This window comes from Candidatus Poriferisodalis sp. (genome assembly GCF_965208485.1).
Lineage (GTDB): Bacteria > Actinomycetota > Acidimicrobiia > Acidimicrobiales > Poriferisodalaceae > Poriferisodalis.
Genome location: NZ_OZ242344.1, coordinates 1,324,059 through 1,381,217, shown reverse-complemented (window position 1 = coordinate 1,381,217; position 57,159 = coordinate 1,324,059). Strand labels below are relative to the sequence as shown.

The following is a 57,159-nucleotide window of genomic DNA, read 5'->3' as shown; positions in this document are numbered from 1 at the left end:
GGCTGCTTCGCTGAGCGTGACTGCGAACCTCATCGTCTCGGCTTCTGGAGCTGAGGCGTCGTCGATGCGCAGGCTGGGACCGGATTGCGCAAGAATCGTCCCGACGCCGACACCGTCGTCGATGGCGGCGTTCGACGCGCTCGCGAGCACGATGTGGAACGTCTCGTCGGGTTCGCCTGGCGTGTTGGGTGTGGTTCCTACCGTGATGGTTGTGCTCGAGGTTCCAGCTCTGATCACTGCCTCCTGCGGGAGGGAGTTCGGCACGCTCGTGTAGTCGACGCCGTTGCCCTGCGCAGTGATGTCCGCGGTGTAATAGCCGATGATGACGTCGCGGCCGCTCTCGGTGTTGAGTTCCAATTCGAAGCTCATGTCGCTGCCCGCGATGGCCGCGCCGTCGGCAATGCTCACCCTGGGTTCAGAGTCGTTGTCGATGATGGTGTACTCGGCTTCGACCCACGGATTGGAATCGAGGAAACGCTCAGGCATGCCGCTGTCCCAGCGGACGAGAACTCGGAAGACCTCGTCATTCTCGTCGAGACCGTCGTCTTCGGTCCAGAAATGCGCTAAGCGGAACCGATCGTCGGCGCTCCTGAAAGAATTCACGCTGGCGCTCCACGGCGAGAAGTAGTGGTATTGGGTGAAGTCAGCAGGGACAGCCTCTGTGTCTGTGGCTGTGGCCTCGGAGCTAGTGACGATCTGCCATTCCAACTCCAAGTTGAAGCAGAGGGGCCGATCCACAGATGCCCAGATGGTTGCGGAGGCGCCCTCAGTGACCTGCTGCTCTTGGAGGGCCAGCGCCGGAATCTCCGGATCGGTTTCGTCAATGCAGTCCGTGCGGATGGTGCCTTTGCCGATAGCTCTGTCAATGGTTGCGTTCACAGGCGAGTGAAGGTCGACGTGGAACTCCTCCTCAGGTTCCCAGTCGGGGTCGCTGAGTGTCGGCACGCTGATCACGAGCGTGGTGTCGGTGTCGGCGCGGAACTCCAAGGTGCCTGAACGAGGCTCGAAGTCTGTCCCGGCTGTTGCGCTGAGGCTTCGGGTCGTGTAGTCGACCGTGACGGGTTCGTGGGAGGTTGTGACCTCGCCTTTGCAGCTGCCTTGCGCGACTCCGTCGTTGTGGTCGCGCAGAGTCACGGTGAACCCCGCGGTCTCGCCCTCTCGCACGGTGTCTGCATTCTCTATGCAGATGCGGGGCGGCGGTCGGTCGCTGATGGTTCCGGTGCCCTCGAGGTCAGCAAGGCCTGCGACAAGACTGTCTTCGTCCATCTCAAGTCTGAGCGCGAAGCTCTCCTCGCCCTCGTGCCCGTCCGTGTCTTCGTGCGTCTTGACTTCGACCGAGAGTGCATTGCTGCCGCCCCGCGTGAACATGACGGTGCCCGATACGGGGGCGTAGTCGGCGTCCGGGTCGTCGGCGGGTCCCCCACGAGCGGTTTTGTCCTCAGTCTGGTAGCTCACGTGGATGTCGCGGGCGAGGTCTCCCATGGGAAACGGATGTTCCTTGGGGATGCCGTTGCCGTCATCGTCTCGCAGCTGGCGCAGTGAGATCGAGAAGGTCATGGTGTCGCCTTCGGTGGCTCTGGGGCTGTTCACTCGCACCGAGCCGGGCGGGACGTCGATGATGGTGCCGATGCCGATGCCGCCGCTTTCCAGAGCTGCGTTGGCCGGAGGTCTGAGGCTGAGGACGAGGAGCACCTCCTCCGGGTTCTCTGGTACTCGGTCGGGCAGCGTCAGGACCCTCACGGTGGCCGTCGGCGAGCGGTCGCTGAGCGTGAGCATGCCGGTGAGCGGTTGGGGCGGGGGAGGCGACTCAGTGAAGTCGTAGGCGTAGTCGCCGCGTGTGGCTTTGGCAGCGCTGTCTTCAACGGTGTAGTCGACGGTCACCGTCTGGTTGTCGCGTGGCCGATTCAAGGTGACGGTGAACACCAGCTCTGTGCCTTCGTCGGCTTCAGGGGCGCTGACAGAGATCGTCGGGGGGTCCACGTTGGTGATGGTTCCCGCAGCTCGCAGCGTCGTCGGGTCGTCGGTGTCCGGGTCGCCGTCGAACAGATCCGAGAACGGGCTGGGGCTGCTGAACTCGAGCCAGAAGGTCTCGTCGGTCTCCCAGTCCGTATCGTCGCAGATCTCCACCTCGATCTGGTGAGCAGACTCGTCCGCGTCCGGCGTGTTGGGGTCGTCGAGCATCGATGGCGTGAACGTCAGCGTTTGCGTCGGCAGTGACACATAGTCGACTCCGGGGTTGCATGCGGACCCGCCGCGAGCCTCGTCATCAAGAGTTCGGAAATCGACAGTGACGTCCTGATGGATCCGCGCTGAAGACCCATTGACCTTCAAGCTGACATTGAAGGTCATGACGCCATCGGTTTCCGAGGCGTCAGCACTGTCCACGGTCACCACGGCAAAGTCGTCGTTGAGAATGGTGCCGTGCGCACCGTAACCGTCGGGGCCGTACCCGCCGGGGTCCGGCGGGACCGGCACGATCGCTTCTCCGTCCGAGACGCTCACCTGCAGCCAGAACGTCTCGTCGTGTTCGACGAGATCGTCCTCGCAGGTGCTCACCACGATCTCTGCTGTCGTCGTTCCCGGCAGGATTGTGAGGGTGCCCGTCGTGAGGAATGTGCCCGGACTCCCATCCTGCTCGACCCATAGATAGTCCGCAGTACTGCACGAATTGCCGCCGTTCGCCTGTGGCCAAGGGTCTCTTGACTGGTGCAGTTCGTAGTCCACCACGACGTCTAGTTCGGGCAGATGACCGGGGACTCGCTCCGTCAGCGTCAATTTGAACGTCAGCGGCTGGCCTTCTTCTGCCTGCGCGGCTTCGACACTGAGTACCGCCTCGTCGTCGAGAATCTTGCCCGCCGTCCCGCGTGGGCAAGATGCCCCCAGCGTGCCCCCGAAGTACCCCGGCCACGGATTGCTCTGATCTTGGCCCAGCACCAGCTCGACAGTCTCTGTCTCCTCCGCCTCAGAATCGTCCCTTGTCGTGACCGTCACGTTCTGTGACACCTCGCGTGCGGAGGCAGAGAAAACAAGCTGCTGGTTGGTGAAGGGGTCGAAGTCGTTGGTTGCAGTTGCCGTGCCGCCGCCTGTCGAGACGAGCACGTAGATGTCGTCGGCAGCAGGGGCAGACTCATTGTCATCTGCGTTGCGCAGCCGTACCTTGAACGTCAGTGACTCGCCTTCACGCGCCTGCGGCCCGGGGCATTCGATCGCAAGCCAAGGCTGCGGTGTGTCGTCGGTGATCTCGCCTGTCGAGCGTTCCCGGTCGGGGTCGAGCGTGACATTGCCGATGCTCACCGCAGTGAGGTCCAGCACCAGAAGCTCGTCGCCCTCATAGGCGCCGTCGGGGACGGTTTCCACCGTGATCTGCGCTTCGCTAGTGCCTGCCAAGATCGTCACGGTCCCCGTCAGGCCCGTGGCGTCATAGTCTGCGCCCGCGGTGGCGGTCGTCTCCAAGGTGTCGACAACGTAGGAAACATCGATGTCCTGGGCGACCGGTCCGGCGGCTTGCACCACAAAAACCAAGTCCACGCCCTCCTTGACGGACACTCTCGAATCCTTGAAGCCGATGCCGAGCGGGCGAGCATGGCGAGTCACGACTTCGGCCGCTTGGCCCTCGAAGCTCACCGTCGGGAACAGACCTCGCAGCGGTGCCACGGCACCGTCGGTCTCGCATGAGAAGCGCACCTCCAGCATGCCGACACCGCCGCTGTTCGAGCCGGGCTCGAACGGCAGCCAGTGCTCACGCACGAACTCGGCGGACTGTCCCGATTGCTCGATGCCGGGCTGAATTCCGTCGATGCACAAGTAGTCGAGGCCTGGGCGACTGGTCAGCATCTCCTGGGCGACAGCTTCGCGGCCTTGCTCCCCTTCGGTGTCCTCAGGGCAGCACAGCGCGACGGCGGTGGCTGCTTCTTCGGCCGCCAGTTCGGCTGCGAGGGCCACCTTGCCGCCGCGCCCAGCCCAGAGCACGAACAGCGTCAGCAGCATGAGGACCGGCACGAGCAGCGCGACTTCCAACGACACCGTGCCCTGTTCGTCGATGCCCCGCGTTGCGCTTCTGTCAGCTTGGCTGGGGCAGCACTTCGGCTCGGACTTGACGGACCTGCCCATTCAGCCACCCAGCGGAGTGCGCCGCACGGACTGCACCAGCCCGCGCGCTGGTGCAGTCGGGTTGGAGGCCCAGACCGGCTGTCCCTGGGTGTCGAGGATCTCCAGTGCCCCGGGCTGGCAGGCGTTCGCCGTGCCCACTGGGTTGACGTGCGCGGAGCGGGCTACGGCCTCAGTGGCTATCCGGAATCCGTCAGGCCACACCTGTGCCGCGGCCCAACTGGCGTCGTGCCAGTCGGCGGCTATGGCCACATGCACTGCGTCGCGGATCTCGATCTGCTCGGAGGACTTGCACGGCAGGAGCGTCTGCCCTGCTGCCGACGTCAGGGAGTCAGAGTAGAAGCCCTCCAATGAGTGGCTCGCGATGCCGAGACGGCCCAAGTCGCTCAGAAGCGACTCATACAGCAGCGTGCAGGTTTGCGACCATGAGTCGATCTCTTCGGTCCGTTGTGTGAGCGCTTGCTCAGCCTCGGTGACTGATTGCTCAGCTATTGCATAATCTGTTGTGTAATTCGGATCATTCTCATTGAGTGCGTCCCGGTCCTGCGTGGCCTGTTCAAGTGCAAGCTCGAGATCGTTCAGAACCTCGCGGTGGCCTTCGTCTCTGGTCTCGCAGTCTGCTGTCGGGAATGCGGACAGGCCTCCCTGGGGCCGCTGGTACCCGTCTCGCCATGCGACGGTGAACGCTGCAAGGTCGTCGGCCGCGTCTTGCATGCCCGAGCGAGCTGCGAGCCGCTGCGGCCCGGCCATGGCGACGACGGCGGCAAAAGCTGATACCGGAACCATCAGCAGTACCCACATGCTCACCGCGCCGCCTCGCTCGTCAGGTCGGGCGCGACCTCGGCGCGGAGATCCTCGCAGAGGCGGTCGGGCAGCCGCGTTTTTGACACTGACGCAGAGCCGCGGGCGACGACGTCGCAGAAGTCTCCAGATGGTCAATCGCATCGTGCTGCTGTCTACTGGTTCTCCGGTGCAGCCCAGTCGCGCGCATCGACGTTGTCGCGTGTCACCGCCGACGGAGCGATGGTGACACGGCCTGTCTCGAAGACACCGTCGACCAAGAACTCTCCGCATGCCCGACCGGCGCGTTCGGCCTGTTCGGCGAAGCCTTGCGTCATCGCCGTCACGATGACGCGCTCGCGAATGAAGTCGGTCACCGGTTCGCTGATGTGGAAGCCGACGGCGTACATGTCGCCGTACAGCACTCGGCTTGCGATGACCGCTGCGATCTCCTCGAGGCCGGCGTCGGTGTGAAACACGATGTCGACATCTCCGTTCTCGGCCACCCACGCGTCGATCGCGCCGTACGACGAACTTGGATTGTCGCCATGTGAGAGGGCAGTAGTCGGCTCGTTCGCCCACTCCACACCGGAATGAGTCTCTGCCAGCCCCGACACGAAGCCGCGCATCAGGTCGAATGACTGCTGATCACCAGCGTTCGAGCTCAGCAGAGCAGCGCGGCGCACCAAGATGCCGCCGTCTACTGCCCACTGGCCCACCGTGGTGCCTGCTGCCCGTCCAGCCGCCACAGCGTCGATGCCGTAGTGCGCGAATCGTCTGGAATTCGGGGTGTCGCCTCTCACTCCGAATACGGGAATGCCCGCGGAGACCGCTGCATCGATCAGTTCCGAGAACTCGGCCGGCGAGGCCGCGTCGACCGCGAGGCAGTCGATGTCTCCTGAGGTGATGAGCGCCTCGATCGTCGCCGCTTGGTCTGCGGCGCCCGCCTCGACAGGTCCTACGACGCGCGCATTGATTCCGCCCTGATACCGCCGCTCGGTCTCAGCGCCGGCGCTCGACCAGCCGTGCTTCAGCGGCTTGGCGGCGCCGGGCTCGTCGAACTCCCGAAGCGACAGGACAAAGTTCAGTTCGTCGCCGCGTTCGAGCTTGCCGACGATTCGCTCGGCCAGCGTGAAGTTGCCCCACGGCAGTTCAGCGACCTGGGGCGGCTGTCTCGGCACTTGTGTCGTCGTCGTCGTCACCGCCGTCGTGGTCGTGGATGCTGGTGGCCGCTCGGTGGTGCGAGTGGACTCGTCCTGCGGTGCGGCAGCAGTCGTGGATGTGCTGTCGTCGGATGTTCCCGAGCACGCCCAAGCAGTCATTATCAGAGCGAGCAGTGCTGTGAGCGTCTTCAGCCGCGTCACGCCGATGCCAGCGTGTCTGATTCCGATGCTGTTCAACGATCTTCTCCTTCAACAGTATTTTGCAATGGCAGACTTGGGTCTGTGAGCAAGCCCGTGACTTCTGCCAAGAACGGTGCAGGTCATGGTTACGCCCGTTGGTGGTCATGCGATCCGGCGGCGACGCAGCCGGATGCACCTCGACGCAGCGACCGGGGGGAGACGCTGGCGTTCTTGGTGCTGTGGCCAGCGCTGCTCACTGCCATCCTGCTCATGCTAGTTCACGCATTGATCGTCACCAACGCTCAGGCGGAAGCGGAACTAGCTGCATCGCAGGGCTTGCGCGCAGCATGGAGAGTCGCAGCAGAATCGGCGTTTCTCGATGATCCCGACGTCAGCGGATTCGACAGTTCTTACGCGGAGCCGGCACCGCATCCTGAGGTGCACGTCATGGCCGATGCCGCCAAAGATGCTGTGGCTCGTTCCGCAGGCACCGAGAGCGGCTGGCGCTGGTGGACCTCAGGCGTCGCCCAAGTCCACAGCGACTGGTGCTTCGATGTGCTCAACACCAGTCTGCCGCCGGGTGAAAGGCGACCGATCGTCGGCGAAACCGGCTGGGTGCGTGTCGTCGTGTCCGGCGATGTGTTCGGGCCGTTGGCCGCGCTGTGGCCGAACCGGTGGGATCAAGTGTACGCCGTCGCGGAGGGCCCGGCGATCCTGGTGCAGCCGACGCCCGTCGTCGGCGAACCGCGCCGAGCAGTCCCAGCGCGGTTGCCTGCCTGTTGAGTTCGCGCAAACTCGCCGATGGTGCCATGCCCCGCCATGCCCCGCCATGCCCGTCAGCGGCAACTCAGCCGAATACCAGCGGCAGCTAACCGAACAACCTCTCGAACAGCCTCTATGGCTCTGCGACGTCCCTGCGGTGCCGCTGTGACTCAATTGCTGGAACTCACCAGATTCCGCAGCGGCTCCACCTGACAGCTTGCCGGAACATCGTCGCTCTCGTCGCTCGGGGTTCCGTTGTCATCGGGCGTTGTCCAGCCTGTGGTATTCACTACGTCGCTGAAGGCTTGGCCGATAGCTGTGCAGCGGTCTGCGAACTCTTCGTCGTCATAGCTCGCGCCGAAAGCGGCTTGGGCTTCAGCCGCTACGTTCGCTGCGGCAATGTCGGCGTCGATTACTCGCACCAGCGGATCGTCCGGCACGTCAGTCGACGAGTCGACGACTCGCTGCACGGCCAGCGATGTCCCGGCAGCGACGGCAGCGATCGCGCCGAAGATCAGCACCCACTCCAGAGTGATGAGGCCGCGTTCGTCAGCGCGGCGGGATCTTGTCGGTCGATGACGAGTCACGATTGTCCCGGAACAGCTTTCCCCCATGTGCGTCTCTACGGTGTCGGCGGCAGGGCGCCGCCGGTCAGCGACGTGAATGGTGGGTAGATGAGGATTCCTGCCAGTGCCAATGCCACGCCGGTTGCCGGCAAGACGATGATCTGTGCTCGGCGGCCGGCCTTCTCGCGCTCACGCGAGGTGGACTCACGCCACAGCGTGTCCGCGGCGACGAGCACAGCGTCGGCCAGCTTGGTGCCTCGTTCCGCGGCGAGACCCAAAGCGGACACGACCGGCGACAGGCTGTGAATGCCGTATCGCTCCACGAGGTCGACCAGTCCTTCCCAGGCTGGACGCCGTGATTGCTGCGCAGCGAGCAGAAAGCGATGCAGCAGCGCCCAGTTGCTTCGCTCGCCCATGCGCGCGGCAGTCAGCATCGCGACTGCAGGGTCGACGCCCGCCGTGACCTGCTGGGCGACGAGCGCAATCCATACCCGAATGATCTGGTCAATCTCCAGACGTGCCTTCTTGGCGGTGTCGCGTACGCCGAGCATCGGCAGGAACCACCCGACTGCTGTGACGAGCGCGATCACCAGAATGGTCCCGACGAGTCCACGGCCCATCACCTGACTGATCACTGCGCCTGCGCCGAGGCCCAGCACGAGACCGGCGAAGCGCTGAACCGAGTAGGTCTCCGGCGTGATGCCCGCCAAGCGGAGATTCTGCTCTTCGCCTTCCTTGATGGTCGGCAGCAGGTCGCGCAGCGTCTCACCCGGCGTCAGGTTCGCGATGCGGCGTCGCGGCGGCCCGACGATGCCGAATGTGATCAGCAGCGCTCCCAGAAAGTGCGCCAAGCCCGCAACGAGAACGAGCGGGCTCATATCGGATCCTTGGCCCGGTTGCGTCGACGCGGCGACACCAGCACAGAACTGTCGTCACGGACGACTGAGTGGTAGACCAAGAACCCCGTGGACATCAGCAGCAGCCCTGCTATCACCACGAACACCATCTGGCCGGTGCCTTGCTCATAGGGTTCGAAATAGGCCGGATTGTTCCGGTACATCATGGCGACCACGCCGCCCGCCAGACCCAGCAGCGCGATCGTCTGGGTCCACAGCTGCACGACAGCTTCGGTCTTGGAGCGGTGCAGGTCGACCACATCGCCGATCCGGCTGCACAGATCGAGCAGAGGGTCTGCCACCGCGCCGCCTGAAGCGGCCGCCATGCGAAGCCCTGCAGCCACTTCAGGTTCCCACACTGTGCCTGATTGTGCCAGTTCGGCAAGTGCGGCCTCGAGTCCGTTGATCTCCGCAGTGGAGGCGACCCGCTCGATCTTCGCTGCAATCTCCATCGGCGCGTGCTGAACGCTGCCCCGCAGCGACTCCGCCAGTCCCGATCCGGCTCGGGCGAGCTCGGCGAGTTGACGGCTCCACAGCGACCATGCCAGAGCCTCACGGGCCTGACGACGACGCCGGGCCGGCGCAGCCATGAACGGCGGCAGGAGAGCGCCCAAGCCTCCCAGCAGCATCATCATTCCCAACAGGCCGGTCGCGAACCATCCGACGGCGGCGCCGCCGGAGGCAGCAGCGGCTTGGACTCCCATGAGCGAGGTGATTCGCCGTCTCGGTGCTGCTCGAGTCACCGTGGACGACGGGATCGCAGATCTGCCCCGCAGCCCTTTGCCGCTGGCTCGGCGGTCAGACAGACTCCGGCTGAGCGTGGGTGCGTATGCGACGAGGCTCAGCCCTGCGCCGGCCAGGATCCCGAAGAGGAGCACTTGGCTCAACTCAGTCGCCCCCGTGTATGGCCGAGACACGTCCGTCCGCGTTCGGCTGAATGCCGTTCCCTGCTGCTGCAACAACATCGAGCGCGCTGTCGCGACCGACATCTCGGTCGGCATCCCCGTCTGCATCGGCAAGAGCGCCGTCCGATGCTGCATCGCCGTTGTGGAGATCCAGCAGCGCTGCGATGCGGGCAGCGCACTTGTCGATCGCTCCGGAGAACGCACGGTCCCGGCGGCCGCTGTGCATCCGGAGCACCCGCTCGTCGTCAATGGCGGGCAGCTCTGCGGCGACCCGCAACCCAGACTCCAGACGAACCTCCTCGTCGTCGAGCGGGCACGCGCCTTCGATGAGCAACAGACGTTGGGCACGGTCGAATTGCATCATGCCCGTGCTGCGACAGAGCGACAACAACTCCTTGGCCTCTTCGAGCGTGGTCAAGGGCGACAGCACCGTCACCACCGGCGCGATCGACATCAGCGGCGCAAGCGTCGAGTCGTCGTGTGCGAGCCGACCGGTGACCACGACACGGCGCGTGCGACCGATCGTCATCAGAGCATCTGCGCGTTCTGCCAGCCATCCTGCCGCGTATCGGGCGCCGTGCGGATTGCGCGGTCCGAACAGGCCCCACAGCGATCCAGCCGATGCGCTGAGCGCATAGCAGTGTTCGGCAAGCAGTCCCAGCGTCAGGTGCTGGCGGGCGACGATCAGCGATGGCAGCCCGCGCTCGGCCGGGGAGTAGTCCGCGCCGACAATGGCGCCGAGCCGGTCAGCAAGCCGAGATCCGGCGGCGTCAGCGTCTACCAGCAGCACCCGATCGTCCGCCTTCGCCCACCTCCCTGCCAGTGCCAAGCCAATCGAGCCTGGATCCAGTCGGGTGTTGGGTGCGGCGAGCAGCACTAGCACTGGATCCGTCCGTCCTGGCCGAGACGCGTGCCGCGGAGGCGAGTCGCCCTGCGCGACTTCATCGCTGCACCGCCACGGCTGCTTCGACGGTTCCCTGCCATTCGTCGAGCCACACCGCGTCGAGTCGCTCAATCATGTCGTCCACATCAGTCCCCTCAGGTATCGGCAGGATCATCGGGACAGCGCCGAGCTGTTCTGGCAGCGACCGCCAGTACAGCCAATCCTCAGGCGGGGCGAATACCGTCATCTGGCCATTTGAGAAGTCTTCGAGCTGCAGCGTGCCGATGACCGACCGCGCTCGACCGGGATCATTTCCCAAGGGTCCGAGACCGGGATCGATCAACAGCACCAATTCGTTCGGCCCGATCGCCGTCGGCACCAAGCTGGTGTTGAGGGCGATGACCAATTCGAGTTCGCCGGGTCCCGCCTCAGGCCTGGCATCGCCGATGGCTGCCGCCAATTCGGCTCTCGCCGTGTTCCACTGCGTTTCCCACCATGCGTCGACGCGCTCGGCGATCGACTCGGCGTCGCCGCCCAGTCCGACGGGCACCACCATCAGCGTGCCGCCGACTTCGGCGAGGAGCCGTTCCCATCCGACCAATTCCTCAGGGGGCAGAAGCAGACGCATCTGGCTGCCTTCGAAGTTCGTCAGCTCGAACTCGCGCACGACCTTCGCCGGCCTGCCCGGATCAGTCTCGGCAGGCCGGACTCCCGGATCGGCAAGCAGCACCGGATCGCCTTCGTGCAACTCGCCGGTGACCAAGCTCAGATCGAGGGGAATGATCATCTCGAATGCCAAGTCGCTGGCGACGGTCTCAGCGTCGATCAGCATGTCGTGACGCACGAGGGCGTTGCTGAGTATCGGCTGGGCGGTGATTCTTCCCTCGAAACTCGCAACGGCCGCCGGCGTCCACGGCACATACGGAATTGCGCCTGCCACTATTTGCGCCTGTTGCAGATCAGCCGCAGTGAGCGTCTCGCCGGCCTCGATGCTGCGAGCCGCCACCGTCACCGAAACGCGCTCGTCGAACGCCGCCGACGTGAGGTAAAAGCCCGCGATGCTGCCGAGCAGGACAACGACGCCCAGTACGATGAAAAGCAGGCGCCGAGTCGATTCCGGTATCTGACGACGAGCCTTCTTCGCCGCGGCTGCCGCGGGCGCAGGGTCAATGTCGCCGTCGTTGTCGTCGGCATCCGCTGGAGTGACAGCGCTCGGAGGACTCGGAGGGTCGAGGTCGATGTCGGTACGAGTCACACTGCCTCCGCGTCTGCGCGTCTCATGCTTTGCGGGCAGTGTCAGACGCTACCTGTGCTTCCCGCTCGCGTGACACCGCGAATCACCGTCGGCGGCCTGGCTCTTCGCTCCAGCGAGTTCGGGTGTGTCACGGGTTTTGGTCGTCCCGTCCGTGGAGGGCGAGACCGCAAACCCAGCGCCGTCGGAACAGCCCCGCCGAGCCGCTCCTGCACTGCTGTAGACCGCTGAGCCTCCGCTCGCAGTCGGGATCACAACAGACCACACACAGCCACGGAGGCTCAACCCATCACCAGAGCCGAACCGTCAACAAGCTCCATGGACATCACATGCGTGTCATGGTTCGGGGTGTGGCAGCGCCGGCGGGGATGACTCAGCTAGCAGGCTGCTGAAAAAGTCGATTTTCGAGCGGTGTCCAGTTGCAAACCCGCAGGTCAGGGGCTTGTGCTTCCGGCCAGACCTGCATATTTCAGCATCCTGCTAGCGGCGCTGGGGCAGGGACGAGCGGCGGATCGGGGCGCCAGCGGAGACCACGCTGTCTGCTTCGAGCGCGTCGATGGCTGCATCGGACAGGCCGGCCAAGTCGGCCAGCACCTCGCGATTGTGCTGCCCCCGGTCGCCGACCACGGCACCGGGCTCGACGCCGGCGTCGGCATCGGCGAACCGCCACGGCGACTGCGGCACGGTGATCGGCACAGCCGCTTCGCCTGCGGCGGCTTCCACGAATGCTCCCCGCTCGGAGGCCCAGTCGGTCTCGGCCAACTCGCCCACCGTGCGCACTTCAGCAGCCATCACCGACTTCACGCCGATCGCGGCCTCGACCGCCTCTGCGCTGTCGAATTGGCTCACCCACTCGCCGAAGACGGCCTCGAGTTCCTCCCGGTGCAGCACCCGGTCCTCGATGCGCGCGAAGCGCGCATCTTCTCGCAGGTCCTGGCGCCCCATCGCAGCGACCATGACCCGGAAGCTGAAGTTGGAGGTCAGGTCCAGCGTCACGTTGACATGCCGGCCATTCGACAGCGGGTAGATCGCCGACCAGTTCTGCCCGGACTTGAAGCCGATCTGGGGGTCCTGCCCGGTCAAGTCGGTCGCAGCTTGGTCGTTGCACATCAGCGTGCTCTCGGCCATCGACACCTCGACGGCTTGGCCGCGTCCGGCGCGCTCGCGCATGTGCAGCGCTGCGAGCACGGCGCCCAAGGCGTGCAGCCCGGTGTAGGTGTCGGCGTGCGACATCGGGTCGTTGCGGTAGGGCTCGCCGCCACGTCGCCGTGACACCATCTCGGTCACGCCCGCTTCGGCGTGCAGGACCGACGCGAAGGCGCCCCGGTGGCTGCGACTGTTGCCGTGACCCCAGCCAGAGACCGATGCCACGACGATGCGCGGATTCACCTCTGACAGCACGTCGTAGCCCAGGCCCAGGCTGTCCAGCACACCGGGCCGGTAGTTCTCGAGGACGACATCGGCCTTGGGAACCATGGCCAGCAGGACGTCGCGGCCGGCGGGATTGGCGAGGTCGAGCGAGACGCATTCCTTGCCGGCGTTGAAGTGCGCGAAGTACGCGGAATGCCCGTCGACCTGGGGGACCACGAAGCGGGTCAGGTCAGCGTCGGGCGGCTCGATCTTGACGACGCGGGCACCCAGATCTGCCAGCAGGCGCCCGGTGATCGGCCCCGCCACTGCCCGGGTCAGGTCCAGCACCAGCACGTCTTCGAGCGGTCGCTCCACGGCGCGCGACGATAGAGCCACCCAGCGCTGGTTGCCTGTGTTCAGGCACGGGTGCCGCTGGGCGTCGGCACCGGCATCCAGACGGTGGGAGGGGACAGCTGTGAGGGCAGTCGACGCGCCGGCGCGCCGGCGCGCCATCCGGAGGCTCGAGCGGCGCCGGGTCGCGGGTCAGTCGCGAGATGACCAGCGTTCCCGCCAAGGCGAACACCGTCGCGGCGCGGCTGCCGTCAGACGGCTGCCATCGATGCCGCGATGCCGCGATGTCGGGTTCAGCCGTCGGTGCGTATCTCGGCCACGAGATCGGCGACGCGCATCTCGCCCTCGCGGGTCTGCCCGCCCAGTTCGAGGAACTGCTCCATGGCGGGCTTGGCCTGCGGGGTCCGCAAGAGCCGCTGGAAGAGGTACCGCTCTTCGAACATGCCCTCGCGCAGCGGCAGCTCATCGGCTGCGTTGACGGACTGCTTGGCCAGCGCTACGGCCTCGGGCGGGAACTTCGCGATGCGGCAGGCCAGCTCGGTCACGAACGGCCGCAGCTCGTCAGCGGGCAGCGCCCGGTTCAGGTAGCCCCACTGCTCGGCCGTGCGGGCATCGAGATCGACGCCGCCCAGGATGATCTCCATGGCACGGCCGCGCCCGACGAGGCGGGGGAGGCGCTGGGTGCCGGTGCCGCCGGGCAGGATGCCGATGGGAACCTCCATCTGGTTGACGACCGTGCGGCCGAGAGCGCCGAAGCGCATGTCGCACGACATCGACAGCTCGCTGCCGCCGCCGCCGACACGTCCGCCGATCTCGACGATGGTGGCCTTGGGCATCGTGCGGTAGCGCTCGCACATGTCATGGAACCCGACGTGTTCGGTCGGGCGCTCGGCCGGTCCGTCTGCCGGGAAACTCAAGATCGCGCTCACGTCGAAGTGCGCGATGAAGAAGTCCGGGTTGTCGCTGCGCAGCACTACCACCCGGACCGAGTCGTCGCCGGCGACGTGGGCGCTGAACTTGGCCAGCTCCCGGAACAGTGCAGGCGTCATCACGTTGATCGGCGGTGCGTCGATGGCGGCGAACACGACGCCGGCGTCGCGTTCGATGCGCAGCATCTCGAAGTCGTCGTCGGTCATGCCGGATGTCTTGTCGGATGGTGAGTTCATGGGGCGCAGCGTGCCACATGGCCAGAGGCTGAGTTCTCGGGCGAAGCCGTGGCCCGAGCGGCCCGTGAGCCTGTATCGAGATGAGACTGGGAACAAGAGCGGAAGGCAACACGCGCGACGACGTGAAGGCCCGTCTGCCCGCGCGGCTTCTGTTGCGCGTCGGGCGCGTCGGGCGCGTCGGGCGCGCATTCGTGCAGCCAGATGCCTTGACACGAACTGATGTTCGGAACTACATTACTGTCATTCGAAATGGCTGCTGCGGCTGCGTGCAACGCGCGCGGGCAGCGATCGCGAGCGCATGGGTTCGCGGTGTGCAGATCGACACCGCTGCCCCGAGGAGACCAACCGGCAGAAAATCACCCGAGAGTTGTCACACCCCGCTTCTACGGTGCCTTCAGACGGCATCGCACACTGGGTGCGGCCGAACGGGAGTCCGAGGAGGACGACATGAGTCAGCAGGACACAGAACGGGACCGAGCGCTGGATATGACGCTCACGCAGATCCGGCGCCAGTTCGGCGACGGCTCCGTGATGAAGATGGGCGAGAAGCACCACATGGCGGTCGAGGCGATCTCCTCGGGCAGCCTGGCGATCGACTTGGCGCTCGGCATCGGAGGCTTTCCCCGCGGCCGGGTGGTGGAGGTGTACGGCCCGGAGGCATCGGGCAAGTCCACGCTCGCCATGCATCTGGTGGCCGAGGCGCAGCGCACCGGCGGCGTGTGCGCGTATGTCGATGCCGAGCATGCGATGGATCCGGTGTATGCGAAGAACATCGGCGTCGATGTCGACGAGCTGCTGATCTCTCAGCCCGACACCGGCGAGCAGGCGCTCGAGATCACCGACATGCTCATCCGCTCGGGCGCCATTGATGTCGTGGTCGTCGACTCGGTGGCGGCACTCACGCCGCGAGCCGAGATCGAGGGCGAGATGGGCGACACCCATGTCGGCTTGCAGGCGCGCCTCATGTCCCAGGCGCTGCGCAAGCTCACCGCCAATCTGAACAAGACCAAGACGATCTGCGTGTTCATCAACCAGCTGCGCGAGAAGATCGGCGTGATGTTCGGCAGCCCCGAGACCACCTCGGGCGGCCGGGCGCTGAAGTTCTACTCGTCCGTGCGGATCGACATCCGCCGCATCGAGGCCATCAAGGTCGAGGGCGAGGTGGTGGGCGGTCGCACACGCGTCAAGGTCGTCAAGAACAAGGTGGCGCCGCCCTTCCGCCAGGCCGAGTTCGACATCATGTACGGGCAGGGCATCAGCCGTGAGGGCTCGCTGCTCGATGTGGGCGTCGAGCACGGCATCGTCAAGAAATCTGGCGCTTGGTACACCTACGAGGGCGAGCAGCTGGGCCAAGGCCGCGAGAACGCCAAGAAGTTCCTGATCGCCAATCCCGAGGTCACCGTCGAGATCGACGGCCGGATCCGGCGTGCGCTGGGCCTCGGCGCCGATGGCGAGGCAGACGACAATGCCGACGTGCTCGACCGTCTCGACGATGCGCAGTCGGCACGAGCCGAGGGTGCCAGCGTCGACTGAGCGTCCGCCCGCGCCAACATGACCGGGAACTTTGCGTCCACTCGGCCCTGAGGCCGCAATCGGACCGATCTGCGCTTCGCGGGGCACCCCTAGCCTGATCCGGTCTCGGTGTACGGGACGAATTGGTCTTGACCGGGGAGTGACGGGTGGCGCAGAAGACCGGGAAGCCGCAGAACGTCTTCAACTTCGACTATTCCCGCGAGGTCGACGAGCGCCCGCCGCAGTCGTACTACGACGACATCAAGGCACGATTTGCCGAGGAACGCGACGTGCGACTGGGCCACCGGCCGCCGGGCACGCAGATGTACACCTCCGATCTCGTCGGCGAGCTGGCTCGTTACGAGGAAGACCCGTACTCCGCCGAGCTCCCCGAGCGCGAAGCGGTGTGCGACGAGGTCGAGGTGCTGTTCATCGGCGGCGGGTTCTCGGCGCTGCTCACCTCGGCCCGGCTGCGGCAGAAGGGTGTCGAGAGCATCCGCATTATCGAGCGCGGCGCCGACGTGGGCGGCACGTGGTACTGGAACCGGTATCCGGGCGTGGCTTGCGATGTCGTGTCCTACGACTACCTGCCGCTGCTCGACGAGACCGGCTACGTGCCGTCGCGTCACTATGCGACCGGCGAGGAGATCTTCGACTACTGCCGGCTGATCGCACGCAAGTACGACCTCTACGAGCTGGCGATGTTCCAGACCACCGTCACCTCCACGATCTGGGACAGCGACGCCGAGGTGTGGCGCATCGACACCGACCGGGGCGACGAGATCACCGCCAAGTTCGTCATCTGCGCGAACGGCACCCTGTCGAAGCCGAAGCTGGCGGTCATCTCGGGCATGGAGCGCTTCAGTGGCCATTCGTTCCACACGTCGCGCTGGGACTACGACTACACCGGCGCCGACCTCGAGAACCTCGCCGACAAGCGGGTCGGCATCATCGGCACCGGGGCCACGGCCGTGCAGGCCATCCCGCAGCTCGGCGAGATGTCCAAAGAGCTGTACGTCTTCCAGCGCACGCCGTCCTCGATCGACATCCGCGACGACTGGGAGACCAATCCGGAGTGGGCCGCGAAGCTCAAGCCGGGCTGGCAGGCCCGGCGGCGCGCGCGAGCGATGGCAGGCCCTCGCCAACCGCGGCAAGACCACCCGCAACCGCGATTGCACCCCCGGCTACTACAACTTCGAGGGCGCCGAGAACCGCCGCCAAGACGGCAACTACAACGGCAGCATCAAGCAGTACCTGGGCTTCATGGCCCACGCCCGCGACAACATGACCGAGAACTTCGCGCTCACCAGGCTTGGAGGCTGAGCCGGCAGGCGAAGCCGTGGCTCGAGCGGCCCGTGAGCGCAGCGAACAAGAGCGGGAAGCAAGAGGCCGCCAGCGGCCCGCGCACCCACCCCTAGGAGACTGCTGATTTATTCGGATTCGGGCAAGTCTGCAACGCTCTGACCTGCGGCTTTGTGCCCATGAATCGGCGATTTCGGCAATTGCTCAGCAGTCTCCTAGCCTTGGCGCCGTGGCGGAGGGCATCGAACTCGGGCACGGCGAAGGTCAGCGCAGCTACTTCGTGCGCACCTACGGGTGCCAGATGAACGAGCACGATTCTGAGCGGATCGCCGGCCTGCTGGAAGCCGATGACCTGGTCGCGGCACCCACGATGGCCGATGCCGATGTCATCGTGCTCAACACCTGCTGCATCCGTGAGAACGCCGACAACAAGCTCTACGGGCAGCTCGGGCACCTCAAGCGCCTCAAGGAGGAACGACCCGAGGTGCAGATCGCGGTCGCCGGCTGCCTGGCGCAGAAGGACCAGGACCTCGTGCGCCAGCGGGCGCCTCACGTCGACGTGGTGTTCGGCACGCACAACGTGGCTCGTGCCGCCGACCTGCTGAGCGAAGCCCGCATCTCGGGTCCGGTGACCGAGATCGTGGCCGAATCCGAAGAATTCCCTTCAGCTTTGCCGGTACGGCGTGACGCCCAGCACGCTGCGTGGGTCACCATCCAGATCGGCTGCGACAACACCTGCGCCTTCTGCATCGTGCCTTCGGTGCGGGGCCGCGAGATCTCCCGCCCCTTCGGCGAGCTCGTCGACGAGGTGCGCCGCCTCGCAGCCGACGGCGTCAGCGAGGTGACCCTGCTGGGTCAGAACGTCAACAGCTACGGCCGGGACGTGACGCTGGCGTTGCGCCGCACGAACGGTGCGCCTGGCTCGGACGGCCCCGCCGATGCCGTATGGCACGCCGGCGACGCCTGGGCCGACGGGCGGCGCACCGCCCGCCCGCTGTTCGGCGATCTGCTCCGGGCAGTCGGCGCTGTCGAGGGCATCGAGCGGGTGCGATTCACCAGCCCGCACCCCAAGGACCTGCGAGCCGATGTCGTCTCGGCCATGGCCGAGACGCCTGCGGTGTGCGAGCACCTGCACCTGCCCTTGCAGTCCGGCAGCGACGAAGTGCTCGCCGCCATGCATCGGGGCTACACCGCCCAGCGTTACCTGGAGCGGCTGGAGACCGCCCGCGCTGCCGTCGATGACCTCGCCGTCAGCACCGACATCATCGTGGGCTTTCCGGGTGAGTCCGAGCGTGACTTCAATGACACGCTCGAACTCGCCGCGGCCGCCCGCTTCGACAGCGCATTCACGTTCGTCTTCTCCCCGCGTCCAGGTACCGAGGCGGCCGAGCTGGCCGACCGGTTCGTGGCCCCCGATGTGGCAGCCGAGCGCATGGAGCGGCTGCGAGCCGTCATCGAGCGCTCGGCGCGGCTGGGCAACGAATCCCGCGTCGGCCGCATCGAGGATGTGCTGGTCGAGGGACCTTCGAAGCGAGATCCAGGCACCCTCTCCGGCCGGACGCGTCAGAATCGCCTGGTGCACTTCGCATCGGCCCAAGCGCTGCGAACCGGCACCTACGCCCGAGTGCTCGTACGTCGGGCTGCCACCTTCCATCTCAGCGGCGAGCTCATCGAGGTCACCGCCCCGGCACGGCACCGCACCCGCATCCCGGTTGCCGCCCGCTGAGGCAGCGCCGGCAGCCGAGCGTCGTGAACCGCTCGCACGCCGATCCGCCGCTGGCCATCGTCGGCCCGACGGCGTCGGGCAAGTCGGAGCTCGCCATGGAACTCGCCCGTCGTGCCCGCTCCACGACAACTGTCGGCACGCAGCTAGAGCTGGTCTCGGTCGATTCGATGCAGGTGTACCGGGGGATGGACATCGGCACTGCCAAGCCCGCCTCGGCCGAGCGGACTGAGGTGCCGCACCATCTCATCGACATCGTCGAACCGTCGGAACGGTTCACGGTTGTCGACTACGCCGGTGCATTCGAATCGGCCATGGCCGTCATCGCCGAACGCGGTGCCGTTCCCTTGCTGGTCGGGGGTACCGGCTTGCACTTGCGCGCTGTCATCGACGGTCTCACGCCGCCGCCGGAGTTCGCCGACATCGCCGCCGAACTCGAGTCCGAAGCCGCCGCCAGTTCCGCAGCGGCAGCAGCACCGCATGGGCGCACCGCCGGCGCGGGCACGACTGGGGCGGATGCGGTTCGCCAGGCTGCGCTCGGCTGCGCGTCTGCCGAACCCGGCGGCGCGGCTGCCCTGCACCGGCGCCTCACTGAACTGGACCCCCTGGCCGCCTCGCGCATGGAGCCGACCAACCTGCGTCGCATCGTACGGGCGTTGTCGGTCTGCCTGGGAACCGGCCGGCCGTTCTCGTCGTTCGGACCGGGGCTGCAGACCTATCCCGAGGTCCCGTTCCGGCTCATGGGAATCGAACTGAACCGAGACGCGCTCGACGAACGCATCGCCGACAGGTACCGGCAGCAGATGGAGCACGGTTTCCTGGATGAGGTCCGGAGCCTGATGGCGGCACCGCTGTCACGCACCGCTGCGCAAGCCCTCGGCTACAAGGAACTGCGTGCCCACCTGGCGGGGGAGTGCTCACTGGACGAGGCACTCGAAGCCGCCATCGCACGGACTCGGCGATTCGCCCGCCGGCAAGAGCGCTGGTTTGCCCGAGATCCCCGGATCACTTGGATTCCGCATGGGAGCACCTCGGAGATGGCAGACCGGGTAGAGCAACTGAGAGGATGCCCCCCTGACCCTGCTGACGCGAACGTCGCAGACACGCATCGTCGCAGGTCAGAGGAGCTCTGCCGCCGACTCGAATAGCCAAGACCCTCAGACCCGTGAACAATCAGGTTCGTTCGCTGCTTCCCGCGTCTTGAGCAGCCAGACGGTGCATGCGCTAATGTTCCGCCCGTCTTGAACGCCGCTGTCTTGGACAGGGCACACAGCCGAAGAATGCAGAGGGTCCCTTCAGGATCCCTTCGGCTCGGCTGTTGCGTCGGCGTTCAAGACAGACATCGACCCTCTGACCGAAGGGACCACCTATGAGCACGGCGACCCTCACCACTGATTCGCCGTCGACGGCATGCAGCAGTGCTTCAGCAACAACCACGATGAGGCCGATGCATGTTCTGAGGAAGCGAATCGTCGCCGGGCTGCTGGCGGCGACGTTGGTGTTCGCCGTCGTCGCGTGCAGCAGTGACGACCCGAATCCAGGCGAGCCCGGCACCCCACAGGTCGGGTCCTAGGTTCCCGTCGGAGGCCTGCCCACACCTCAGAGTGGTTCACGTCGGCGATGCGCTATCGCCATCTGTTCCGTGCGGCGAGCGCACCACCGGAGGGTGCGATGCGACGCATCCCCGCGCTTGATGGATTGCGTGCCCTGGCGATTGCGATGGTGGTCGGCTACCACGTCGACAGTGCAGTGGTGCCCGCGGGGCACTACGGCGTCATCCTGTTTTTCGTCTTGTCGGGCTACGTAGTCACCAGCTCGCTGTGTACCGAGAGGGACCGGACCGGCCGGATCAGCCTCGGCTCTTTCTATCGAAAACGAGCGCTCCGGCTGCTCCCGGCCCTGGTGGCCGTCAGTTGTGCAATGGCTGCGGTGGGGACCAGCTGGTCCCGCGTGATTGCGGCGCTCGGTTTCTACGCCAACTATGCGCGAGTCGAAGGTCTCGACCTCGGGCGGCTGACGCACACCTGGTTCATCGCGGTGATCGCGCACTTCTACTTGCTGTGGCCGCTCGTCATCGCCGCGGTACGAGCCGAGCATCGGGCCCGGATCGTCGGCGGACTGGCGCTGGCTGCCATGGCCTGGAGAGCAACGGCGATCGGTGTCATGTCGCCAGGCTGGGTGTACAACGCGACCGACACCAACGCCTCGGCGCTTCTGGTGGGCTGTTATCTGGCCGTCGCTCGGCCAACCTCGTGGAGGTTCGCCGGGTGGTCGGTTCCGGCGCTACTGGCGCTCATGCTGGTGCCTGCACTCGGCAACACGGGCTCACCCCTTCTCTGGGGCGGTTTCGCAGCCCTGGCGCTCAGCGCGCTCACAGTCCAGTATGCGCTGACGGGTCCCGCATGGCTGGAGAACCGGGTCCTGCTGCGGGTCGCCGAATGGTCCTTCGGGCTCTACCTCTGGCACTACGTCTTCATCCGTTCTGAGATAGTCCTCTGGCTGGCCCTCGTCCTCACCCTCGTGGCGACCGCCGCCACGTGGTACCTCCTCGAACAGCCGGTCTTGCGCTGGGCGGCCGGACGGCAGAGCCAGGATCGGGTACTCCCGTCGCCGTAGCCGCGGCGGCCGGTGCGATGAGAAGACCCTCCGTCATCCAACAATGGCTCGCCTTGGCCTGTGCGTTGTCCATCACCGTCGCCGCCGTGATGGTCTACGAGAGGCGAATCGAGGCAGCCGCTGATGCTCCTGCCGATTCCGGCGATGGCCACGGGGCGGTCGACGTGCCCGCTCCGCCGGAGGCCTCGGCTGTGCCGGAGGCGGTCGACGTGCCCGCTCCGCCGGAGGCCTCGGCTGTGCCGGAGGCGGTCGACATGCCCGATGTGCCCGACCCGCCGGTGCCGAGCGAGACGGACAGCGCCGACATCGCCGCGGTTGCGCCTCCTCCATTCCCCGACCAGTTCGAGCCTTCGCCCAATGAGGTGCAGGCCGACGCCAAGCGTCTCGGTGCTGCGGTGGCCCACCAGATCACGAACTACGGCCGGAACTCGTCGGTGACCGACTTGGCCGCGCTCGTGACAGCCGATCCTGCTCGCGTCGACGCGCTCGCGAGGGAAGCGGCGACCGTGCATCACCCCGGCATGTGGTCACGCGGCACGATCGAGTACGCCCAACTCGGCGGTCACCGTGACGACCGGATCTCGATCATGGTCGTGGTCCGCCAGGAGCTGGGCAAGCAGGGCACATCCGATGCAGAGCGCGCCGAGACCCGGACCATGGACGTGCGCCTCGCGAGGGGCGCTTCGGGCGTGTGGGAGTTCGAGCAGCTCGCCTCGGCCGGGGGTCAGCCAGTCGCTCGGCCTCCGAATCTCTCACCGCTCGCCGCCTCGGTGGTGGACGATCCCCGAATCGATCTCCCCGATACGGCGATCTGGGACATCTACTCGGGGCAAACCGATCCTGCGCTGCACGAGGTGATGCTCGACATCGCCGAGCGAACTCCCTATTCTGTCATCGTGCTGAAGACCGGACACCCGCATAACGTGTTCGGAACGGACAGGGTGAGCAATCACACGGTGGGCCGGGCGGTCGACATCCACGAAGTGAACTCAGCGCTGGTGATCGACTCGCACGACACGACGTCATCGATGTATGCGCTGTCGGAGTGGCTGGTGTCGCGGCTCGACATCACGGAATTCGGAAGCCCGTGGCTGTTCGACGACGCAGTTGCTCACAACTTCACCGATGAGGTTCACCACGATCACCTCCACGTGGGCGTCTTCTCGGAGGATCACGTTGCGGGGTGAGTCACGTCGAAGCGCGGGCTCGGTGCGCTTCAGGGTCTCACTCGGGCTCTTCCTGTCTCTGATCCTGCTGTCGGCCAGCAGTGATGCCGTCGAGTCCGCGTCTGCCGCCGGCATGGCGCTGCAATCGGCGGAGACCATCGGGGTTCCTCGGATCGCCACCGTGCCTGCTGCGACGACGGTCCCTGCTGTGTCGATGGTGCCTGCTGCGACGACGGTCCCTGCTGTGTCGATGGTGCCTGCTGTGTCGATGGTCTCTGCTGTGTCGATGGTCTCTGCTACGGACGGCGGCGCCTGCTGCAGCGGCGGCCCCCCGACGACGGGGAAGCCCCTACCGACTTTCACAACTGCAACGACCACAACGACCACAACGACCACAACGACTACAACAACGACCACGACAACGACAACAACGACGACGCTGCCGCCACCTGATCCTCCGACGTTCGAATCGCTTGAACGGTTCAACACGATCCGCGACTGCTGCAGATACGCGGCCTACGGACGGTCTCGGTGGCAGCGGCAGGTGCCAGGAATCGAACAGCTTCGGATTGTCTCGTCCGCGGACGGTGCAGAACAATCGCTCTTCTGGTTGGCGCCGAATGGCGACCGCGATCAGCCCGTGCTGGTGATATTGCACTCTTGGAGCGCCTCCTACACCCAGCACGCCGGGATTCCCTTCGCGATGTGGGCACAGGAGAACGGTTGGGCAGTCATCGCCCCCGAATTCCGAGGCATCAACGACGACGCCGACGCGGTTGGATCCGACTTGGCGGTCGGGGACGCGGTGGATGCGATCGACTACGCCGTCGCCCAGCCAGGGGTGGACGCGGATCGGGTGTATGCCGTCGGTTACTCCGGCGGCGGGATGATGGGGCTCCTCCTGGCCGGCAGACATCCTGACAAGGTCACTGCGGTTTCGGTCTGGGGACCGCCGCACGACCTCGCAGACTTCTACGAACACGCGAGGAGGGCGGGTCTGCGCTATGCCAACGACATCAGGCGGGCTTGCGGAGGCGACCCGAGGAAGGCCGGCACGGCGCAGGAGGAGTGTCTGACCCGTAGTCCGGCGACCTACCTGGCGTCAGCCCGTGACCATGCGGTCCCGATCTTCATCGCTCAGGGCATCCGCGATCGCTACGTGCCCCCGAGTGTCGGCGCCGAGGTATTCAACCAACTGGCCGACCCCGACGACCGCCTGAGCGCTGAGGAGGTGGGCCTCTTCGGTCAGGGGAGGGTTCCCGACCATCTCTCGATCACGACCGAGACCTATTTCGGGGACGGAGATCCTGCCCCCGTGTTTGCCCGACAGTCGGGCAGAGCCCTGCTTGTCTACTTCCAGTTAGGCCACGACATGGTCTACAACGCGAGCGCTCGCTGGTTCGCCAGCGATCCCAGATGAGCGTGTTCCATCAACAAGCCCAGCGCCTCGTCAGGCACCGACAACACCGTGTCGGCCGGTGGCCTTGCCGGCGGCTCTTGAGGCTCTTGAGACTTGACAGCCATCGGCCTGTCGAAGTCTCAAGCTTTAGTCGAAGGTTTAGGCCAGCCGGGATTCGACCATGTCGAGGACGTCGTTGGTCAGTACTGCGGCGACCCGCACGTGACTCGCCGCCGACGGGCCGTAGAACTCGCCGGGGGAGACGAGAATCCCCGCTTCGGACAGCAGCGTGCGTGTGAATCCCCACGCGTCGCCGTCCGGGGCCGCGGCCCACAGATAGAACCCGCCTCGTGGCAGGGCAGGTTCAGGGCCGAAGCGTCCCACGATGCGTGCGAGACGTTCGAGCCGGGACCGGTAGCGGTCTCGCTGCGCGGCGACGTGGGATTGATCGGAGAGGGCCGCGACGGCCGCGGCTTGGGCTGGTCCGGGCACCATGAACCCGGCGTGCTTGCGCACCTCTCGCAGGAAGTGGACCAGTTCGGGGTCGCCCGCGTAGAAGCCGACCCTCACACCGGCCAGATTGGACCGCTTCGACAGGGAGTGCACTGCGACGACGCCGTCGGCCTCAGCCCGCGCCCCTGCTGCAGTGTCGGCGTCGGCTGGCGTCAGGATCGTGCGCGGCGGGCCGTCCCAGGTGAACTCTGCGTAGCATTCGTCGCTGAACACCGGCACGTCCCGTTCACGGCCCCATCGAGCGGCTGCCGCGAGGTCGTCGAGTCCGCCGGCGGGATTGCCGGGCGTGTTGACCCACAGCACCAGGGCGCGTTCGGCATCTGCGTCGCTGATGGCATCGAGGCGGATGGACCAGTGCTCGTCCGCCGGCACGGGCACCGCTCGGCATCCGGCGAGTTCGGCACCCATGGTGTAGCTGGGGTAGCTCACTGCGGGGTACAGGACGGTGTCGCGCTCGGGGCTGCGCAGGCGCAGCCAATGGGGCAGCCCGGCCACGAACTCCTTCGAGCCGATGGTCGCGGCTACTTCGGCATCGGCGTCCACCTGCACGCCGAATCGCGTCTCGCACCAGTTCGCCGCAGCCTCTCGCAGGTCTGGCGTGCCGATCGAGGGCGGGTAGCCGCGCTCGGAATCCGACCCGCCCAGTGCCGCCAGCACTGCCGCCGTCGGCGGGTCGGTCGGCGTGCCGATGGACAGGTCGACCAGCCCGCCCGGGTGACGATCTGCCAACGGCTTCAGCTCGTCTAGCCGGTCATACGGATAGGGCGGCGGGACGTACCCGATCTCAGCGCGCACCGCTCGAGCCTCCCCGTCCCCAAGGCTCGACGTCGATGTCTTGGAAGTCCGCGACCGCCGCGTCGAACTCGTCTGCCTCCTCGGGTGTCCAGCTTCCAATGAGATCGTCGAGTGACGAACCCACGCAATCTTCCTCGGGCACGTCGTCAGTCAACATCATCTCCTGAGCGGACCGGTCGGCGGCGCTCCTCGGGGCTATCGAATTCGAACTCGGCAAAGAGATTGCGTGACACATCGTCGAGCCGCGCATGTACGACGGTCCCGTCGTCATGGTGGGTCTCCGAGAGCACCTCGCCTTCGCGGTGCACAGCCGCCAGGGCATCGCCGCGGCTGTAGGGGATGCGCAGCTCGGTGACCTCGGTGAGGTGCCGGAGCCGGTCGCCGACCGCGAGCAGGAGCTCGTTGAGCCCTTCGCCGCTGTCGGCTGAGATCGCATGGGAGCCCTCGTAGCGCTCCAGCAGCCGCCCGACCGTGCCGCTGTCGACGACATCGCACTTGTTGATGGCGATGATCTCGTCGACCTCGCCGGCGCCGATCTCGCGCAGCACCGAACGCACGACATCGATGTGCATCTCCGGCTCTGCGGCTGAAGCGTCCACGAGATGCACGAGCAGATCGGCCTCGGCCACCTCCTCGAGCGTCGACATGAACGCTTCGACCAGCGAGGTAGGCAGCTTCTTGATGAACCCGACCGTGTCGGTGACCAGCACCGTCTCGCCGCCGGGCAACTGCAATCGCCGGGTGGTGGCGTCGAGCGTGGCGAACAGCCGGTCTTCCACCAGCACGTTGGCGCCGGTCAGTCGTCGCAGCAGGGTCGACTTGCCGGCGTTCGTGTAGCCGACGATCGCCACTGTGTGGTAGCGGGAACGCTGACGCGACTTGCGCTGGTTCAGCCGGGTGCGTCGCAGCCCGCGCAGGTCCTTCTCGAGTCGCGCCAGCCGCCGTTGTATCCGCCGGCGGTCCACCTCCAGCTTGGTCTCGCCCGGTCCACGAGTGCCGATGCCGCCCGCCTGCTGGGAGAGCTGCCGGCCGCGGCCCCGCAGGCGGGGGAGCCGGTAGCGGAGCTGCGCCAGCTCCACCTGGGCCTTGCCCTCGAGCGTCGTGGCGTTCTGGGCGAAGATGTCGAGGATCACCGCCGTGCGGTCCAGCGCCGTGCGCTTCAGGATCCTCTCCAGGTTGAACTGCTGCGCCGGCGACAGCTCGTCGTCGAACACCACCGTGTCGGCATCGTGCTCCAGTGAGGCATCCAGGATCTCGTCCGCCTTCCCACGTCCGACAAACGTCGCAGGGTCAGGCGCATCCCGACGCTGCACGATCCGCTCCACCGAATCCGCCCCCGCGGTGTCCACCAATCGCTCCAGCTCGTCAAGGTTGGCGTCCACCTCGTCAGCAGTCCGCTCGGCCAGTTGCACCCCCACCAGCACGATCTGCTCCCGGAACGCCCGGTCGATCAGCCCCGACTCAGCCCCCCCGAACTCCCCAAACGCCCCCCGATGCGACCCGTCCGCGGCTGGGTCTGGATGGCCACTGCGGGCTGGATCGCCCATCAGCGCTTCGACTCAGTCGTCGCGACGAGGTCATCGAGCAGAAGCGGTGTCTGGTCAAGCCGCATCGTGAGGCCGGTTTCGATCCGCTCTGCTTCGACGATGAGCTGTGGTCGATTGAACGCTTCGAGATGCTCTGGGACGGTCAAGACCCAGTAATCGAAGCCCGAGCCGCTGTTGCCGGGAAACGGCGCCGTTCGCATGTTGACTCGGTAGGTGCTCGGCAAGTGTGCCTCGGTGCCTCCGTCGCCGGCTGTGTTCGGCACGTCATTCGGGCTGCGTGCGAATCCCCACCGGTGGGCGAGCGTCGCCGCCACGACCGAACCGCTGCCGCACGAGACGGTGAGCCCCGCCCCTCGCTCCCACACTGACATTTGGAGTGCCCATGCCTGTTCCGGCTGCAGCGGATGGGAGCTATAGGGCCAGACGAACTCCACGTTGATGCCAGTGGAAAAGTACGACTCGTAGATTCTGCCGAGCTTCGAAACGGCGGCGGCAAGCTCCTCAGCCCGGTCGTCCAGCTCGTGGCAATCGCAGCCGATCGGCGGCCTTGCGAGCGCAATCACGAGGTGCGGGTTACCGACACTTCCCGTGCCAAGGCAAAACAGGTCGCCACCGAACGTGCCCCGAATCCTCTCCTCCAGTTGGCAGGGAATCTCGGGCCCCGGCCCGACCGGGTTCATCGCGACCTCCACCGAGCGTCGTTGAGCAAGGTCGCCAGCCCGAATCGGTGCAGCTGGCCCAACCAGACGTGCAGAGTCCGCGTTGAGGACACTGCATCGCTGCTCGCCAGCGTCGGTGTCAAAGGGGATCGAGGGTCCGGTGCCGATGATGCGAGCGTCGAACGAGGCCATTGCGAGGCACGCCAGCCCGTTGCCGCTGGTCTCGGCGACAGAGCCATCGGCGTTGAGCAGGTGCATGCGGATGCGATCCGCCCATCGCTCATCGGTTGCCTTGTGCACGCCGAGAACGAAGCCATCGGCGCCCTTCGAGTGCACATGTCCCCGCTGGGAACCGAGTCCACGATGTCGACCGCAGACAACTCGCGCCACGTCGCTACGCGTGAGACCGCCGGCATCAAGCGACGCGTCAAGGTCACGTAGTTCGCGCTCGGTCAGCAACGCGATCAAGAAGTCGTTGCCCTGGGCCTCGTAGCGAGCAAGCGTCAGTTCATCCACTGCTCCATTGTCACATCTGGACCCCGAATTCCACGAGCGAATTGCAGGCCCCGCCCACAGCGAGGCGTCAGGGACAGACGCCCCGATGCGTGTTCTGCAACGTCGCCAATGTGTTTTTCGCAATCTGCGAATGCATGTTTCACAATCTTGGCGAGTTGGCAGGAGCCGCCGAGCGCGCTGCCCGTTGGGCGGGGAGGCTCGCCGTGACGCGGGATGGCGCTATCACGCTTCCGGGGGGGCACCGTCCTCACTTCAGCCGAGGCGGCGCTGGCACCGGAGGTTCTCTACCGAATTGGTAGAATCGTGTGCGTGGACCTGAACATCAAGGATCTCGACAACGATGTGGGCGAACGGCTCCGGCAGCAGGCGGCTGCGGCAGGACTGTCGATGCAGCAGTACCTCCGCAATCAGTTGACGCGCATCGCGTCCCGGCCTTCTCCAGCAGAGCTGGAGCCGGGGGCGCACACCATGAGCCGCTCGGACTTCGAGGCCATTCGCGCCAAGCTGCGCGGCATCGATGCTGCCTAGCGTGGTGTGCGATGCAGGCGGCTTGCTTGTCGTATCGGGACTGCTCGGAGGCGAGCAACCCGAGCACGCCGAAGTGCTGGCGCTCGACTGGACCTCGGTAACCGTCGGTCGCTTCCTCGCTGCCCGACACAACGGCCGAGCCGCGGCAACCGAAGCCGAGATCGGCTTAGCGCTGGCTGTCGTCGACGAGTGGTTCCCTGTGCGCTCCTTGGTGGCTGTGACCATGTCGCGCGCCGGGGTTCAGGCGGCGGACACCTTGGACTCGTGGTCGGCGCTCGTGCTCGCCGAGCACCTTCGCGTCCCTTTCTTCACAGCGTCTGACGAAGTCACGAGCGACGTCGTAGACATCCATCACCCATGGTGACGCCGTTCAAACTGCTGCTGTGCTCTCTCGGACTGAGCGAGGCTGAGCGCGACCGAGCGCCCGACGTGACTACTTCGTGGGTTCGCGTTGGCCGTAGTCGATGAAGGTGTCGCCGATCGAGGTGGCCACCGAGGCCAGCTTCGAACGGCCCTCGTTCAGCCGCGGCGCCATCGCTGCCAAGCCCTCGACGGTCCAACGGCCCTCGGTGACGATGATGTCGTCGTCTGCCAGCGACCAGCCTTGATACAGGCCCACCTCGTTGGCGCCCACATGGAACACGCCGCCCGTGAACGGGCAGTCCGCCGTCGACAGGTAGGCCACCAGCGGGCTGACATTGGCCGGGTCGTACACGTCGAACTGTGCGGGGTCGTCGGGTGCCTTCACCACGTCGCCCAGCCCGGGCGTCTGCAGCGTCAGGCGGGTGCGTGCCACCGGCGCCAGGCAGTTGACCCGCACGTTGTAGCGGGCGAGCTCGCCGGCGGCCACCAGCGTCATCGCAGCAATGCCCGCCTTGGCGCCCGAATAGTTGAACTGGCCGAGGTTGCCCAGCATGGCGCCCGATGCCGTGTTGATGATCGAGCCGTTGACTTCCTTGCCCGCCTTGGACTGCTCGCGCCAGTACGCAGCCGCCCAGCGCGTCGGGCAGAAGTGGCCCTTCATGTGAACCTCGACCACGGCGTCCCATTCGGGCTCGGTCATGTTGACCACGACGCGGTCGCGCAGGATCCCGGCGTTGTTGACCAGCACATGCAGGTCGCCGAAGGCTTCGACAGCGTCGTTCACCATGCGCTGGGCGCCTTCCCAGTCGGTGACGCTGTCGCCGTTGGCGATGGCCGCGCCGCCCATGGCCTCGATCTCGGACACCACTTCTTGCGCGGGTCCTTGATCTGCGCCCGTGCCGTCGGCCGCGCCGCCGAGATCGTTGACGACGATCTTCGCCCCCTCGGACGCCATCAGCAGCGCATGCTCACGGCCGATGCCACGGCCAGCGCCGGTAATCAGCACGACACGCCCGTCGAGTGCACCCATGTTGTTCTCCTGTTCCCGGTAGTCGCTGGGGCGCAGGTCGCCCCAAGTCCCTCGGGTTGCTGCGCAACCCGAAAACCGCACAAGGTTGGCACATCTGGGCGTCGGGTGCGACGCCTGCAGCGGTCGCTCGGCACTGTCGAGACCGGGGGAGCGGATGACCGGGGTCGAACCGGCGACCTCAACCTTGGCAAGGTTGCGCTCTAACCAACTGAGCTACATCCGCGTGGGCGGATCACTGTAGCAAGCACCTGCGGAAGCGACGAGCGAAACCAACCAGCCTCGGCGGCTGTGCGGTGCCGTCGAGGCAGCGCTACTCCGCGTCTGAGCGCAAGTCGATGCACAGCGTCAGAACGCCGTCGACGAGCGTGGTCTCGGCGTCGCCGATCATGGCGAAGTCCATGAAGTCCAGCTCTGCCTGGCGGATGAAGTGGCGCCGTTCCTCGCCGCCGACGGCCGGCAGATTCCGCTTCCTCACGGCCTCAGCGCGCTCGGCGAAGCGATTGATCATCTCCTGTGGGTCGAAGGTGTCGCTCATGGCGCCTCTCCTGCTGTGCTTGCTTCAGCTTGGCTTGTCTCAGCTTGGCTTGTCTCAGCTTGGCTTGTCTCAGCTTGGCTTGTCTCACCTTGCCACCGTTGCGGGGCCGTCCGTCGCAGGTACAAGAAGAATCCCGCGCCGCACGCCACGGTCAGCAGTCCGCTCAGTGCCACCAGCAGCCACCACAGGCCCAAGCCCGAGCCGACGGCTTCGGATGGAACATTGACATGCCCCTCGGCCAGGATTGCCGCGGTCCAGCCGCTCAACGGGCTGCTCCTGGGGGACCCAAAGCGCTCTTGTAGATGTCGTCGATGAACTCGCCCATCGGCGGGCCGGTCTGGTCGGGCTCGGTGAGGAAGCCGTCATGGCCGTTGTCGCTGTCGATGTCGACGTGCTCTGCCCGCACCGTGCCCCGGCTGCGGAGCGCTTCGACGATCCTGAGCTGCTGGGGCCGCGGGTACAGGAAGTCGGTGCACACGCTCATCACCATGGTCGGCGCGACGATGCGGGACAGAGCGGCGTCGATGCCGCCGCGGCCCCGCCCGACGTCGTGGAGATCCATCATCTTGTTGAGCACCAAGTAGGTGTTTGCGTCGAAGCGCGGCACGAACTTGGCACCTTGGTAGTCGAGATAGCTCTCCACATCGAAACGCTGCTCGAGCCGCAGGGGCAGCACCGGGTCTTCGCTGTGACGGGCGAACCGTCGATCGAACTCGTCGCCGGAGCGGTAGTGGATCATCGCGATCCGCCGCGCATTGGCGAGACCTCGATGCGGCCCGTCCCCGTCGGCTGCGTCGTAGTAGCGACCGCCCCTGAAGTTGGGGTCGTCATAGATCGCCTGCCGGCCGACCTTGCTCCAGGCAATCTGCTGCGCGGATGCCTCCGCTGACGCCGCGATCACGACCAGCGACCCGACCCGCTGGGGGTAGGTGATGCCCCACTCCAGCACGGCCATGCCTCCCATCGAGCCGCCGACGACGCTGAGCCAGCGACCGATGCCGAGGTGCCTCCCGAGCGCCCACTGCGACCGCACGACGTCGCGGTTGGTGACGACGGGAAAGTCGGGTCCGTAGCGCTCGCCGGTGGCCGGATTCAGCGACGACGGGCCGGTACTGCCTTGGCAGCCGCCGAGCACGTTGGCGCACACGATGAAGTAGCGATTGGTGTCGAGCGGCCGGCCGGGGCCGATGAAGTCGTTCCACCAGCCCTCGGTGAGCTGTGCAGGCGGGTGCGCGGCGCCATGCGCGTGCGCATCGCCGGTCAGCGCGTGGCAGACAAGGACCGCATTGGATGCGTCGGCGTCGAGTGCCCCCCAAGTCTCATAGGCAAGCACCGGCTGGTGCAGCACGCCGCCGCCTTCCAGCGTGAACGGCCGGTCCGGGGACAGCTCGAAGAAGCGCCGTTCGGCCGCGCCGAGACCCGGGTGCCATGCGCCCGACGCTGGCAGCCGCCAAGCCGCCGGTTCGTCGCTGGGGGCGCCTGCGCGCCTCGCACCGTCCACAACTGCGCCTTCGTACCGTGGGGAATCCCGTCCTGTGGACGATCAAGGGTACCTGTCGCCACCTGCAGGCTCGAAGCGGATTTCAGCGGCTGGAGTTGGCTGCGCCGACGGTGGCCGTGCTGAGATTGGCTGTGCTGCCGTTATCTGGGCTGCCGGCGAATGCCACGAGATCGTCGAGGCGTTCGTCGTTCGAGAACACCTCGTGCAGGGGCAGGCGCAGTCCGAGCCGGCGCTGGAGCTGGCGGACCTCGAGCTCCTCGTCCCACAGGAACATCGTCACCGCGGTGCCGCTCCGCCCTGCTCGTGCCGTGCGGCCTGAGCGGTGGAGGTAGGTCTTGTGCTCGGCCGGCACGTTGTAGTGCACGACCACGTCGACGTCGTCGATGTGCAGGCCCCGGGCGGCGACGTCGGTGGCGACGAGGGCGGCGAGCTTGCCCTTGGCGAAGCTGGCGAGCGAGCGCTCCCGCTTGATCTGGGGCAGGTCGCCGTGGATGGCCCCCGCCTGCACGCCGGCCTCTCGCAGCTCGCGGGTGAGCTGGTCGGCGCCTCGCTTGGTGCGTGTGAACAGCAGCGTGCGGCCGTTGGCCCCGATGATGCGCGCTGCGACCCGCACCCGATCCATCTTGTGCACCGACAGGAAGAGATGGCCCATCTCGGCGACGGTCACCTCACGCTCGACTACTTCGTGGAAGACGGGGTCACGCAGGTATCGCTTGACGAGCGTGTCGACGACGCCGTCGAGCGTGGCGGAGAACAGCAGCGTCTGGTGCTGGCCGTCGATGTGGCGCAGCACCCATTCGACTTGGGGCAGGAAGCCCATGTCGGCCATGCGGTCGGCCTCGTCCACCACGACGCGCTGGATGCCCGACACGTTGATGGCGCCGCGGTCGATGAGATCGATGAGCCGGCCGGGCGTGGCGATCACGATGTCCATGCCGCCGGCCAGCAGCTCGATCTGGCGCTCGAGGTTGGTGCCGCCGTAGGTGGCGATCGATCGCAGATCGGCGGCTTTGGCCAGCGGCTCGACCACGGCGGCGATCTGGTTCGCCAGCTCGCGGGTGGGGGTGAGCATCAGAGTGGTGGGGTGCCCATCGGCGGCTCGGGGGGTGAGCGCCAGCATCGGCAGGCCGAATGCCAACGTCTTGCCGGAGCCGGTCTTGGCCTTGCCGCAGACGTCCCGCCCGGCGAGCGCCTCACCGATGGTCAACTCTTGGATGGCGAACGGCTCGGTGATGCCTTGATCAGCCAGAGTGTCGCAGAGGGGTTCGGGTACGCCTAGTTCACTGAATGTCGTCACGGGGGTCTCTTCGAAGGTCGTGGCCCAGAAGGTGGCGCTGCCTGCGCTCTCAGCAGGGACAACGCTGGGCAGTGGGGCCACACGGCGAACTGCCTTGGCTGCCGAGTGTATGGGGGAAGCGGTGCCCGACGGCGGAAGCGGGGCCCGCGAGGCCTGAGAGATGCCGTCGGTGTTGCCGCCAAGATCGGACTGCCGCCAATCAGGAGGCAGGCCACTACCCTGCGAAGGCCTAGGCGGAGTGGCCGAGTGGTTAGGCAGCGGCCTGCAAAGCCGTGTACGCCGGTTCGAATCCGGTCTCCGCCTCGCCGGCCTCGCCGGTCCAGATCGGTGTTCCCGCAGCGATTCGCTTGAGGATGGGCGATCCCAGACGGGTGCTAGCTTGAATCACCCTTCGGGCGCCGTGCTAGCTTGAATCACCCTTCGGGCGATTGGCGCAGTTGGTTAGCGCGCTTGCATGACACGCAAGAGGTCACAGGTTCGACTCCTGTATCGCCCACCCCGGGCTTGTTCGCGAGTTGGGTGGGTTGATGTTCGCGAGTTAGCTCGCAGCGCGCTGTGAGTTGCTCCCGGCAGGGCCGCGCGGGGTTGATCGGCCGATCTGGTGGCTTCGAGGGCGCGATCTGGTGCTCTTGGGGGTCGTCGACTGCTTCTTGGGCGCGACGAGGCAGGCGGTACTAGACCGCCTGCCTCAGTTTCGGGGTCGGCTATTGCTGCGGTGGGCTTCTGCCGTTGGGTGGTGTCTGTCGGCGTTGTTGGGGCTGCCGGCGGCGCTTGTTGCGTCCTCGACGGTTGCTGCTGTTGGTCGGGCCGGTTGCTGTGCTGCCGGACCGAAGGGCCTCGCTGGTGTCGGCCGTGAGGCCCTTGATGTGGGTCGCGACCGGTGAGGTGTCGACGGAATCGGGTTGGGCTGGAAGTTCGATGCCCAGTTCGCCTGCGATGGTGCCGAGAGTTCTCGGTGTCTGTCCGTTGGGCTGGGCTGATCTGGCGGCTACGGCTGCCTCCGCATCTGGCGTTGCAGCAACGGCCTTCGGGTCGGGTGCGGAGCCGTTGAGCTTGCCGTTCGAGCGGCTGTCGGCGGTTTCGCCGCGGAGCTTTTGTTGTTTGAGTTCGTAGCGGCGGACTTCTTCGAGGTTGTGGATGACGACGATCAGTGTGGCGTGGATGATCTCGGCCACGAATTTGAAGATTCGGGTTTTCTCTGCGGCGAATCCTGCTTCGTCTTTGAGTTGCGAGTTGCCGGTTTCGACGATGGCGCGCCGTCCGTAGTCGGCTTGCCATGCGGGCGTTGGCCATGGTCTGTCTTGGAGTCGGACGGCGTCCTCGGGCGCCACGTTGAAGTACTTCTCGGGGTACACGACGTCCGCGGGGTGCTCGGTAGCGTCTTTGTTGGCGGTGTGCATGGTGTGCTCGGTGCCGATGCGTCCCGCCGCGAGAGGCGTCCGGTACTGGAAGCCGCCGTCAGGGAGCCGCTGGTTGACGGTGCACCGGTAGTTCTTGGCGCGCTCGACATACCACTGAATGAGTTCTTCGTCGCTGACCTCGGGATCGTCGAGTTCTTCGTGTCCGCGGACCGCGGGCGGCTCGACGACCGAGGGTCCTGCCCAGGCGGGGTAGATGCCTCCGGCGTGGATGTAGTAGGCGTTGCCGTTTCGGCCGAATGTCTTGAGCTTGGGGTTGGCGACCTCGGTCTTGGTGTAGTCCATGACGGCGTTCAGGTCGAGGTCGTGCATCTGGAGGACGAAGCTGGGTTTGTTGGTGATGATGCGGTCGCCGATCACGTCTTTGAGGTTCGGCATGTACCGCCTGGTCGCCTTGGCGACTGCGGCGGATGGCGGCGAGGGGTCCGTGCCGGCGGGCACGACGCGCAGGGCGGTGGCGAGCTGGGGCACGTCGTCTCCGGGCCGCCATCGGTCGGGGTCGGTCTTCCAGCGGTCCGGGTCGGGCTGGAAGTGCTCAGGGTCGCCTTGGTACTGGAAGTGGTGCACTGCGACGCCCAGGATGAGGTCGTGGCCGAAGAAGTGCTTGCGTTTGTCCTTGGGGGTCTGGGTGCGGTAGCCCCATCGGGCTGAGGGGGACTTGCTGCGGATCGGGCGGCCGTCGGGACCCAGTTCGCCCGGCTTGGTGCCGCAAGGGTTCTCGCGGTCTGTGAGGTCGAGTTCCTCCAGCCCGAGTTCGTCGGCACGCCGCTGAGCGTGCTCCAGGTAGAGCTGGTCGTTGGTGGAGAACTCGCAGGGGACCGACCATTGCTCCTTGCAGGTGCCGTCGACCGCGATGGCGGTGATGCGTTCCTGCCAGTTGACGGGTATCGATGCCTGGATCATCTGGTCTGACCACCAGTAGGCCAACGCGTACATGCCGTGCTCGTCGAGCCATCGATGCTCGCCGTAGTAGGGGTGCGCTACCGGGTCCTCCATGGCGTCCTCGAAGCGGGCGAGCAGCCGAGCGGTCGTCCCGTAGCTGATCGGCTTGTCCTCGCGGTGGGCGATGCCGACTGCTCGTGCGCACTCCTCGGTGAGGTCCCGCACGGCCGCGGTGATGTCGCTGCGCTTGTAGCTCTTGTGATTTGCTGCGGCGCCGAGCATCGCGACATGGACGGCTTCGAGGCTGAGCCGCGACTGTGTGCCGGGGTGGTCGCACACCAGCGCCTCGAACAGTTCCAGCACGCCCGCCCTGGCGATGACCGCCCGGTACTGGGCTTCTTGCACTTCTTGGGGCTGGTGGCGCTGGCGGTGCGGGCTGGGATGATCTGCGGGCAGCCCCGACTGGTCTTCGGTCCCGTGGGGGATCGGCGTGTTGTCGCCGCACGGAGCCGGAGTCGTGCTCACGCGCCAAGCGCCCTTTCGACGGCGTCATCGGGATCGACCCGGTCTGCGACATGGGGCAGCAGCCGGTCGAGCGTCGCATAGGAGACACCGCCAGCGATTACCACGAGCGCTGCGGGCGGGGTCTCGGCTCGAAGGTGCGCTGCGAGGAATGTATTGCGCGCCCGCGTCAGCGACAGGCTCTCGTCTCCGATGCGAATGCGCTGAACGATCTGGTGCACCGCACCCGATTTGTCCGAGGCGATGTACGGCGTCTCGCTTTCTGCGGAGGCGAGTTCTGCTGCGAGCGGGAAGTAGTCGCGGCGTATCGGCACACGGCGCGCCTTGGTTCCTCGCACACAGATTTCCCAGCGGCCGTCTAGACGCTCGACTAGGTCGCTGGGCTCGGCGGCTGCGATTTCAGGTCCGTGCAGCCCGGCGCCGGCTGCGGCGATGACGACCCAGATGCGCGCTCGCCGGTCACGTCGCGGCAGCAGTGCAGCGGCCCGGAACGCCTGCTCGTCCTTGGCTTGGTAGGGCGCAGCGATCCGCCGTGCGGGTATGGGCTTCGCGGGGCGCGGCCATGCGGCTGGGTTCACGGTCGGCCCGAGCCGCCGAAGCACTCCGCGTGCACGGTTCTGCCAGTCGTCGTCCTAGCCGGAGTTGACGCGCATCACCCAGGTCTCGACGTTGTTGGGCGTGTGCATCGCCGCAAGGTCGCTGTGACGGTCTACGACTGCCCACAGCGCGAACCCGGCAAGCACCCGCAGCCACTTGCGTGCCTCGTGAACATCCTCGGGCTCGGCGGCGAGCACCCTCTCGCGCACCTCGGGCAGCACTGTGTCGAGATTGCGCAGGCTGCCGTGACGCCACCGCTGAGGATGCCACGCAGCGACCGCGTCCGCTATCTCCGCAGGATCGTCATCGGCGCGTTCGGGCTTCTGCGGCGGATCGAGGAAGTCCCGCAAGCCGCCGTCGAGCAGTCGCACAGGTGCGCCGAGGCGCACAGCGGCAGCGACGATGTGACGCGCCTTCCACATCTGCGCCCTGATCTCGTCCGCATCGCGCTCGCGCACGAACCGGCCACAGCGGTCACGGAGGGGCTCAGCGGACCACTCCAGCAACAGGTCAGCGGAAACAGTTCGCCAAGTCCTGACGCCCTGCAAGGCAGCGAACGCGAACAGTGGGGACCCACCGGACGCGGCACGCTTCGCCGACGACGGCGACAGGCCGCTGTTCGCCTCGATGTCGGCACGGATCGCCGCCGACCAGTCCCGCAGTGAAGCATCAGGGTCGGGCGCGACGGCCATCAGCGCACGGTGCCTGTAGCTCGGCTCGAACGGCAGCGGGACTCCGACAAAACCGATGCCGCGGACTGGCTTAGATATCCGCACAATACCGAGAGAACGATTGTCAGAAATACGCGCAGGATTCGGTGTCGGTTGCCGGTTGATGGTCTTCCCGGCGGTTGATTCGTTTCCTGGTCGGGGATTGACGTTATTATCCATGATGTTGGTGGCCGGTCACAGCGTTTTGAGTCGTATCTAGGCGCTGTGGCCGGTTGCTTTATTGTTCGTTGCACCATGGAATATAGTGAGACGTGCCGAAAACGGTAACGAATTGATTTATCGCCGCATCGGAATATTGACAATCCGACGGGAAAATGTCGGCACATTCGGGGGAATCCTTCGCCGTCCGGACCTATCGAGAAGCCGGGAAGAGAGCTGAGTACAGTAAGGCGCCCAATGTTGGAATTGCAAGGAATTGCACCGTCGAATCTTCGGCCATTTGGTCAATTCAGCTGCTAGCAATGATGTGCATCCGGCCTAGTGCCGCACGACCGGTATGCGAATCGAGAAAGTGCGTGCGGCAGCAAGGAAAACACGCACAATTGTGGCGGCGCAGTCCTTAATAGTCCCAGGATTCGGCTGACGGAGGGCCGCGAAAGCACTGTTTCCTGTGTGCTAAGAGTCTGCTGGCCCATTGGCGGTGTCGGCCGCATACGCGCTTTGGCGCGCGAGATGCCGTGGAGATGCAGGAAGCACCTCAGCTTCGAGACTTACCGCACGCCGCGTCTTGACGGGATGGGTCGTCGCTAACGTCTTGGTGCATGTCATCCGTTAAGGAGTTGGCTGCTGCTGATCCTGACATCATCGACCCTGATGAGGCCGAACGGCTGCATGACCTATGCAACACGGACAAGCTCACAACGCAGGTCGAGATGCACGGCATCCACAACGGCAGACTGCTCGATCCCGACGAGAGCTTGGCGACCGCCGTCGACGTTTGGCTTCATGACACAGGGCTTGCGGCTCGCGGATGGACGGTGCCGACGGTTGCTGTTGAGCGTGATCGCACATGGCGCAACATCGATGAGCCGCTGATACTTCTCAGAAATCACGAGGAACGTGAGATTCTGTGGCTGCAGCGCTTGCGGTCGCCGCTCGGCCGCCAGGTGGAAGACAACCTGTGGGACATCGTCTGTGACGGGATGTGCCAGCCCATCACATGCGTTCATCGCCTCAGCAGCATCACACTGCACCCTGATCCGATTTGGCGTCATGTCGCAGCGTGGCTGCACGACGACCCCGCTGAGCTTGCGATGCTCGCACTGGATACTGTGGAGCATGTGCGGCATCGCGCTGCTATGAGGCTCAAGGAGAGCGCAACCGGGTGAGTGCGCAGTGCCGAAGACGGAAAGCCCGATACAGGGGCCGGCAGCGACCGCAATCTCGCGGGTCAGCAGCCTGAGGGTGCGTGGCAACTGGGGCGCTAGTCCCCAATTGCATACTTGCAGGTCTGCGGGCCACGAATGGGGTCGGTACCGGATTTAGGTTTAGGCTATTGAATATTCGATGCGGTTCTCGCAGTATTCGACCACGAAGACGATGCACGCTGACTGATGCCAATTGCCGGCACGCATTGCGTCATTGAAGCTCCAATTCTTTCCATCCAAGGACGCGAGGGCACGATTGGAAGTGGGCCATCATCCGCGATACGCTGACGGCCGGGATACCGTCCTCTAGTCCTCTTCGCGCTGCATTTCCAAGAGCTGAGCCAAAGCAAAGTAAGGCTGATGGAATGCGCGGTTCACCGTATCGACTTTGTCCTCGGGCATCTGTGCCTGTTGCATCAGGGTGGTGCTGAGATTGCAGACACATCCCACTGCGCTGCTGACGAGGTCGATTTGAACACGGTCCATTAGGCCTTGAAAGTCTGGCTGGGTTTGGGTGATCAAGTCGATCACCATGTTCGGATGCGCCATATTGCTCATCATGCTCCACACGAACGCGGGTCCGTCAGCGTCTTCGGGCTCTGGAGGAAGACTGGCACTGATCGGGTCGTTTGCCCGCTGTTCGTAGTAGTCCTCGTATTCGTCTCGGCCGTACCTGGTCCGGTAGTCAAGACTTTGCGTGACGCTCTCGATTCTGCCCAGGTGTTCTGCCAACTTGCCCTGAATCAGCGTGTTAACGGTGCTGGAGAACAGGCGCTTCGCCTCCTTGATGTCTCTGCCCGTGAGAACCAAGAGTCGGCGCACTCGTTCATCCGCGCTGATCTCGGGATTGGACAACCAGAAGGTCTGCCACAGCGACTCGTGAGCGCGACGGGCGATGGCGACAGCGGCATGACCGTCGATGCGTGCCTGGATCGCTTGGAGCGCGCTGCGGACCGAGGTGCAGGCAGCACTCAATCTCGTGAAGACGCCATTGCCGTAGTGATCCGACAAGGCCCAGTCCTCGGGCATCAACGGGAAGCACCCCGCAACATCCCACGGCTCCCTGATGTCGGCCAGCGATGCGTGAGCATGTATCCGAACCGCCGGCAGAACATGCTCGGCCATGATGCCGTCATAGATGGCGTCACCCCAATGGGCCAGCGTGTCGGCCACGATGGCCTCGTAGTCGTCCCCTGGCGTGCTGTCACTCATACTCGCCTCACAGGACTACCACCGGCCTCGCCGTGCAGGGATACCTCTATCGGTGCCGAGGCCGCGCGAAGCTTGTGCGGTGAGCTACAACTCCGATCCCGGCGACGACAGGCAGGAGACTGTCGTGGTCGAGTTCTTCTGTGCTTCATGTCACCACCGGGCGAAGCTTGTGGTGGATGAGGGGCAGATTGTCTCAGTCACATGCACGATCTGCCTGACCTCCGTTGACGGCGAGGACGCTCAGACGATGTACACCGACCTCTTGCACAGAGCGCCACACTGGCACGAGGGCATGTCGCTCAGCAGCGTGTCAGTTGTGAGCGAGGGGATCGGCTCAGTCCCGCTGCACCCAAACAGCGGCCGACGATGGCCGTTCAACATCATTGTCGAATAGCGCGACAGACGGGTACGGCGACTGCACCTATTGGCCCCGGCTGATCCCTGCTTTGTTGAGTACATCGGTCGGCACGCCGGCTTCACGCCAGGTGGCGTACTGAACTCCCTTGCGCTTGCCGTATGCGGCTGCGTGTCGGCACCGACTTGCTGCCGGGAGTGTGGCAATACAGCTCCCACGGTTCGAGCCGCCAGGACTGGGGCTTTTACTGCCGAGTCGACTACGCCGAGGAGGGCCACGGAGCGTTGCGCCACCGCGTGAAGATCAACGGCGAAACAATCCGCGGCGACACCCACGAAGTCAGTACGTTTCGAGACACCTACCGCTTCGGCTTGATCGAAGGCGACATCGTGACATTGCAAGCCGCAGCCGGCGATGTGTGCAAAATCGAGCGAGTCAGCGACTGACCCGCACAGTGCGCACTTGGGCAGGGTGCTGGGTGTGCACGGATTCGGTGATGTTGGGATTCGGTGGCTGTGGGCGGTGTCGTGGAAACTGCATCTGTCGCCGCCATCGGTCTTGCTCTGCGGTTCACCGGCAAGCGCAGCACACCACGCGACTGAGATGATCGGGAGCTGCCGCATTGGTCGGTCGCCGTCGGCTCAGCAGACCTGTGACACAAACGGCGGCCTGCGGGCTGTCTCCGCATCACCGAAGGGCGCCCCGCGAGCGTCCACAAGAGGGAGGACGAATGAACACTCGAAAGCTGACCCGAGTCTTGGCCGCTGTCGCCGTCGCAGTTCTCGTGGCTGCGCTGACGCCTGCTGTCGCGTCCGCACAGAGCAATTCGCCTGAGTCATCCGATGCCGTTGCCCGACTATGGGGGCAAGATCGCTACGCGACTTCGCTGGCGGTCGCTGAAGCTGTAGCTGAGCACGCCGGCGGGAGCCTCTCCACAGCGGTGCTCGTCGCTGGGCGCTCGTGGACTGATGCTGTGACCGCTGCGCCTCTCGCGGGCACGCTAAACGCACCAGTGCTGCTCGCTGATCCCCGCGACGGCGTCACCGAGGACACCAAGGCGTTCATGAAACGCGTCGGCATCAGCCGTCTCGTGGTGGTCGGCTCGACCCAGACTCTCCCTGTTACTGCACTGAGCGGCCTGTCCGACATCGACTCTGACGTCGAGCGCATCACCGCAGCAAACAAGTACGAGGCGTCCGTGGCTGTCGCGGAGGCCATGGGCACCCCTGCCCGTCTTGGTTCCGGTTACGGCCAGACCGTGATCCTCGCATCAGGCGAAGTGTTCGCCGACGCCCTCTCCGCTGGACCGCTCGGCGCCGACAAGGGCATCCCGATCCTGCTCACCACCCCAGACGAGCTGCACCCAACGGTCAAGGACTACATCGCAGCGAATGCCGATCATGTGATCATCATGGGCGGACCCGCTGCGATCTCTGGATCAGCAGAGAGCGCTGTCGCCCGCATCAAGCGAGCCAACGAGCCGAGTACCGACATGGCGGTTTCGCGTGTCGGCGGGCGGGACCGTTTCGAGACTGCGACACTGTTCGCAGATTTCATCGAGGGCGCATCAGCCGAGGACGGCTGTTTCGACGGCACCGTCGCCGGTCTCGCCACTGGCGGTGTGCCCGCTGATGCGTTCAGCGCAGCTCCGCTGCTTGCTCGGCTGTGTGCTCCGCTGGTGCTGACCGGCACAGATCGGCTCTCTGAGGCCACTGCTATCTGGCTGCGTCACACCGAGAAGCTGTATGTGTTCGGCGGCACCGCAGCTGTGTCCGAAGCGGCAGTGAACGCTTGGATGTCGCCCGTCATGCTGGGCGGCACCGACATTCCATGGGAACCGTGCGGCAAGCACATCGCCGCAATGGAAGAAGTGGAGCGCAAGTTTTATGCGCATCCGATATTCGCAGACGGGCATCTCAGCGTCACCGAGGCCGGTCTGTACCAGGAAGGCTCCAAGCGGATGCTCGAAGCGACATGGGCCATCGGAGCAGACGCCACACGCGACCTGCGCACGCTGACCATTGCGCTCATCGAAGCCGCGGACCGGCTCATCGACAGCTGCCCAGCCGACTCCGAGCCGAACGAACGCATCAGACCGATGCTCGAACGGGCACAAGCGCACACGTACTTCAGGGTGAATCAGGGGGTCCTTCGCCTTTTTGTGGGATGAGGGGCGGTTGAGGGTCCGCTTGTAGGGGTCGAGGCCCTGCTGGGATCGGTGTTTGAGAGACGCCGAACCCCAGGGGGCCTCGATGAAGCGTGATGTTATGTCGGTGCGGCTGTGGCTGCCGCGTATTGAGGTGCTGGAGGTCGCGGTCGACGCGCCTTTGGAGCTGGTGGTGCGGGTGCGCTCGGCGGTGCGTCGCCCCGAGTGCCCGGGTTGTGGGACGCCGAGCGGGAGGGTCCATGACCGCCGGGACCGCGAGATCCGCGACTTGGAGGTGTCGGGCCGGCCGACCACGTTGGTGTGGGATCGGCGGCGGATGGTGTGCGAGCCGTGCGGGCGGCGGTTCATGGAGGACCATCCGGCGTTCGAGGGCAGCGTCACGGCGCGTCTGGCGCGGCGGGTGGTCCAGGACGCACGCGCGATGACGGTCAACGCGGCAGCCAAGCGCCATCAGGTGGGCTGGAAGCTGGTCAATGCTTTGGTGGTCGCCTATGCGGGGCTGGTCGCCGGTCATCGACGCCGCCGACGGTGCCGTGTTCTGTTGGTGGACGAGACCTCGATCCGCAAGCGGCACCGCTATGTGACGGTGCTCGTGAACGGCGACACCGGCGAGGTGCTCGCCATGGTGCCGCATCGCAACAGCCAAGCCCTGTCGGGGTTTCTGGCTGCTCAGGGCCACAAATGGTGCAAAGGCGTCAAAGTCGTGGTGTCCGACGGTTCCAAGGCATACAAGGCCGCCATCGAGGCGCGGCTCGGCCACGCCCGCCACGTGCTGGACCGGTTCCATGTGATCCGATGGTTCGCCGCCGGGCTGACCGCGGTGCGCCGAGACGTGCAGCGCCGCCCCGAAGGCTCCAAGCCTGTGTTCGACCGCGACGTGTTCCGGGCCAGGTTCTTGCTCATGAGACGGCCCGACAAGCTCGACGCCGCCGAACGCCAACGGCTCGAGGAGCTGTTCGCCGCCCACCCGCGGCTCAAAGCCGCGTGGGACGCGCTCGGCGAGCTGCACGGCCTCTATCTCGCCAAGGACCGAAAGGGCGCCCTCGAAGCGCTCGACCGGTTCGCGGACATCTACGGCACCGGGCTGATCCCCGAGTTCAGCGACACAGTCGACACCTTCTTGGCGTGGCACCCCCAGATCCTCGACTGGCACCAAGCCGGCCGGCCCAGCAACGGACCCATCGAAGGAACCAACAACCTGCTGCAGATCCTGCGCCGCAAAGCCCACGGCTTCACCAACTACACGAACTTCGAAGCCCGCGGCCTGCTACTAACCTGACCCCGCCGAACCCAGCAGCCCGAATCCCACAAAAGGACGAAGGCTCTAACTGTGTACGGGACTTTGCCTCCATGGCGGCACGCGTGACGTAGGTCGTGCGGATGTACTCGTACAACTTGGTGAGCGTGCCCCAGCGGGCCAGCCGGGCGTACGGCTCAGCCCGTCCTCGCTCTGCCGGTGCCAACGGGAAGATCGCCAGCTCGTCGGCTTCGAAGCGCAGCACGGTGCCGTTGGGCGCCAAGAACCGGAAGGTCGGGGTCTTTTCGTTGTCCTGTTCAGGGAACCGCCGGACGACCGTGAACCCCCACGGGGTGGCGTCACCTCCAGTCGCGTACGCCGGATTCCGCCGAGAGACAATCAACTGCAGGTTGTGGGCGTGCACCCGTCCGGCGCCGCAGAACCGCAGCGCACCGGTCCCGCCCATCGTGTGCTTGCCCTGCACAAACGGAATGGACCGTTTGTTGCCTGTGTTCAGCGAGCAGAACGTCGCAGCGAAGTCGTCGGGCTCTTGGCCCTCTCCGTCGTCGGCTATCGAAATGCTGGCGTAGCCGTCGGTGGGACCGGTTGCTGCGACGGTGATCCGATCTGCTTGCTCGTCTCGTTTGCCTGGGGCCCACGCGATGACATTTCCCGCCCGGGACACTTGGCTGGTGTTCATCCCATGGTCAAACCACGACGACACGGCCTCGAATCCGCTCGACGGCATGCCGTCTACCGACCGAGGATCGAGGTTGCGCTGTCGACACGCGTCCAACAGCCGAGCATCGATGGAGTTCACGATCTTCTCGACCAGAGCAGCCTCCGGTGCTTCCTGCTGCCCCCCGATCACCGAAGCATTCGCTGGGTTAGCACCGAACACGCTCCACGCGTTGATGTCTTCCCAATAGCCGGCGTCCCTGAGAATCGCCTCGACCTCAGCCTCCCCGTCGGCTCGAATCAGCGCCTCGCACAACGCTCGGCCGTCGTCCGGCGGATTCAAGAACGAGGTGTCGAACAGTCCAGCAGCACCAGACGCCATGTCGATCGGTCCCCTTTTCGATGACATTCGCTCACATGAACGGGCCGAAGCGTAGGCGCATTGGCTCGTTAGGACCGGCTAAGCCCGCCTGGGGCAGGCTACATCAAATGATCATCGAGGCCGCGTCAGCTGTGCTCGGCCCCACGGAGCGGTGCGAATCTGAACAACCCGACGACACCGCTTGCAGACTTGGTGCAGCGGTGCCTCGGAGACTGGCCTTGCGACTGGTCGGATTTCGACGTCCAGCGAGAAATACTGAGATTCCGTTCACTTGGATGTGTCAGTATCTCGCCCCATGACACGACAGCGCACCCTCTCCTTCGGTGATGAGACGTTTCGGCTGCCAGAAGCCGTCAGCCATGGGCGGTTCGGTGCCAAGAAGTCGATGGAGACCGAGATAGGCACTCTTCGAGCCGAGCTGGATCGGGTGTTCGACTTCATCGAGGCCGTGCGGGGCTATCTGCCTGAGGGCTACGAGGATGCGCTGTACAGGCACGAGCAGCTCAAGGAATCGCATGCGGCATTGTGCGCAGAGCACCAGCAGATGTCCGCGGAGCACCGAGAGCTGAAGGACCGAGTGGTCGCGATGCGTGACACGGCGATCTTGCAAGAGGTCGGCGTGTACGACTATCAGCATCCGATGGAGAACTCTGACGAGTACAAGGATCGGCTGAAGACCATCCGTGACAAGATCAAAGCGAGCGCCCGAGACGGCGGGGCGGTAACGACCACGCAGAGCAAGTGGAGGGTGAACGACTCGGAGGCCAAGGGCCGCAAGATGATCAAGGACACCTCAAAGCTGCTGCTCAGGGCCTACAACAATGAAGCGGACATGCTGGTGGACAAGATGCGGCCGTTCCGGCTCGACGCTTCCGTTTCGCGGTTGGAGAAGTCGCGCAACGCCATCAACCGGCTCGGTGTGCAGCCGATGGAGATTGCGATCAGCGGCTCCCATCACGCTCTGCGGGTGACCGAGCTGGAGCTAGTCGCGGACTTTCTGCAGAAAAAGGAGGAGGAGAAGGAGGCAGCCAAGGCCGAACGGGCACGCCTGCGCGAGGAAGCAAGAGCTCGCAAGGAGCTCGAGAACGAGAAGAAGCGCTTGGAGAAGGAGCGCAACCACTACCTGGGCGTCTTGCGCAAGCTGCAGCAGGACAGCGACTCAGCTTCCAAGGCCGCCGAGATGGCGGAGCTGAAGGAGAGGCTCGAAGAGCTGGACGTCTCCATGGAGTCCGTGGAGCAGCGGGTCGCGAACGTCCGCGCCGGACACGTCTATGTGATCTCGAATGTCGGCTCGCTCGGCGAGCGCATGGTGAAGATCGGCATGACACGCAGGCTCGACCCGATGGACCGGGTCAAGGAACTCGGCGATGCGTCAGTCCCGTTCGGATACGACCTCCACGCCATGATCTTCTCTGAGGATGCCGTGGACCTGGAGAAGCGGCTGCACGACCGCTTCGCCGCTCAACGCGTCAACCTCGTGAACCTGCGCCGAGAGTTCTTCTACGCGACCCCCCAAGAAGTCCACGATGCGCTCAACTCAGAAGACGGACTTGCTGTCGTCACCGAATTCACCGACACCTCCGAAGCAGCCGAATGGCACGAATCCGAGAACACCCGGCGCATGCGATCAGGTGCTTCCGACGGGCACGATGCTCAGGTGATGCAAACAACCTGACCTGCCTGGCTGCCGCCAACAAGGCCGAAGTGCGGCGAACCATGCCGTCAGCATCATTCCTCGTTCTCGCCCGGTGGTTGTCGATTGGGGCATCACGGAGCCAGACATCGTGCTAGCCCTGATTATTCACGAGTCTGGTGTTCGGGGCTGTTGGGGTCCGCGGAAAAGCCCCTCTGACCTGTGACGATGCATGTCTGCAAGGAACGCATCGGCGGGTTCAGGGGGGCATCTCCGAGGTGAAGTCTATCAGTGTCACGAACGCGCGTCTGGCAGGCGGCGGGGACCGGGTCGTGTGGGGCGCGGGACTGTTCGCTTTGGGCGGCTTCGCGGACGGTGTCGGGCTGACCGGCGCGCTGTCGGCGGCGGTGCCATGGTGGGGGGAGCGCGCTCCGGTCCATGACCGGGGCGCGGTGCTGGTGCACGCGTTGTTGACGGTGGCTGCTGGCGGGGAGGCGTGCAGCGACATCGAGCATCTGCGCGCCCAGCGGGAGCTGTTCGGCGGTGTGGCGTCGGACTCGACGCTGTACCGCACGATCACCGGGCTGGGCGCAAACGGCCCCGAGGCGTTGCTGGGCGCCGCAGCGCAGGTGCGCGAATCGGTGTGGGCCGGCCGTGACCGCAGCGGCCCGTTGGTGGTCGGCATCGACTCCACGCTGGCGGGTGGTCCACTCGGAGAACAAGGCCGGCGCGGCGCCGCATTGCAAGCGCGGCTACGGGTTTCATCCGATGATCTGCTCCACCGCGGACGGGGAGCCGTTGTGGGTCAAGCTGCGGGCGGGCAACGCCGCCGCGAACAGCATCGCCGATCGTCTCGAAGTGCTCGACGCGGCCGTGGGGACGCTGCCCGAGCGCGACGCGGCAGGCCACCGCGAAGGCGACGACAAAGAGCTCGCAGAGCGCCCGCTGGTGGTGCGCATCGACGCCGGCGGCTGCTCAGCGACGCTCGCGGCGGGACTCGCGAAGCGCAACGTCGGGTTCGCGGTCTCAGCGCGTTCCGCGCCGGCGATCGAAGCAGCGATCCGCCGTGTCGTGGGCGAGCCGGGCCGCTGGCACAACAGCCCCGAACGGTCCAAGCAGCGCAAACGCAGCCGCGCTCAGGTCGCGGACCTCACCGACCTCGCCGACCTGTCGGGGTGGCCTGAGGGGACACGGCTGGTGGTGCGCCGCGAGCCGCGGCACCCCGGCGCGCAGCGAAGCCTGTTCGAAAGCGACAGCTTCCGCTGCTGGGGGTTCTACAGCGACCAGCAAGGCGACACCGCGCAGCTCGACCGCCTGATGCGCTCGCACGCCGACGTCGCCGACGCCGTGCGCCGCCTCAAGGACAGCGGCCTGTCGCGCATGGCGTTCACCGCGTGGAACGCGAACAGCGCATGGGCCGCCGTGCGCATGACCGGCCTCGCGCTCGTGGGATGGTTCCAGAACGCCTGCCTCCAAGGCGCCCTCGCCAAAGCTGCGCCCAAACGGCTCCGCCGGCAGCTGTGGCACCTGCCAGCGCTCGTGTGCACCAGCGCACGGCGCACCCTGCTGCGCCTGCCCGAACAACACCCCGGCGCCCGAGCGCTGCTCGCCATCGCACACCCCCGCTGACCCCCTCCGCGCACCCAGCCAGCACAGCTCCCCGCCCAGCGGGGCAGCCCCGCCGCGCCCGAACACACACCCGGCCCGCCCCAACGCCCCCAACCGCAGCCATCAACGCACCCACGACGCACCCACCAGCACCCCAAAACGCCCAGACCGCAAAAACAGAGCAAAGAACACGCCCAAAAGAAGCTCAACAGAACTCTCGTGAACAATCAGGGCTAGTGCGCAGGACTCCGTTGCGCACGAGCGGGCCGCGCAATCTATCGGACTAACCGCACGGCATCTGGCCCCGTGCCGGCCGATGAGGCCAAACGAAGCAATGCAATCCTGCTAAGAGGTTGACGATGAGCGAAGACACCGACATGAGCCGGAAGCAAAAGCGCAAGGCTGCGTACGAAGAACGGGAGGCGAAGCGCAAGGCCAGGTATGACGCCCGTATGTCGAACATAGAAGCCAAGCGAGAAGAGCTACGAGCACGCAGATCGGGTCCAGCTCCAGCCGCCGGAGATACGGCACCGACCGAGTCCGAGATTCGTGACCGTCTCACAGCGCTAGGGGTCGGCAGCAAGGCCATGGCCCGCAAGGAAATCGGCTATCTCGCCGGAGTGCTCGAAGACGAGGAGACGATCGAAGGGGGGGTCGTCGGAGTCATGGACGCCAACACTTGGTTAGTGGTCTGCACCGATCGACGCGTCATCTTTCTGGATAAGGGGCTTGTGTACGGCCTCCGACAGAACGAGATACCGCTAGACGCCATTAGCCAAGTGAGCCACAAGACTGGCATGTTGCTCGGCTCGATCGAAGTGCTCGGCGCGGGTTTGTCAGGCATGCTCGTCAAGAACATCGACAAGCACGAAGTCGTTGGATTCGCCCGCGCATTGCAAGCCGCGCGCCGTAACTTCATGCACTGATAGACAGCACAACCGGCACGACACCTCGCCAGTAGCGGTGGCACCTTTGTCGGGAACGCGCCCATCGGCCCAGCGCGCCGACATAGAGAGACCGACGAGTGGCACGCAAATCCAGCGCAGCGATCCGGCCGCTTCCCATGCCGCCGCCTCGGCCAAGCACCGGACTGTTCGGTAGTCGCCCTGGGGTCGTAGTGGGCCTGTTGGGCTGGCTGTTCGGATCACTGTTCCTCACGTGGTACCTCGGCGGCTGGGGTCTTGTGGCCGCGTTCTGCGGGTTCGACTGGGATGCTCCATGCAAGCAGCGGTACGTGGCGGGATGGACAGCGATTGCCGTGACGATCGCGGCGATTCTCGGGCTGGCACTCCTGACTCGCCGACGGTCGGTCGTCGTAGTGGCAGCGGTTTCAGTGCCGGTGCAGGTCTGGTACTACGCCGCCTGGGCGATCCCGACCGCGGCGTCGACACCCAATCTCCCCGGCTGAGGCTGACACCCAACTCATCGCCAGCCCGGCCGCGTTGAGACCCGGCGCGCAAGCCGGGTTGACGTCAGCCAGCGAGCGTCGCTTGAGGAGTTGAGATCTCGACTTCGACCGTTTCGAACCGGGTCGACAAGGTCTCGGCGGCGACGCCGAACTCGGAGTAGGAGCTGAGCACGTCCTCCGGAACAGGCCCGCTGTGGTGCGCAATGGCGTCGTCGATCGACATCGTGGGTACCGGTACGGGGTCGCCATCCTCGACCAGGCCTTCGATGTGGAAGGCGAGCGCCTCGCGGATGTTCGCGAGCATCTCATCGGGGGTTGCGGCGGTGCTGATGCATCCCGGGACGTCCGGCGCGTAGGCGCCGTGGTTGTGCGGCGGTAGTTTCAAGGCACAACACCCTGTTCGCTTCGTCGTACAGGACCAGAGGTCCCTCCTTGTGAGGGACCTCTGTCATTTCCAAGAGGCTGGGCGGCTCACGGACCGACTTGACGGCGACGGCCTTACTCGGCCAGAAGCTCTGCCTCACCCTGCTGCGGTTGCACACTCACGTCGATCGGGCCCACCTCAGCGGGATCGACGTCGAGCATCAAGGCGATCGCCTCGCGAGCTGCTGCCGGCACCTCATCAAGGTTCCTCGCTTGGGAGAAGACGCCCCGGAGCGCGGGAACCGTTATCGCCCACCAGTCGCCAGAGCGCACGACTTCGACGCGATGTCCCAAGGTGGTCACTTCAGATTTCATGGTTCAACCATCTTGCCAGCCTCCGCGAGGATGCCCCGAGGCGATCATCTAGCTCGCCAGGACTGTCGACTCGATGTGGGGGCGGTGCTTGGACCACCAGTCCCGGCGGCGATCGAACCGTTGCTGACCGCCCATCTCTGCCCACATCTTCACGAAGCCGGGATCGCCGGCCTCCGCGCGGCGACGGACGAACTCCCCGCCGACCTGCATGGACCGGTCGATCAGGCCGAGCAGTTCGGCGCGCTCGGCGACCTCCAGCCCGTAGCTCTCGGCGACCAATCGCAGCCGATGTCCCCGGTCGGCATCGTGCCAGCCGAGCCGGGAAGCGCTCACGTCATCGTCGATCGGAACGCACATGCGGGCGAAATAGGCGAGATCGAACAGCGGACGGCCGGGGGCAGCGAAGTCGAAGTCGATCAGCGCCGCCGCCCGCCCGTCTCGAAACACGACATTCTCCAGGCACACGTCGTTGTGGCAGACGACCATTCCGCCCGCCGGATCAGCAAGCTCGGTGTTCCACGCCATCGGGGACGGGTCGAAGCCGCTCGCCGCCGTGTGGAAGCGCCTCATCAGCTCGGCGGCCGATGCGAGGACCGAATCCGACTGTGCCCAGTCGGGATAGGGCGGAACAGCGACGTCTCCGTCGATGAAGCTCAGCCGTTCCCGCCCGTCAGGGTCGAGCCCGACCGGGACCGGCGCATCCTCGAAGCCGGATCGTTCGAGCGAGGCCAGGAAGCGATGGATGCTCGGCGTGTACGGAGTGGCGGGCCGAAGCACATGGAGGCCCGAGCGGACCACAGCGCCGGCGTTGGCCAGCCCACCGCTCAGGATTTCCTCGCCCACCGCCGCAGTCTGGCAGCGGGATGCTGATCGAACAGCCGAATGTGGCCTTCGTCGAGCAAACGATTGCGCACGGAAGGCACGCTCTGCTGTGGCAACGCGAAACGCGACAGAGGGCAGCTCAGTCCTTCCGACGCGCGCGAGACATGTGAGAAGCGGGTGAGCATCGCTCAGCCGATGCGCTCGACAGGCTTGACCCAGCGCAAGCCGAAAATGCACTTCAGCGGGCCGTAGGGCCGGTGCTAGAACGACTGAACCCCGGAAGCCGCTCAAGAAGCGACCCCTCGGGGTTGTCGGGCACCACAGTACTTGAACCAACAGCTCGAAGGCAACGCATCGACGGCTGAGGACGGCGAGTGGTCTCACCATCGGACCTTGAGCAACTGATCTCCCCGGGCCGCTTCGCGACCTTCGTGACGCTGGCCAGCGCCGACCGATCGCTGGCAGTCGATCTCTACGAGTGGACAGGTGCTGTCGCCGGTGCGCTCTTCACCGACTTCCGAACGCTCGAAATCGTCTACCGAAATCACATCGACCGAGCGCTCGGCAGCTATGCGGCCAGCGTCGCTCCCCATGTTCGCCACTGGATGTGGGACTCGTCTTGGATTCCAACGCAAGGCCATTGGTGGGACAAGGACGCCCAGGAGGCACTCAGCACCGCCCGCAAGCGTGCCGGTGCACGCAGATCAGCCAACGGCGTGGTCATCGCGGAAGTCACGTTCGGCTTCTGGCGTTACATCGTCTCGGGCCGCTACGAAGAGTCATTTTGGAACACGGCCCTCGACAGCGCATTCACCGACATCCCGGGGCACGATCCAGGAGAGCGTCGGCGGACGCTCGAGCAGTCGATGATCAATCTCCTGGGCCTCCGAAATCGACTCGCGCACCATGAACCCATCGTCAAACCATGGACGCGGAGACTCCCAGGCGGCCGCGTGGGAATCTTCACTCTCGAGGATCTCTACGACGACTTGGTGAGGGTCTTGCGTTGGACATCACCTGCGCATGCGGCCAGCCTGCTGCAGACCTCGAGGGTTCCGGGACTCTTGGCCGCCCGTCCCTGTTGATTGCCCTCTCGTTGTCGTCTGACCAGCGAGTGACCGCACGACTTCGACGCGATGTCGGAAGGAGGTCATATCAGGCCCCATTACTTCTGCCTTCGCTGCCCAGGATTGCTGTGCCTAGCGCGATGGCACTGGCGCCGGTCGCCACGCGGGCATGCTGGGCTGGGTCGGCGGGAGACGGGAGCATCCATGACGGCATCAGAACCGGCGGCCATGAGCGACGACGCTCAGGAACTGCTGCGCAGACCGAACTTCGCACACCTCGCCACCATCCGCACCGACGGCACCTCCAGCATCGCCCCGGTATGGATCGACCCCGTCGACGCCTCCACGGTGATCGTCTCCACCGGGGAGGGCTCGCACAAGGTGGCCAACCTGCGCCGGGATCCTCGCGTGGTCATCTCGGTCGTCGACTTCGACAACCCCTATGAGGAACTGCAGCTGCGCGGCGTGGCCGAGATCGAGCCCGACCCCGACATGGTCGTGCTCGACGCCCTCAGCCACAAGTACACCAACCAGCCGTTCCGGGTGCGCTTCGAGGGCTGCGTCAACCTGCGGATCACCATCACGTCGTACCGCCACACCGTCCACGCCGAGGAGCACACCCCCGCCGACCGCTGAGGCAGGTGGCGGTCGGCGTGCGCCGGCCTGCGCACTGTTCATCGGTGGCCGAAATTCGGCCCGTGCCTGGGCGGTGCTCGTGGCATCCTGAAGGCGAACAAGCGCAGCGGAGGTTCTCATGGGTCAGGTCACGTCCTTGCTTCATCGCGAGGTGTACGTGATGAGCCAGGTGGACCGGCTGCTCGACCTGGGCACCGGCACAGCGCGGCGGTGGATCGACGGCTACGAGCGGCGCGGTCGCCGGTACGAGCCGCTGGTGCGCGCTGAGACCACGGGATCCGATGTGGTCACTTGGGGAGAGTTCGTCGAGACGCGGCTGATCGCCGAGTACCGCAGCCGTGGCGTCGCAGTCGTGCGGATGCGGCCGGCGATCATGGCGCTGCGCAGGGAATTCGAGACCGACTATCCGCTCGCCACCGCTCGCCCGTTCCTCAACGAAGACGGCCGGGATCTGGTGTTGCGTGTCCAGGACGAGACGGTGCTGAGCCCGTCGCTGCGGTTCGTGGTGCGTACCAACCAGGGCGTCATGCTCTCGATGGAGGTGCAGCGCTTCCAGCAGGACGCCGAGTACGAGGAAACCGACGAGGTGCGCCGCATTCGCCTGTTCGGCGCTCCGAACGTCGTGCTGGACCCCGAGTACGGCTTCGGAGAGCCGACGGTTCGGGGCCGGCGACTGCGGATCTCCGCCATTGCCGAGGCGATCGCTGCAGGCGAGACACGCGACGACATCAAGGCGACCTGGGACATCAGCGACGAAGTCGTCGACGACGCCCTGCGATGCTCACGGGTTGCATGAGCGTGCAACGCGATGGCGCAAGGCGGAACGTTCAGCGGAGTCTTCATTGACGAGAACATCCTGGGCGTCGCATACGAACTCGACGCCCTCCGACCAGGCCTTGTGTATTGGGTCGGGCACCCTGCGATTCCCGAAATTCCAGTGTCCGCCAAGGACCCTGACCTGCTCGATGCGCTCGGCGCGAGCGGCCGTGACCTGATCTTCATCACGCGGGACAAGAGGATCCGCCGCGACAAGAACGAGTGTGATCACCTGATGCGATCAGCCGTCAGGGCGGTGTTTCTCGCAAGCACCAAGAACATGGACAAGTCGCAGATGGGAGCGCTCATCGAGCGTCACTGGGACGACATCGTTCTTGAGGTCGGAACCCAAAGCGGGCCGTCACTCTGGTCGCTGACCCGGCGGGATGGTCTCAAGCCGATCAACTAGCCACACGAGTGCCGCGGGGTCGTGCCCGGGTTGGTGTCAGGGCCAGTGGGTGCCGGGTGGGGGCGATGGGTTGGCGGCGGCCCATGCGTCGAGGCGGCGTGCGAGGGCTGGGCCCAGGGCGGTGCCCGAGGGCAGGTCGCTCTTTCTGACGAACGCGACGACGCCCCGGGGAGCGCTGCGCTCCAGGCTGCGCGTCACCAGGAGTGCGTAGTCGGCGAAGTTCTCTGTGACGAGGACGCGACCCTCGCTGGCTGCCAGCTCATAGAGATGCTCGTCCTCGGCGCCCGCCAGAGCCGAGCCGGCGACACTGCGGGCATCGTGGCCGAGCCGTCCGAGTTCGGCAGCGGCCGCGGGCGGGTACATCTCGTCGAGCAGCCACCTCACGCCGACAGCATGCGGTCTCGGCGATCCGCGAGCGCACGCATTTCTTCGGCGGCTCTGGCGTCGGCAGCTATGCGGTCGTTGACCTCATCGGGGAACGTGGCGTAGTAGTCGGCTGCGAGACCGATCAGCTCGGGCGCAAGGCCAGTTTCCTCGGCGACGACGCTGACTGGGTCGCCGCTGGCGCCGGCGCCGTGGCGCTTGAGATCACGCACGATCTCCCACACGTCGGGTCCGGAGGCCAACCCGGCGCGGCGCCCCGTCGGGCCGTCACGGAACACGATGCCCCCAAATCGCCGCATCTTGAGCCCTTCGTCGATCAGCACGACTGCCAGCGACGACGGGGCGCTCGCGATCCGCCGACTCTCGTCGTCAAGGCGTGTCCGCAGCGCTTCTGGCAGCCGCAGCGAGGTCGGTCGGCTCATCGCAACCTCCTGGGTTCCCGAGTGCGCTGCGCTACATCGTAGTGCGCTGAGTTACGCCACGGCTCTGCCGTGACTTCGGCTTCGCCCTGCTGCGGCTGTGCATGGATGTTGACGGGGCTCGCATCGCCGGTGTTGCCGACCTGCGTCGCCAGCATCGGCCGGGGGTTGTGCTCAGGGCTTGACGGAGATGATCTGGACGAGGTTGCCGCAGGTGTCGTCGAACACGGCGATCCAGGCCTCGCCGACATCGGTCGGGGGCACGGTGAAGGCGACGCCGGCCTCGGTCAGGCGCTGGTGCTCGGCTGCGACGTTGTCGACGGCGAACTGGGCCAGCGGAATGCCGTCGGCCATCAGGGCGTCGCGGTAGGGCTTGACGGCCGGGTGATGCGACGGCTCGAGCAGCAGTTCGGGCCCGTCGGGATCGTTGGGCGAGACGACCGTCAGCCAGCGGTCTTGGCCGAGCGGGATGTCGTGACGCGTCTGGAAGCCGAGCACGTCGGTATAGAACGCCAGGGCCTCCGCCTGGTCGTGAACGAAGACTCCGGTGAGCTCGATCCTCATCGTTCAGTCCTTTCTTGGCCACCGCCGGTTGATCTCCGACAGCGGTGTCCGGTTGAAGAAGTGGTACTTGTAGCGGCCTTCACGTCTGGTTGAGACGAGGCTGGCGTCCTCCAGGACGCCGAGGTGCTGAGAGATCGCCTGGCGGGTCGAACTCAGCTGGTGCTTGGAAGCGAGCCGTGCTCCGATCTCGAACAGTGTCTGGCCATCGCGCTCGGCCAGCTCGTCGAGGATGATTCGACGTGTCCGATCCGCGAGGGCCTTGTAGATGTCGGCCACTGGTGGGGCACTGTAACAGGCAAGTGACAGCTTGCCTATTGGCCCGAGTCGGTGCCGGGCGCCGCAGATGGCGGGCGCTGCCGGGCGCGCCTCGGCATGTGGTGGCGGGCGGGATGTGCCGTATTCGTGTCACACCCTGCGACGACGATTCTGACCGGATGCCATCCGGTGAGCGCACGAGGTTCTGAGGTTCAAATGGCACCTTCCGTGAGCGAATTGCTGTTGGGCGTCATCACGGTCGTTGCGTCCCTCCGGCCTTCCGTCGAGCGAGGCGAACGGCACTCCGCCCACCAAGTCGCGGACTTCGTTGACGGCGAGGCCACTAATCGCTGGCGCGTCAGTGTGCGCAGGCTTCAGCCAGCCTTGAACAGCATCGAGGAGCCATGCTCTGCGAGACGGGGCACTCTTCATCGCAGCGATCCGTGGTCCCCTGAGCTGAGAGCCGATCGCCGTCGCCTCAGGCACGCATTAGCCCTGATTATTCATGAGAATTGCGTTGGTCGCTTTTTCTGTGTGTTGGGTGCTGGTTTTGGCGGTGTGTGGTGGCGGGGCCGGTGCGGTCGGGGTTGTTGGGGTGCGTGTGGGGACGGTTGGCGGGGCGGGTGTGGCTGTGGGGGCGTGCGGGGGCTGGCCCGCCGGGTCGGGAAGGCGCTGGTTGGGGGTGCGGGGGGCTGCCTCAGCGGGGGTGTGCGATGGCGAGCAGTGCTTTGGCGCCTGGGTGCTGGTCGGGGAGCCGCAGCAGGACGCGCCGTGCGCTGCGGCACACCGCGGCGGGCAGGTGCCACAGTTGCCGGCGGAGCCGTTTGGGTGTTGCGCGTCGCAGCGGCCCGGTGAGGCAGGCGTTCTGGAACCAGCCCACGAGCATCAAGCTGAGGGCGCACAGGGCGGCCCGTGTGCTGTTGGCGTGCCAGTCGGTGAAGGGCATGCGCGCGAGGCCGCTGTGGTTGAGGCGTGCGATGGCGTCCTCGGCGTCGGCGTGTTTGCGCATCAGGCGGTCGAGCCGGGTCGGGTGGCCGGGCTGGTCGGTGAGGAATCCCCAGTAGCGGAAGTTCTCGCTTTCGAACAGGCTGCGCTGCGCGCCGGGGTGGCGCGGCTCTCGGCGCACCACCAGCCGCGTGCGGGGCGGCCGGCCTGAGAGGTCCGCGAGGTCGGTGAGGTCCGCGACCTGAGCGCGCACCGGCTTGTGCCGCCGCTTGGAGCCGCTGTTGGCTGTATGCCACCGGCTCGGGTCCCCCAGTGCGCTGCGGATCGCCGCTGTGACGACCGGCGAAGCGCGCGCCGACACGACATAGCCGATGTTGCGCTCGGCCAGTTCGCCGGCCAGGGTCGGCGAGCAGCCCGCGGCGTCAATGCGCACCACCAGCGATCGCTCCACGAGTCCGGCGCCGTCGCCTCTGCGGTGGCCTGCCGCGTCGGCGCTGGGCAGCGTCGCCACGGCCGCGTCGAGCACTTCGAGATGGTCCTCGAT

Annotated in this window: 55 protein-coding genes, 3 tRNA genes and 1 pseudogene (2 of these 59 running past the window's edge); 27 read left to right on the top strand and 32 right to left on the bottom strand. The window is 65.8% G+C overall.

Annotated elements, in window-relative coordinates:
* From ACOGXQ_RS06255 to ACOGXQ_RS06245, 3 genes are all read right to left on the bottom strand, one after another.
* A protein-coding gene (locus ACOGXQ_RS06255) for a Calx-beta domain-containing protein (RefSeq protein ID WP_419946567.1) crosses the window boundary here: on the bottom strand, positions 1-4,023 show its 5' portion. Its footprint begins 5,946 nt before the window's first position; the window shows 4,023 of its 9,969 coding nt (coding positions 1-4,023); its start codon is at positions 4,021-4,023; its stop codon lies off the left edge, out of view.
* Between the two features lie 87 nt (positions 4,024-4,110).
* Positions 4,111-4,914 carry a hypothetical protein gene (locus ACOGXQ_RS06250; RefSeq protein ID WP_419946566.1) on the bottom strand — a complete coding sequence of 268 codons (804 nt, stop codon included), beginning with the start codon at positions 4,912-4,914 and terminating at the stop codon, positions 4,111-4,113.
* A gap of 149 nt (positions 4,915-5,063) precedes the next feature.
* Positions 5,064-6,287, bottom strand: coding sequence for a sugar ABC transporter substrate-binding protein (locus ACOGXQ_RS06245; RefSeq protein ID WP_419946565.1), 1,224 nt, complete (start codon positions 6,285-6,287; stop codon positions 5,064-5,066).
* 45 nt (positions 6,288-6,332) lie between these two features.
* Between ACOGXQ_RS06245 and ACOGXQ_RS06240 the strand changes: the two genes are divergently transcribed.
* A complete protein-coding gene (locus tag ACOGXQ_RS06240) occupies positions 6,333-7,013 on the top strand; it encodes a hypothetical protein (protein ID WP_419946564.1) in 681 nt (226 codons plus the stop codon).
* A 149-nt stretch (positions 7,014-7,162) separates the two neighbouring features.
* Here ACOGXQ_RS06240 and ACOGXQ_RS06235 read toward each other — a convergent pair whose 3' ends face one another.
* The 7 genes from ACOGXQ_RS06235 to ACOGXQ_RS06205 all read right to left on the bottom strand — a co-directional run bounded on the left by ACOGXQ_RS06235 (position 7,163) and on the right by ACOGXQ_RS06205 (position 14,361).
* Positions 7,163-7,579: a hypothetical protein gene (locus tag ACOGXQ_RS06235; RefSeq protein ID WP_419946563.1), complete on the bottom strand. Its 417-nt coding sequence runs from the start codon at positions 7,577-7,579 to the stop codon at positions 7,163-7,165.
* Positions 7,580-7,614: 35 nt separating this feature from the next.
* Entirely contained in the window at positions 7,615-8,436 is an 822-nt protein-coding gene (locus tag ACOGXQ_RS06230; protein ID WP_419946562.1) for a hypothetical protein, read from the bottom strand.
* Positions 8,433-9,332 (bottom strand): type II secretion system F family protein, encoded by a 900-nt coding sequence (locus ACOGXQ_RS06225; protein WP_419947346.1) that lies wholly within the window; start codon positions 9,330-9,332, stop codon positions 8,433-8,435. The genes ACOGXQ_RS06230 and ACOGXQ_RS06225 overlap by 4 nt, the downstream gene beginning before the upstream one ends.
* Before the next feature lie 10 nt (positions 9,333-9,342).
* Positions 9,343-10,188, bottom strand: a complete 846-nt coding sequence (locus ACOGXQ_RS06220; protein WP_419946561.1) for a hypothetical protein — start codon at positions 10,186-10,188, stop codon at positions 9,343-9,345.
* A gap of 112 nt (positions 10,189-10,300) precedes the next feature.
* Positions 10,301-11,497 (bottom strand): SAF domain-containing protein, encoded by a 1,197-nt coding sequence (locus tag ACOGXQ_RS06215; RefSeq protein ID WP_419946560.1) that lies wholly within the window; start codon positions 11,495-11,497, stop codon positions 10,301-10,303.
* Positions 11,498-11,974: 477 nt separating this feature from the next.
* Complete coding sequence (locus ACOGXQ_RS06210) at positions 11,975-13,219, bottom strand: CaiB/BaiF CoA transferase family protein (protein ID WP_419946559.1); 1,245 nt, start codon at positions 13,217-13,219, stop codon at positions 11,975-11,977.
* A gap of 269 nt (positions 13,220-13,488) precedes the next feature.
* A complete protein-coding gene (locus ACOGXQ_RS06205; protein WP_419946558.1) occupies positions 13,489-14,361 on the bottom strand; it encodes an enoyl-CoA hydratase/isomerase family protein in 873 nt (290 codons plus the stop codon).
* A gap of 447 nt (positions 14,362-14,808) precedes the next feature.
* Between ACOGXQ_RS06205 and recA the strand changes: the two genes are divergently transcribed.
* The 8 genes from recA (at position 14,809) to ACOGXQ_RS06165 (ending at position 24,100) form a co-directional block, all read left to right on the top strand.
* Positions 14,809-15,894, top strand: coding sequence for a recombinase RecA (recA, locus tag ACOGXQ_RS06200; RefSeq protein WP_419946557.1), 1,086 nt, complete (start codon positions 14,809-14,811; stop codon positions 15,892-15,894).
* Positions 15,895-16,040: 146 nt separating this feature from the next.
* Positions 16,041-17,291 (top strand): flavin-containing monooxygenase, encoded by a 1,251-nt coding sequence (locus ACOGXQ_RS06195; protein ID WP_419946556.1) that lies wholly within the window; start codon positions 16,041-16,043, stop codon positions 17,289-17,291.
* Positions 17,292-17,404: 113 nt separating this feature from the next.
* Positions 17,405-18,901, top strand: a complete 1,497-nt coding sequence (locus ACOGXQ_RS06190) for a MiaB/RimO family radical SAM methylthiotransferase (protein ID WP_419946555.1) — start codon at positions 17,405-17,407, stop codon at positions 18,899-18,901.
* 23 nt (positions 18,902-18,924) lie between these two features.
* Complete coding sequence (locus ACOGXQ_RS06185) at positions 18,925-20,046, top strand: tRNA (adenosine(37)-N6)-dimethylallyltransferase (protein WP_419946554.1); 1,122 nt, start codon at positions 18,925-18,927, stop codon at positions 20,044-20,046.
* Positions 20,047-20,267: 221 nt separating this feature from the next.
* Positions 20,268-20,471 carry a hypothetical protein gene (locus ACOGXQ_RS06180; RefSeq protein ID WP_419946553.1) on the top strand — a complete coding sequence of 68 codons (204 nt, stop codon included), beginning with the start codon at positions 20,268-20,270 and terminating at the stop codon, positions 20,469-20,471.
* A 98-nt stretch (positions 20,472-20,569) separates the two neighbouring features.
* On the top strand, positions 20,570-21,514 hold the full coding sequence (locus ACOGXQ_RS06175; protein ID WP_419946552.1) for an acyltransferase family protein: 945 nt from the start codon (positions 20,570-20,572) through the stop codon (positions 21,512-21,514).
* Positions 21,515-21,531: 17 nt separating this feature from the next.
* A complete protein-coding gene (locus ACOGXQ_RS06170) occupies positions 21,532-22,701 on the top strand; it encodes a hypothetical protein (RefSeq protein ID WP_419946551.1) in 1,170 nt (389 codons plus the stop codon).
* On the top strand, positions 22,640-24,100 hold the full coding sequence (locus ACOGXQ_RS06165) for an alpha/beta hydrolase family protein (protein WP_419946550.1): 1,461 nt from the start codon (positions 22,640-22,642) through the stop codon (positions 24,098-24,100). Before ACOGXQ_RS06170 ends, ACOGXQ_RS06165 begins: the two co-directional genes overlap by 62 nt.
* A 138-nt stretch (positions 24,101-24,238) precedes the next feature.
* Here the strand turns inward: ACOGXQ_RS06165 and ACOGXQ_RS06160 are convergent, their stop codons facing one another.
* From ACOGXQ_RS06160 to ACOGXQ_RS06145, 4 genes are read right to left on the bottom strand one after another with little or no spacing between them, the layout of a single operon-like run.
* Entirely contained in the window at positions 24,239-25,387 is a 1,149-nt protein-coding gene (locus ACOGXQ_RS06160; protein WP_419946549.1) for an aminotransferase class I/II-fold pyridoxal phosphate-dependent enzyme, read from the bottom strand.
* Positions 25,377-25,541: a hypothetical protein gene (locus ACOGXQ_RS06155; protein WP_419946548.1), complete on the bottom strand. Its 165-nt coding sequence runs from the start codon at positions 25,539-25,541 to the stop codon at positions 25,377-25,379. The genes ACOGXQ_RS06160 and ACOGXQ_RS06155 overlap by 11 nt, the downstream gene beginning before the upstream one ends.
* Entirely contained in the window at positions 25,534-26,934 is a 1,401-nt protein-coding gene (gene hflX / locus ACOGXQ_RS06150; protein ID WP_419946547.1) for a GTPase HflX, read from the bottom strand. Before hflX ends, ACOGXQ_RS06155 begins: the two co-directional genes overlap by 8 nt.
* Positions 26,934-28,109, bottom strand: coding sequence for a hypothetical protein (locus tag ACOGXQ_RS06145; RefSeq protein ID WP_419946546.1), 1,176 nt, complete (start codon positions 28,107-28,109; stop codon positions 26,934-26,936). The genes hflX and ACOGXQ_RS06145 overlap by 1 nt, the downstream gene beginning before the upstream one ends.
* Before the next feature lie 309 nt (positions 28,110-28,418).
* On the opposite strand from ACOGXQ_RS06145, the gene ACOGXQ_RS06140 reads away from it, so the two are divergent.
* Positions 28,419-28,637, top strand: coding sequence for a FitA-like ribbon-helix-helix domain-containing protein (locus ACOGXQ_RS06140; RefSeq protein WP_419946545.1), 219 nt, complete (start codon positions 28,419-28,421; stop codon positions 28,635-28,637).
* Positions 28,627-29,001, top strand: a complete 375-nt coding sequence (locus tag ACOGXQ_RS06135) for a hypothetical protein (protein ID WP_419946544.1) — start codon at positions 28,627-28,629, stop codon at positions 28,999-29,001. Before ACOGXQ_RS06140 ends, ACOGXQ_RS06135 begins: the two co-directional genes overlap by 11 nt.
* A gap of 69 nt (positions 29,002-29,070) precedes the next feature.
* Here ACOGXQ_RS06135 and ACOGXQ_RS06130 read toward each other — a convergent pair whose 3' ends face one another.
* From ACOGXQ_RS06130 to ACOGXQ_RS06110, 5 genes are all read right to left on the bottom strand, one after another.
* Positions 29,071-30,030 carry an SDR family oxidoreductase gene (locus tag ACOGXQ_RS06130; RefSeq protein WP_419946543.1) on the bottom strand — a complete coding sequence of 320 codons (960 nt, stop codon included), beginning with the start codon at positions 30,028-30,030 and terminating at the stop codon, positions 29,071-29,073.
* A 149-nt stretch (positions 30,031-30,179) separates the two neighbouring features.
* Positions 30,180-30,253, bottom strand: a tRNA-Gly gene (locus ACOGXQ_RS06125).
* Between the two features lie 87 nt (positions 30,254-30,340).
* Positions 30,341-30,565, bottom strand: coding sequence for a hypothetical protein (locus ACOGXQ_RS06120; protein WP_419946542.1), 225 nt, complete (start codon positions 30,563-30,565; stop codon positions 30,341-30,343).
* A gap of 262 nt (positions 30,566-30,827) precedes the next feature.
* Positions 30,828-32,066, bottom strand: a complete 1,239-nt coding sequence (metX, locus tag ACOGXQ_RS06115) for a homoserine O-acetyltransferase MetX (protein WP_419946541.1) — start codon at positions 32,064-32,066, stop codon at positions 30,828-30,830.
* An 82-nt stretch (positions 32,067-32,148) separates the two neighbouring features.
* Complete coding sequence (locus tag ACOGXQ_RS06110; RefSeq protein WP_419946540.1) at positions 32,149-33,363, bottom strand: DEAD/DEAH box helicase; 1,215 nt, start codon at positions 33,361-33,363, stop codon at positions 32,149-32,151.
* Positions 33,364-33,595: 232 nt separating this feature from the next.
* Between ACOGXQ_RS06110 and ACOGXQ_RS06105 the strand changes: the two genes are divergently transcribed.
* Positions 33,596-33,666, top strand: a tRNA-Cys gene (locus ACOGXQ_RS06105).
* Between the two features lie 119 nt (positions 33,667-33,785).
* Positions 33,786-33,859: transfer RNA gene (locus tag ACOGXQ_RS06100), tRNA-Val, on the top strand.
* A 208-nt stretch (positions 33,860-34,067) separates the two neighbouring features.
* Here ACOGXQ_RS06100 and ACOGXQ_RS06095 read toward each other — a convergent pair.
* The 3 genes from ACOGXQ_RS06095 to ACOGXQ_RS06085 are packed head-to-tail and all read right to left on the bottom strand — an operon-like array spanning position 34,068 to position 37,474.
* Positions 34,068-36,188 (bottom strand): hypothetical protein, encoded by a 2,121-nt coding sequence (locus ACOGXQ_RS06095; protein WP_419946539.1) that lies wholly within the window; start codon positions 36,186-36,188, stop codon positions 34,068-34,070.
* On the bottom strand, positions 36,185-36,763 hold the full coding sequence (locus ACOGXQ_RS06090; protein ID WP_419946538.1) for a hypothetical protein: 579 nt from the start codon (positions 36,761-36,763) through the stop codon (positions 36,185-36,187). Before ACOGXQ_RS06090 ends, ACOGXQ_RS06095 begins: the two co-directional genes overlap by 4 nt.
* Before the next feature lie 54 nt (positions 36,764-36,817).
* On the bottom strand, positions 36,818-37,474 hold the full coding sequence (locus ACOGXQ_RS06085; protein ID WP_419946537.1) for a hypothetical protein: 657 nt from the start codon (positions 37,472-37,474) through the stop codon (positions 36,818-36,820).
* A gap of 800 nt (positions 37,475-38,274) precedes the next feature.
* Between ACOGXQ_RS06085 and ACOGXQ_RS06080 the strand changes: the two genes are divergently transcribed.
* Positions 38,275-38,841, top strand: a complete 567-nt coding sequence (locus tag ACOGXQ_RS06080; RefSeq protein WP_419946536.1) for a hypothetical protein — start codon at positions 38,275-38,277, stop codon at positions 38,839-38,841.
* A gap of 345 nt (positions 38,842-39,186) precedes the next feature.
* Here ACOGXQ_RS06080 and ACOGXQ_RS06075 read toward each other — a convergent pair whose 3' ends face one another.
* Positions 39,187-40,053: a hypothetical protein gene (locus ACOGXQ_RS06075; protein ID WP_419946535.1), complete on the bottom strand. Its 867-nt coding sequence runs from the start codon at positions 40,051-40,053 to the stop codon at positions 39,187-39,189.
* Positions 40,054-40,171: 118 nt separating this feature from the next.
* Between ACOGXQ_RS06075 and ACOGXQ_RS06070 the strand changes: the two genes are divergently transcribed.
* The 4 genes from ACOGXQ_RS06070 to ACOGXQ_RS06055 all read left to right on the top strand — a co-directional run bounded on the left by ACOGXQ_RS06070 (position 40,172) and on the right by ACOGXQ_RS06055 (position 43,893).
* Positions 40,172-40,486: a hypothetical protein gene (locus ACOGXQ_RS06070; protein ID WP_419946534.1), complete on the top strand. Its 315-nt coding sequence runs from the start codon at positions 40,172-40,174 to the stop codon at positions 40,484-40,486.
* A gap of 122 nt (positions 40,487-40,608) precedes the next feature.
* Entirely contained in the window at positions 40,609-40,893 is a 285-nt protein-coding gene (locus ACOGXQ_RS06065) for a hypothetical protein (protein WP_419946533.1), read from the top strand.
* Positions 40,894-41,177: 284 nt separating this feature from the next.
* Positions 41,178-42,617, top strand: a complete 1,440-nt coding sequence (locus ACOGXQ_RS06060; protein WP_419946532.1) for a cell wall-binding repeat-containing protein — start codon at positions 41,178-41,180, stop codon at positions 42,615-42,617.
* Positions 42,618-42,699: 82 nt separating this feature from the next.
* On the top strand, positions 42,700-43,893 hold the full coding sequence (locus ACOGXQ_RS06055; RefSeq protein ID WP_419943792.1) for an ISL3 family transposase: 1,194 nt from the start codon (positions 42,700-42,702) through the stop codon (positions 43,891-43,893).
* Here the strand turns inward: ACOGXQ_RS06055 and ACOGXQ_RS06050 are convergent.
* The gene (locus ACOGXQ_RS06050; RefSeq protein WP_419946531.1) at positions 43,847-44,911 is read right to left on the bottom strand and encodes a hypothetical protein; all 1,065 of its coding nucleotides are present in this window, start codon (positions 44,909-44,911) and stop codon (positions 43,847-43,849) included. The two genes, ACOGXQ_RS06055 and ACOGXQ_RS06050, sit on opposite strands and share 47 nt — an antisense overlap.
* Before the next feature lie 295 nt (positions 44,912-45,206).
* Here ACOGXQ_RS06050 and ACOGXQ_RS06045 point away from each other — a divergent pair, with 295 nt between their 5' ends.
* The 5 genes and pseudogenes from ACOGXQ_RS06045 to ACOGXQ_RS06025 all read left to right on the top strand — a co-directional run bounded on the left by ACOGXQ_RS06045 (position 45,207) and on the right by ACOGXQ_RS06025 (position 49,560).
* Positions 45,207-46,586 carry a DUF4041 domain-containing protein gene (locus ACOGXQ_RS06045; RefSeq protein ID WP_419946530.1) on the top strand — a complete coding sequence of 460 codons (1,380 nt, stop codon included), beginning with the start codon at positions 45,207-45,209 and terminating at the stop codon, positions 46,584-46,586.
* A gap of 137 nt (positions 46,587-46,723) precedes the next feature.
* A pseudogene (locus ACOGXQ_RS06040) lies at positions 46,724-47,182 on the top strand (hypothetical protein); the annotation flags it as partial.
* 16 nt (positions 47,183-47,198) lie between these two features.
* A complete protein-coding gene (locus tag ACOGXQ_RS06035; RefSeq protein ID WP_419946529.1) occupies positions 47,199-48,173 on the top strand; it encodes a transposase in 975 nt (324 codons plus the stop codon).
* A gap of 338 nt (positions 48,174-48,511) precedes the next feature.
* A complete protein-coding gene (locus tag ACOGXQ_RS06030; RefSeq protein ID WP_419946528.1) occupies positions 48,512-49,078 on the top strand; it encodes a PH domain-containing protein in 567 nt (188 codons plus the stop codon).
* A 191-nt stretch (positions 49,079-49,269) separates the two neighbouring features.
* On the top strand, positions 49,270-49,560 hold the full coding sequence (locus ACOGXQ_RS06025) for a hypothetical protein (RefSeq protein ID WP_419946527.1): 291 nt from the start codon (positions 49,270-49,272) through the stop codon (positions 49,558-49,560).
* 64 nt (positions 49,561-49,624) lie between these two features.
* On the opposite strand, the gene ACOGXQ_RS06020 is transcribed toward ACOGXQ_RS06025, so the two are convergent.
* The 3 genes from ACOGXQ_RS06020 to ACOGXQ_RS06010 form a co-directional block, all read right to left on the bottom strand.
* Positions 49,625-49,945: a type II toxin-antitoxin system HicB family antitoxin gene (locus ACOGXQ_RS06020; protein WP_419946526.1), complete on the bottom strand. Its 321-nt coding sequence runs from the start codon at positions 49,943-49,945 to the stop codon at positions 49,625-49,627.
* Positions 49,946-50,058: 113 nt separating this feature from the next.
* The gene (locus ACOGXQ_RS06015; protein WP_419946525.1) at positions 50,059-50,298 is read right to left on the bottom strand and encodes a type II toxin-antitoxin system HicB family antitoxin; all 240 of its coding nucleotides are present in this window, start codon (positions 50,296-50,298) and stop codon (positions 50,059-50,061) included.
* A gap of 48 nt (positions 50,299-50,346) precedes the next feature.
* Positions 50,347-51,141, bottom strand: coding sequence for a phosphotransferase (locus ACOGXQ_RS06010; RefSeq protein WP_419946524.1), 795 nt, complete (start codon positions 51,139-51,141; stop codon positions 50,347-50,349).
* Between the two features lie 353 nt (positions 51,142-51,494).
* On the opposite strand from ACOGXQ_RS06010, the gene ACOGXQ_RS06005 reads away from it, so the two are divergent.
* The 4 genes from ACOGXQ_RS06005 to ACOGXQ_RS05990 all read left to right on the top strand — a co-directional run bounded on the left by ACOGXQ_RS06005 (position 51,495) and on the right by ACOGXQ_RS05990 (position 54,048).
* Positions 51,495-52,205: a hypothetical protein gene (locus ACOGXQ_RS06005; protein WP_419946523.1), complete on the top strand. Its 711-nt coding sequence runs from the start codon at positions 51,495-51,497 to the stop codon at positions 52,203-52,205.
* Between the two features lie 186 nt (positions 52,206-52,391).
* Positions 52,392-52,823: a PPOX class F420-dependent oxidoreductase gene (locus ACOGXQ_RS06000; RefSeq protein WP_419946522.1), complete on the top strand. Its 432-nt coding sequence runs from the start codon at positions 52,392-52,394 to the stop codon at positions 52,821-52,823.
* Positions 52,824-52,941: 118 nt separating this feature from the next.
* On the top strand, positions 52,942-53,619 hold the full coding sequence (locus tag ACOGXQ_RS05995) for a DUF433 domain-containing protein (protein ID WP_419946521.1): 678 nt from the start codon (positions 52,942-52,944) through the stop codon (positions 53,617-53,619).
* Positions 53,620-53,631: 12 nt separating this feature from the next.
* Entirely contained in the window at positions 53,632-54,048 is a 417-nt protein-coding gene (locus ACOGXQ_RS05990) for a hypothetical protein (RefSeq protein ID WP_419946520.1), read from the top strand.
* Between the two features lie 36 nt (positions 54,049-54,084).
* Here ACOGXQ_RS05990 and ACOGXQ_RS05985 read toward each other — a convergent pair whose 3' ends face one another.
* From ACOGXQ_RS05985 to ACOGXQ_RS05965, 5 genes are all read right to left on the bottom strand, one after another.
* Positions 54,085-54,432 (bottom strand): DUF5615 family PIN-like protein, encoded by a 348-nt coding sequence (locus ACOGXQ_RS05985; protein ID WP_419946519.1) that lies wholly within the window; start codon positions 54,430-54,432, stop codon positions 54,085-54,087.
* Entirely contained in the window at positions 54,429-54,854 is a 426-nt protein-coding gene (locus ACOGXQ_RS05980) for a CopG family transcriptional regulator (protein ID WP_419946518.1), read from the bottom strand. Before ACOGXQ_RS05980 ends, ACOGXQ_RS05985 begins: the two co-directional genes overlap by 4 nt.
* Positions 54,855-55,025: 171 nt before the next feature.
* Positions 55,026-55,415, bottom strand: a complete 390-nt coding sequence (locus ACOGXQ_RS05975; RefSeq protein WP_419946517.1) for a VOC family protein — start codon at positions 55,413-55,415, stop codon at positions 55,026-55,028.
* A 3-nt stretch (positions 55,416-55,418) separates the two neighbouring features.
* Complete coding sequence (locus tag ACOGXQ_RS05970) at positions 55,419-55,691, bottom strand: ArsR/SmtB family transcription factor (RefSeq protein WP_419946516.1); 273 nt, start codon at positions 55,689-55,691, stop codon at positions 55,419-55,421.
* A 676-nt stretch (positions 55,692-56,367) separates the two neighbouring features.
* Positions 56,368-57,159: the 3' portion of an IS1380 family transposase gene (locus tag ACOGXQ_RS05965; protein ID WP_419946515.1), read on the bottom strand. It continues 561 nt past the right edge of the window; only the last 792 of its 1,353 coding nucleotides appear in the window; its start codon lies off the right edge, out of view; the stop codon is at positions 56,368-56,370.

Coding starts and splice junctions, on each gene's coding strand:
- ACOGXQ_RS06050 (WP_419946531.1), bottom strand. CDS start 44,911: ATGGCGTCTGGTGCTGCTGGACTGTTCGACACCTCGTTCTTGAATCCG.
- ACOGXQ_RS06030 (WP_419946528.1), top strand. CDS start 48,512: ATGAGCGAAGACACCGACATGAGCCGGAAGCAAAAGCGCAAGGCTGCG.
- ACOGXQ_RS06045 (WP_419946530.1), top strand. CDS start 45,207: ATGACACGACAGCGCACCCTCTCCTTCGGTGATGAGACGTTTCGGCTG.
- ACOGXQ_RS06165 (WP_419946550.1), top strand. CDS start 22,640: ATGAGGTTCACCACGATCACCTCCACGTGGGCGTCTTCTCGGAGGATC.
- ACOGXQ_RS06065 (WP_419946533.1), top strand. CDS start 40,609: ATGCGGCTGCGTGTCGGCACCGACTTGCTGCCGGGAGTGTGGCAATAC.
- ACOGXQ_RS06120 (WP_419946542.1), bottom strand. CDS start 30,565: ATGAGCGACACCTTCGACCCACAGGAGATGATCAATCGCTTCGCCGAG.
- ACOGXQ_RS06205 (WP_419946558.1), bottom strand. CDS start 14,361: ATGAACTCACCATCCGACAAGACATCCGGCATGACCGACGACGACTTC.
- ACOGXQ_RS06230 (WP_419946562.1), bottom strand. CDS start 8,436: ATGAGCCCGCTCGTTCTCGTTGCGGGCTTGGCGCACTTTCTGGGAGCG.
- ACOGXQ_RS06130 (WP_419946543.1), bottom strand. CDS start 30,030: ATGGGTGCACTCGACGGGCGTGTCGTGCTGATTACCGGCGCTGGCCGT.
- recA (WP_419946557.1), top strand. CDS start 14,809: ATGAGTCAGCAGGACACAGAACGGGACCGAGCGCTGGATATGACGCTC.
- ACOGXQ_RS06015 (WP_419946525.1), bottom strand. CDS start 50,298: ATGAAATCTGAAGTGACCACCTTGGGACATCGCGTCGAAGTCGTGCGC.
- ACOGXQ_RS06080 (WP_419946536.1), top strand. CDS start 38,275: ATGTCATCCGTTAAGGAGTTGGCTGCTGCTGATCCTGACATCATCGAC.
- ACOGXQ_RS05990 (WP_419946520.1), top strand. CDS start 53,632: ATGGCGCAAGGCGGAACGTTCAGCGGAGTCTTCATTGACGAGAACATC.
- ACOGXQ_RS06000 (WP_419946522.1), top strand. CDS start 52,392: ATGACGGCATCAGAACCGGCGGCCATGAGCGACGACGCTCAGGAACTG.
- ACOGXQ_RS06085 (WP_419946537.1), bottom strand. CDS start 37,474: ATGGCCGTCGCGCCCGACCCTGATGCTTCACTGCGGGACTGGTCGGCG.
- ACOGXQ_RS06060 (WP_419946532.1), top strand. CDS start 41,178: ATGAACACTCGAAAGCTGACCCGAGTCTTGGCCGCTGTCGCCGTCGCA.
- ACOGXQ_RS06055 (WP_419943792.1), top strand. CDS start 42,700: ATGAAGCGTGATGTTATGTCGGTGCGGCTGTGGCTGCCGCGTATTGAG.
- ACOGXQ_RS05995 (WP_419946521.1), top strand. CDS start 52,942: ATGGGTCAGGTCACGTCCTTGCTTCATCGCGAGGTGTACGTGATGAGC.
- ACOGXQ_RS05980 (WP_419946518.1), bottom strand. CDS start 54,854: ATGAGCCGACCGACCTCGCTGCGGCTGCCAGAAGCGCTGCGGACACGC.
- ACOGXQ_RS06135 (WP_419946544.1), top strand. CDS start 28,627: ATGCTGCCTAGCGTGGTGTGCGATGCAGGCGGCTTGCTTGTCGTATCG.
- ACOGXQ_RS06175 (WP_419946552.1), top strand. CDS start 20,570: ATGCGACGCATCCCCGCGCTTGATGGATTGCGTGCCCTGGCGATTGCG.
- ACOGXQ_RS05975 (WP_419946517.1), bottom strand. CDS start 55,415: ATGAGGATCGAGCTCACCGGAGTCTTCGTTCACGACCAGGCGGAGGCC.
- ACOGXQ_RS06170 (WP_419946551.1), top strand. CDS start 21,532: ATGAGAAGACCCTCCGTCATCCAACAATGGCTCGCCTTGGCCTGTGCG.
- ACOGXQ_RS06180 (WP_419946553.1), top strand. CDS start 20,268: ATGAGCACGGCGACCCTCACCACTGATTCGCCGTCGACGGCATGCAGC.
- hflX (WP_419946547.1), bottom strand. CDS start 26,934: ATGGGCGATCCAGCCCGCAGTGGCCATCCAGACCCAGCCGCGGACGGG.